Source organism: Natronorubrum halobium (genome assembly GCF_051351675.1).
In the GTDB taxonomy this organism is placed as follows: Archaea; Halobacteriota; Halobacteria; order Halobacteriales; family Natrialbaceae; genus Natronorubrum.
The window spans coordinates 575,574-630,991 of sequence record NZ_CP195596.1; the positions used below are offsets into that span (position 1 = coordinate 575,574).

At 59.2% G+C, this 55,418-nt stretch carries 42 protein-coding genes and 7 pseudogenes (1 of these 49 only partly in view); 18 read left to right on the top strand and 31 right to left on the bottom strand.

Translation table 11 applies throughout. The features are described from left to right. Positions 1 to 631, bottom strand: the 5' portion of a protein-coding gene (locus ACSFC7_RS26570) for an IclR family transcriptional regulator (protein ID WP_436348343.1). The gene continues 110 nt to the left of window position 1, outside the view; the window shows 631 of its 741 coding nt (coding positions 1-631); its start codon is at positions 629 to 631; its stop codon lies off the left edge, out of view. Between the two features lie 143 nt (positions 632 to 774). Here ACSFC7_RS26570 and ACSFC7_RS26575 point away from each other — a divergent pair, with 143 nt between their 5' ends. The 3 genes from ACSFC7_RS26575 to ACSFC7_RS26585 all read left to right on the top strand — a co-directional run bounded on the left by ACSFC7_RS26575 (position 775) and on the right by ACSFC7_RS26585 (position 5,042). Continuing rightward, the gene (locus ACSFC7_RS26575) at positions 775 to 1,782 is read left to right on the top strand and encodes an amidohydrolase family protein (protein WP_436348345.1); all 1,008 of its coding nucleotides are present in this window, start codon (positions 775 to 777) and stop codon (positions 1,780 to 1,782) included. A gap of 133 nt (positions 1,783 to 1,915) precedes the next feature. Continuing rightward, positions 1,916 to 2,929 carry a TAXI family TRAP transporter solute-binding subunit gene (locus tag ACSFC7_RS26580; protein ID WP_436348347.1) on the top strand — a complete coding sequence of 338 codons (1,014 nt, stop codon included), beginning with the start codon at positions 1,916 to 1,918 and terminating at the stop codon, positions 2,927 to 2,929. Positions 2,930 to 2,954: 25 nt separating this feature from the next. Further along, complete coding sequence (locus tag ACSFC7_RS26585) at positions 2,955 to 5,042, top strand: TRAP transporter permease (RefSeq protein ID WP_436348348.1); 2,088 nt, start codon at positions 2,955 to 2,957, stop codon at positions 5,040 to 5,042. A gap of 5 nt (positions 5,043 to 5,047) precedes the next feature. Here the strand turns inward: ACSFC7_RS26585 and ACSFC7_RS26590 are convergent, their stop codons facing one another. The 4 genes from ACSFC7_RS26590 to ACSFC7_RS26605 all read right to left on the bottom strand — a co-directional run bounded on the left by ACSFC7_RS26590 (position 5,048) and on the right by ACSFC7_RS26605 (position 8,932). Beyond that, positions 5,048 to 5,809, bottom strand: coding sequence for an IclR family transcriptional regulator (locus ACSFC7_RS26590; RefSeq protein ID WP_436348349.1), 762 nt, complete (start codon positions 5,807 to 5,809; stop codon positions 5,048 to 5,050). Positions 5,810 to 6,352: 543 nt separating this feature from the next. Continuing rightward, positions 6,353 to 7,069, bottom strand: a complete 717-nt coding sequence (locus ACSFC7_RS26595; RefSeq protein WP_436348351.1) for an ABC transporter ATP-binding protein — start codon at positions 7,067 to 7,069, stop codon at positions 6,353 to 6,355. Beyond that, a complete protein-coding gene (locus ACSFC7_RS26600) occupies positions 7,070 to 7,846 on the bottom strand; it encodes an ABC transporter ATP-binding protein (RefSeq protein ID WP_436348352.1) in 777 nt (258 codons plus the stop codon). Positions 7,847 to 7,861: 15 nt separating this feature from the next. Further along, a complete protein-coding gene (locus tag ACSFC7_RS26605) occupies positions 7,862 to 8,932 on the bottom strand; it encodes a branched-chain amino acid ABC transporter permease (RefSeq protein ID WP_436348354.1) in 1,071 nt (356 codons plus the stop codon). Between the two features lie 187 nt (positions 8,933 to 9,119). Between ACSFC7_RS26605 and ACSFC7_RS26610 the strand changes: the two genes are divergently transcribed. Both ACSFC7_RS26610 and ACSFC7_RS26615 read left to right on the top strand, forming a co-directional pair. Continuing rightward, entirely contained in the window at positions 9,120 to 10,370 is a 1,251-nt protein-coding gene (locus tag ACSFC7_RS26610) for an ABC transporter substrate-binding protein (protein ID WP_436348356.1), read from the top strand. Between the two features lie 3 nt (positions 10,371 to 10,373). Continuing rightward, positions 10,374 to 11,231: a branched-chain amino acid ABC transporter permease gene (locus ACSFC7_RS26615; protein WP_436348357.1), complete on the top strand. Its 858-nt coding sequence runs from the start codon at positions 10,374 to 10,376 to the stop codon at positions 11,229 to 11,231. A gap of 348 nt (positions 11,232 to 11,579) precedes the next feature. Here the strand turns inward: ACSFC7_RS26615 and ACSFC7_RS26620 are convergent, their stop codons facing one another. Then, complete coding sequence (locus ACSFC7_RS26620) at positions 11,580 to 11,780, bottom strand: hypothetical protein (protein ID WP_436348734.1); 201 nt, start codon at positions 11,778 to 11,780, stop codon at positions 11,580 to 11,582. On the opposite strand from ACSFC7_RS26620, the gene ACSFC7_RS26625 reads away from it, so the two are divergent. Continuing rightward, the gene (locus ACSFC7_RS26625) at positions 11,712 to 12,578 is read left to right on the top strand and encodes an alpha/beta hydrolase fold domain-containing protein (RefSeq protein WP_436348733.1); all 867 of its coding nucleotides are present in this window, start codon (positions 11,712 to 11,714) and stop codon (positions 12,576 to 12,578) included. The two genes, ACSFC7_RS26620 and ACSFC7_RS26625, sit on opposite strands and share 69 nt — an antisense overlap. Before the next feature lie 101 nt (positions 12,579 to 12,679). Here the strand turns inward: ACSFC7_RS26625 and ACSFC7_RS26630 are convergent, their stop codons facing one another. The 8 genes from ACSFC7_RS26630 to ACSFC7_RS26665 form a co-directional block, all read right to left on the bottom strand. Then, positions 12,680 to 14,350, bottom strand: a complete 1,671-nt coding sequence (locus tag ACSFC7_RS26630) for a long-chain-fatty-acid--CoA ligase (protein WP_436348359.1) — start codon at positions 14,348 to 14,350, stop codon at positions 12,680 to 12,682. Next, on the bottom strand, positions 14,347 to 14,859 hold the full coding sequence (locus ACSFC7_RS26635; RefSeq protein ID WP_436348361.1) for a Zn-ribbon domain-containing OB-fold protein: 513 nt from the start codon (positions 14,857 to 14,859) through the stop codon (positions 14,347 to 14,349). Before ACSFC7_RS26635 ends, ACSFC7_RS26630 begins: the two co-directional genes overlap by 4 nt. Further along, positions 14,856 to 16,055, bottom strand: a complete 1,200-nt coding sequence (locus ACSFC7_RS26640; RefSeq protein ID WP_436348363.1) for a thiolase C-terminal domain-containing protein — start codon at positions 16,053 to 16,055, stop codon at positions 14,856 to 14,858. The genes ACSFC7_RS26635 and ACSFC7_RS26640 overlap by 4 nt, the downstream gene beginning before the upstream one ends. Positions 16,056 to 16,057: 2 nt before the next feature. Continuing rightward, complete coding sequence (locus ACSFC7_RS26645) at positions 16,058 to 18,007, bottom strand: 3-hydroxyacyl-CoA dehydrogenase NAD-binding domain-containing protein (protein WP_436348364.1); 1,950 nt, start codon at positions 18,005 to 18,007, stop codon at positions 16,058 to 16,060. Between the two features lie 150 nt (positions 18,008 to 18,157). Beyond that, positions 18,158 to 18,925, bottom strand: a complete 768-nt coding sequence (locus ACSFC7_RS26650; protein WP_436348365.1) for an IclR family transcriptional regulator — start codon at positions 18,923 to 18,925, stop codon at positions 18,158 to 18,160. A gap of 244 nt (positions 18,926 to 19,169) precedes the next feature. Then, positions 19,170 to 20,477 (bottom strand): FAD-dependent oxidoreductase, encoded by a 1,308-nt coding sequence (locus ACSFC7_RS26655; RefSeq protein WP_436348366.1) that lies wholly within the window; start codon positions 20,475 to 20,477, stop codon positions 19,170 to 19,172. A gap of 80 nt (positions 20,478 to 20,557) precedes the next feature. Further along, positions 20,558 to 21,004, bottom strand: coding sequence for an aconitase X swivel domain-containing protein (locus tag ACSFC7_RS26660; protein ID WP_436348367.1), 447 nt, complete (start codon positions 21,002 to 21,004; stop codon positions 20,558 to 20,560). Continuing rightward, on the bottom strand, positions 21,001 to 22,281 hold the full coding sequence (locus ACSFC7_RS26665) for an aconitase X (RefSeq protein WP_436348369.1): 1,281 nt from the start codon (positions 22,279 to 22,281) through the stop codon (positions 21,001 to 21,003). The genes ACSFC7_RS26660 and ACSFC7_RS26665 overlap by 4 nt, the downstream gene beginning before the upstream one ends. A 294-nt stretch (positions 22,282 to 22,575) precedes the next feature. Between ACSFC7_RS26665 and ACSFC7_RS26670 the strand changes: the two genes are divergently transcribed. Then, a complete protein-coding gene (locus ACSFC7_RS26670) occupies positions 22,576 to 23,673 on the top strand; it encodes an amidohydrolase family protein (protein ID WP_436348370.1) in 1,098 nt (365 codons plus the stop codon). Between the two features lie 324 nt (positions 23,674 to 23,997). Here ACSFC7_RS26670 and ACSFC7_RS26675 read toward each other — a convergent pair whose 3' ends face one another. Both ACSFC7_RS26675 and ACSFC7_RS26680 read right to left on the bottom strand, forming a co-directional pair. After that, positions 23,998 to 26,070 carry a TRAP transporter permease gene (locus tag ACSFC7_RS26675; protein WP_436348372.1) on the bottom strand — a complete coding sequence of 691 codons (2,073 nt, stop codon included), beginning with the start codon at positions 26,068 to 26,070 and terminating at the stop codon, positions 23,998 to 24,000. A 64-nt stretch (positions 26,071 to 26,134) separates the two neighbouring features. Continuing rightward, positions 26,135 to 27,235 (bottom strand): TAXI family TRAP transporter solute-binding subunit, encoded by a 1,101-nt coding sequence (locus ACSFC7_RS26680; RefSeq protein WP_436348374.1) that lies wholly within the window; start codon positions 27,233 to 27,235, stop codon positions 26,135 to 26,137. A gap of 185 nt (positions 27,236 to 27,420) precedes the next feature. Here ACSFC7_RS26680 and ACSFC7_RS26685 point away from each other — a divergent pair, with 185 nt between their 5' ends. Beyond that, positions 27,421 to 28,974, top strand: a complete 1,554-nt coding sequence (locus tag ACSFC7_RS26685; protein ID WP_436348376.1) for an AMP-binding protein — start codon at positions 27,421 to 27,423, stop codon at positions 28,972 to 28,974. Between the two features lie 348 nt (positions 28,975 to 29,322). Here the strand turns inward: ACSFC7_RS26685 and ACSFC7_RS26690 are convergent. Continuing rightward, positions 29,323 to 29,874: pseudogene (locus tag ACSFC7_RS26690) on the bottom strand (IS6 family transposase); the annotation flags it as partial. Positions 29,875 to 29,966: 92 nt separating this feature from the next. Here ACSFC7_RS26690 and ACSFC7_RS26695 point away from each other — a divergent pair. Beyond that, on the top strand, positions 29,967 to 30,392 hold the full coding sequence (locus ACSFC7_RS26695) for a universal stress protein (RefSeq protein ID WP_436348378.1): 426 nt from the start codon (positions 29,967 to 29,969) through the stop codon (positions 30,390 to 30,392). Positions 30,393 to 30,407: 15 nt separating this feature from the next. Here ACSFC7_RS26695 and ACSFC7_RS26700 read toward each other — a convergent pair whose 3' ends face one another. From ACSFC7_RS26700 to ACSFC7_RS26715, 4 genes are all read right to left on the bottom strand, one after another. Beyond that, positions 30,408 to 31,316, bottom strand: coding sequence for a GRP family sugar transporter (locus ACSFC7_RS26700; RefSeq protein ID WP_436348379.1), 909 nt, complete (start codon positions 31,314 to 31,316; stop codon positions 30,408 to 30,410). A 340-nt stretch (positions 31,317 to 31,656) separates the two neighbouring features. Next, entirely contained in the window at positions 31,657 to 32,709 is a 1,053-nt protein-coding gene (locus ACSFC7_RS26705; RefSeq protein WP_436348380.1) for an amidohydrolase family protein, read from the bottom strand. Positions 32,710 to 32,831: 122 nt separating this feature from the next. Beyond that, a complete protein-coding gene (locus tag ACSFC7_RS26710; protein ID WP_436348382.1) occupies positions 32,832 to 33,344 on the bottom strand; it encodes a Rieske (2Fe-2S) protein in 513 nt (170 codons plus the stop codon). A 155-nt stretch (positions 33,345 to 33,499) separates the two neighbouring features. Then, positions 33,500 to 33,880 (bottom strand): VOC family protein, encoded by a 381-nt coding sequence (locus tag ACSFC7_RS26715; protein WP_436348384.1) that lies wholly within the window; start codon positions 33,878 to 33,880, stop codon positions 33,500 to 33,502. Positions 33,881 to 34,076: 196 nt separating this feature from the next. On the opposite strand from ACSFC7_RS26715, the gene ACSFC7_RS26720 reads away from it, so the two are divergent. Both ACSFC7_RS26720 and ACSFC7_RS26725 read left to right on the top strand, forming a co-directional pair. Further along, complete coding sequence (locus ACSFC7_RS26720) at positions 34,077 to 34,241, top strand: hypothetical protein (RefSeq protein WP_436348385.1); 165 nt, start codon at positions 34,077 to 34,079, stop codon at positions 34,239 to 34,241. Positions 34,242 to 34,802: 561 nt separating this feature from the next. After that, entirely contained in the window at positions 34,803 to 35,540 is a 738-nt protein-coding gene (locus ACSFC7_RS26725) for an HAD family hydrolase (protein ID WP_436348386.1), read from the top strand. A 500-nt stretch (positions 35,541 to 36,040) separates the two neighbouring features. Here ACSFC7_RS26725 and ACSFC7_RS26730 read toward each other — a convergent pair. Together ACSFC7_RS26730 and aceB are read right to left on the bottom strand one after the other, a co-directional pair. Further along, positions 36,041 to 37,075: pseudogene (locus ACSFC7_RS26730) on the bottom strand (MFS transporter); the annotation flags it as partial. A gap of 256 nt (positions 37,076 to 37,331) precedes the next feature. Further along, the gene (aceB, locus tag ACSFC7_RS26735) at positions 37,332 to 38,642 is read right to left on the bottom strand and encodes a malate synthase AceB (RefSeq protein ID WP_436348387.1); all 1,311 of its coding nucleotides are present in this window, start codon (positions 38,640 to 38,642) and stop codon (positions 37,332 to 37,334) included. Positions 38,643 to 38,771: 129 nt separating this feature from the next. Here aceB and ACSFC7_RS26740 point away from each other — a divergent pair. Together ACSFC7_RS26740 and ACSFC7_RS26745 are read left to right on the top strand one after the other, a co-directional pair. Beyond that, positions 38,772 to 39,098 (top strand): annotated as a pseudogene (locus ACSFC7_RS26740) (LUD domain-containing protein); the annotation flags it as partial. Between the two features lie 51 nt (positions 39,099 to 39,149). Then, positions 39,150 to 40,994, top strand: a pseudogene (locus ACSFC7_RS26745) (LUD domain-containing protein). 115 nt (positions 40,995 to 41,109) lie between these two features. On the opposite strand, the gene ACSFC7_RS26750 reads toward ACSFC7_RS26745, so the two are convergent. The 3 genes and pseudogenes from ACSFC7_RS26750 to ACSFC7_RS26760 all read right to left on the bottom strand — a co-directional run bounded on the left by ACSFC7_RS26750 (position 41,110) and on the right by ACSFC7_RS26760 (position 43,377). After that, a complete protein-coding gene (locus ACSFC7_RS26750) occupies positions 41,110 to 41,877 on the bottom strand; it encodes an IclR family transcriptional regulator (RefSeq protein ID WP_436348388.1) in 768 nt (255 codons plus the stop codon). A gap of 555 nt (positions 41,878 to 42,432) precedes the next feature. Beyond that, positions 42,433 to 42,801, bottom strand: coding sequence for a VOC family protein (locus ACSFC7_RS26755; protein ID WP_436348390.1), 369 nt, complete (start codon positions 42,799 to 42,801; stop codon positions 42,433 to 42,435). Positions 42,802 to 42,985: 184 nt separating this feature from the next. Beyond that, positions 42,986 to 43,377 (bottom strand): annotated as a pseudogene (locus ACSFC7_RS26760) (PPC domain-containing DNA-binding protein). Between the two features lie 390 nt (positions 43,378 to 43,767). On the opposite strand from ACSFC7_RS26760, the pseudogene ACSFC7_RS26765 reads away from it, so the two are divergent. Both ACSFC7_RS26765 and ACSFC7_RS26770 read left to right on the top strand, forming a co-directional pair. Further along, positions 43,768 to 45,852, top strand: a pseudogene (locus tag ACSFC7_RS26765) (FAD-binding and (Fe-S)-binding domain-containing protein); the annotation flags it as partial. An 86-nt stretch (positions 45,853 to 45,938) separates the two neighbouring features. Beyond that, complete coding sequence (locus ACSFC7_RS26770) at positions 45,939 to 46,823, top strand: IS1595 family transposase (protein ID WP_436348392.1); 885 nt, start codon at positions 45,939 to 45,941, stop codon at positions 46,821 to 46,823. A 474-nt stretch (positions 46,824 to 47,297) separates the two neighbouring features. Here the strand turns inward: ACSFC7_RS26770 and ACSFC7_RS26775 are convergent, their stop codons facing one another. The 4 genes from ACSFC7_RS26775 to ACSFC7_RS26790 form a co-directional block, all read right to left on the bottom strand. After that, positions 47,298 to 47,684 carry an IclR family transcriptional regulator gene (locus tag ACSFC7_RS26775; protein WP_436348394.1) on the bottom strand — a complete coding sequence of 129 codons (387 nt, stop codon included), beginning with the start codon at positions 47,682 to 47,684 and terminating at the stop codon, positions 47,298 to 47,300. 27 nt (positions 47,685 to 47,711) lie between these two features. After that, a complete protein-coding gene (locus ACSFC7_RS26780) occupies positions 47,712 to 47,876 on the bottom strand; it encodes a hypothetical protein (protein ID WP_436348735.1) in 165 nt (54 codons plus the stop codon). A 53-nt stretch (positions 47,877 to 47,929) separates the two neighbouring features. Further along, positions 47,930 to 48,538, bottom strand: a complete 609-nt coding sequence (locus tag ACSFC7_RS26785; RefSeq protein ID WP_436348396.1) for an FAD-dependent oxidoreductase — start codon at positions 48,536 to 48,538, stop codon at positions 47,930 to 47,932. Between the two features lie 140 nt (positions 48,539 to 48,678). Next, entirely contained in the window at positions 48,679 to 49,446 is a 768-nt protein-coding gene (locus tag ACSFC7_RS26790) for an IclR family transcriptional regulator (RefSeq protein WP_436348398.1), read from the bottom strand. Positions 49,447 to 49,602: 156 nt separating this feature from the next. Between ACSFC7_RS26790 and ACSFC7_RS26795 the strand changes: the two are divergent. Continuing rightward, a pseudogene (locus tag ACSFC7_RS26795) lies at positions 49,603 to 50,603 on the top strand (IS630 family transposase). A gap of 517 nt (positions 50,604 to 51,120) precedes the next feature. Here the strand turns inward: ACSFC7_RS26795 and ACSFC7_RS26800 are convergent. Continuing rightward, the gene (locus tag ACSFC7_RS26800) at positions 51,121 to 51,318 is read right to left on the bottom strand and encodes a DUF7504 family protein (RefSeq protein ID WP_436348400.1); all 198 of its coding nucleotides are present in this window, start codon (positions 51,316 to 51,318) and stop codon (positions 51,121 to 51,123) included. Between the two features lie 816 nt (positions 51,319 to 52,134). Between ACSFC7_RS26800 and ACSFC7_RS26805 the strand changes: the two genes are divergently transcribed. Both ACSFC7_RS26805 and ACSFC7_RS26810 read left to right on the top strand, forming a co-directional pair. Further along, positions 52,135 to 53,439: an ArgE/DapE family deacylase gene (locus ACSFC7_RS26805; RefSeq protein WP_436348402.1), complete on the top strand. Its 1,305-nt coding sequence runs from the start codon at positions 52,135 to 52,137 to the stop codon at positions 53,437 to 53,439. A 237-nt stretch (positions 53,440 to 53,676) separates the two neighbouring features. Continuing rightward, positions 53,677 to 55,065 carry an ATP-binding protein gene (locus ACSFC7_RS26810; protein WP_436348404.1) on the top strand — a complete coding sequence of 463 codons (1,389 nt, stop codon included), beginning with the start codon at positions 53,677 to 53,679 and terminating at the stop codon, positions 55,063 to 55,065. Positions 55,066 to 55,418 lie beyond the last annotated feature (353 nt).

Genomic DNA, 55,418 nt, shown 5'->3' on the forward strand with positions numbered 1-55,418 from the left:
ACAACGTGCCGGACAGTTCGTTCTCGGTAAAAATCGGAACGGCGATAGCCATTAACTTCGGTTTGAACTCCTCGTACGCGAACGAGACCTCCTCGGAGCGGGCTTTCTCGACCTGTTTTGCGACTTCCTCTCGATCGGTAATCGTCTTCTTGGTGTACTCCTCAAGCGTTCCGATGTCGTCGATAGAAACGTCTGTGAACGCGAGTGCAAGTTTGCCCGAGACGGTCGCGTGGTGCGGTAACATCATTCCCGGGTGCATCTTGAGCGTCATGTTCTCGTTTTTGTTGACGTTGTAGACGACGACGGGCTGGTCGTTCTCGATCGTCGTCAACGTCGCCTGTTCTTCGACCTTGCTGGCCAGGTCTTCGACGACGGACTCGCCGGCGTCGTAGAGGTCCATCTTCTCTCGCGTTCGTTCGCCGATTCCTAACATTGCCGCACTGATGGAGTAGATTCCGTTCTCGTTTACGAGATATTCGAGTCCCTTGAGCGTCGAGAGGTAGCTGTGGACGGTACTCAGCGGAACATCGAGTTCGTCGCTGATCTCGCTCGGGGAGGCGGACTGGACCACAGACAGGTATTCCAGTATTTCGAACGTCGTTTCGATGGTCGATAGCTGTGATTGTGCCATGATACCGTCCTACAATTCCATCTCACTTAAAGTGTGGGTATCCCATACTGTCGGACCCAATATTGCACCATCAACCCGTGAAATAAGGCGTCTCACCTTCCCACCAAAACATTTTTATCCTTTCCTTCGGAACGTGGTAACGGATGACAGAGAAAATAGACGCGTTTTCGCACGTCCTTACGGACGACATCTACGAAGCGCTCCAAGACCTCGCCCCGTCACACGACAAACATCCCCCGGATCTCCTGTTCCTGGAGAACGTCGACGAGCGAATCGAGCACCTCGATCGCCTGGGCGTCGACCGCCAGGTTATCACGCAGGCGGAACCTCGCGTCTGGCCACACACCACGCCGGACGCGGACGAAGCGCTGGAGGCGACACGACTCGGAAACGACGAGGTCCGGCGCTATGCCGACGAGAATCCGGACCGGTTTGTTCCCGTCGGTACTGTTCCGTTCCTGACCGGCGAGTACGTCGACGAGTTCGAGCGCTGCGTGAACGAACTAGATATGGCCGGCATCCAGATTTTCTCGAACATCAACGGCGAACTGCTCGATAGCGAGGAGTTCTATCCGTTCTTCGAGGCCGTCAACGACGCCGACGTCCCGGTCTGGATCCACCCGCAGTTTTACCAGTGGCACGACTTCGATCCCGAGGACCACTGGATCTACAACATGATCGGGTGGCCGTTCGACTCGTCCGTCGCCATTGCTCGGCTCGTATTCAACGGCGTGCTAGACGAGTTCGAGAACCTCGAGATCATCACCCACCACCTGGGCGGAGTCCTTCCGTACCTCGACGAACGAATGCACTCGTGGATCCAGACGAGAAAGGAGTACGCCGGGACGGACCACGCGGGGACGTACACGGGAACCGAAGCGATCGAGTCGCTCTCGGAACCGATCGATTCGTACTTCGATCGCGTCTACGCGGACACCGCCGTGAGCAGCCAACGGAAACAACACACGCTCGAGAGCGGGTACGAGTTCTTTGGCGCCGACAACGTCCTGTTCGGCGCGGATCTTCCGTTCGGGCCGGGCGAGGGCGTCGCATGGATGGAGAACACGATCCCGTCGATCGAGAATATGGACATTCCGGAGTCCGAAAAAGAGCAGATATTCGCAGGGAACATTAAATCCCTGATCGAATAATTCGACGCGGTCGGCTAGCTGCTCAACTCCTCTTATTGAAACGAGGGTCGATAGAACAGTGGACGCTCGAACTAACGACCTCGACGCCAAAGGATTTAATACATATAAGGAATAAGTGCTGGTCAGACTGTACATGGTTAACAGGAGGCAATTCATCAGCGCAGTTGGAAGTGCAGGAATCGTCGGTGCCGCAGGGTGCCTGACGGAAGACGACGGTGGGGCGGGAGCGGAGGGAGAGTTCATCTTCGCGACAACCGGCGAAGGTGGCTCGATGTATCCCGCCGCGCAGGGACTCGGTACCGCAATCGATGAGAACACGGATCTCACTATCGACACCCGTCCGTCCGACGGAACCGACGCGAACATGGGCCTGTTGGACCGAAACGAGGCCGATATGACATTGATCTCGCTCGAGACGTGGAACAACTTCCGCGAGGAGAACGAGCCCTTCAACGAACTCGACGTCGAGATTCAGCAGCTAACCCACTTCGTTTCCCTCAGTTTGACCCCCATCGCCCGCGACGATATGGGCTGGGACAATCTGACCGACATGGAGCCAGGGACCGAGCTGTTCCCGTCGCCACTGGGTTCGGGGGCGGCCCGACTCGTCGAGTATGCCCTCGAAGAGCACATCACCGACGACTTCGAGTTCGTGCCGACGGGCCTCGACGGCTCTGCGAGCGCGCTCGCGGAGGGCGGGATCGACCTCGTGATGGGCGGTGTCATCAATGGGGAACTCCCCGCACCGAACGTTCAAGAGATCGGTCCGTCGGTCGACTCCGCAGTGCTCGAGATGCCGACCGACGATATGGACGCCGATCCGAACCTGGAGATGTCCGAAGGCGATCCGGAGACCCTCGAGGATATCGGCGGTTACGTCAGTGTTCCCGATCCGGTTCACTACCTCGATATGACCTACAGTGTCGTCGTCGAGGAGGGACACAACGACGATGACGTATACGACTTTGTCGAATCGATGCACGAACTGCGAGACGACCTGGGCGAGTATCACGCAGCCCTCGCCCCCTTCGAAGACGACGAGCACATGCTGAACGCGCCGATGCAGGACTTACCGTTCCACCCTGCAGCCGCGGACTACTACGAAGACGCCGGTATCTGGAACGATGACCTGATCCGTGGCGACTAACGCCGGCACCCATTGACGAATACACATGAACACCAACGCGATAACCGCATACAGACCCACGCGCGACTCGACAAGGAAGTCGATCGCCGTTCTCACGTATTTGCTCGGGATTGGGCTCGCCATTTTTACGCTGTACTACGCGTACACTCGGTCGATGATGCGGGTCAAGTTCGCGAATCTCTTCCTCGGGTTCGGGTTGGCGATCTTCTACTTTCGAGAGTACCTCGGCCCCGAAGCGAACGACCAACTGCTCACCGGTCAACTGCTAAACGAGGGGCTCTCGAGTGGGACCAGCGGCGTTTGGGACCGAATTCCCCACGGTCACGCGCTCAACGCCGCCATCTGTGTGCTGTTCGGTGTCGCCTCGATCTGCAGTAGCCTCTACGTCCACGCCAATTTCGATCGATACATCTACGAATCGGCCGTCGCTGGCTACCAGCCGCTGGATATCCTCATCGGCGGGCTCGTGATCGTCCTCACCCTCGAGGCGACGCGTCGCGCGTTCGGGGCGGTGATAACGGTCGTGATCATGACGGCGATGGGGTACGCACTCGCTGGCCCCGTCCTGCCGGGACTGTTCTATCACAGCGGGATGAGCGTCGATTTCCTCATCGAAAACGTCGCGCTCGGATCGTCCGGCGTCTACGGCTTCATCCTCGAGGTTGGGACGACCTGGGTCGCGATTTTCATCCTCTTTGCCGGCATCGCGAAGGTGTACGGAGCGATGGATTACATGCGCAAGCTGAGCCACGAGATTCGCAAGAAGTTCCGCACAGGATTCGTCCTGCCGGCGATCAGTGCGAGTATGTTCATGGGGTCGCTCACCGGCGCCTCCGCCGCGAACGTCGCGACGACGGGGTCCTTTACGATTCCGATGATGAAAGATCAGGGGATCGACTCCCGGTACGCCGGTGCCGTTGAATCGATGGCCTCGACCGGCGGACAGATCCTTCCGCCGGTTATGGGAACGGCCGCGTTCCTGATGGCGGACATCATCGACGTCTCGTACGTCGACGTGATGTTCGCTGGGCTCCTCCCGGCGGTCCTGTTTTACTTCGCCGTCACGCTAACGACGGTTCTCGTGGTGTACAAGTACGGGTGGATCGTACAGGACTCCTCTTCGGTCGAGTGGGAGATCCTGCTCAAAGGCGGAAAGTACGCCGTGCCGATCTTCGTTATCATCTACTACCTCGTCGAAGTCCGCGCGACGCCGCTGACCGCTGGGCTATGGGCGATCGTGTCCATCATCGCGATCGAATTCCTGCTGAGCGTGATCTCGAGTCGCGAGTCGACGGAGACGGAGGCGACCGACGACTCGGCGCGGTCATCGCCGCAGTCGATGGGGAAGGCTGCCGTCGCGAACGTCGCCGAGACCGGACGAAAGACGCTGGACGCATTGAACCGGGGGATCGTCGAAATGGTCCCGCTACTCGGCGTGTTAGCGACGATCGGGATCGTCATCGAGGTGTTCAACCGGACGGGATTCTCCCAACGACTGAGTTCGTTCCTCGTCTCCTTCGGCGGCGAGTCGCTCCTGATCATGCTCGTCATCGCGATGGTCGCTAGCATCCTGTTCGGTCTTGGGATGCCGACGCCAGCCGCGTATACGATCGTCGCGATTCTGGTCGCACCCGCGCTCACGGCGTTGGGGATCGAAGCGATCGTCGCACACATGTTCGTCTTCTACTTCGCGATGCTGTCGGCGATCACGCCACCAGTCGCGCTGGCAGTCGTCGTGGCGTCACGGATCGCCGGAGCGCGGTTCATTCCGACGGCGATCGTGACGCTGTTTATGGGACTCGGAGCGATCATCGTTCCGTTCGTGTTCGTTTACAACCCGGAACTCGTCGTCTGGTCGACTCCGCTCGCGACGGCGATGACGATGGGATTGGCACTGCTCGGTATCACCGCCGTTGCGATCGCTTCGACGGGGTACGTCGTCGGCGAAACGCTCTCGGTGGTCGGACGCGCGATTTTCGGCGGTCTCGCGCTCGTCCTGTTCTTCGTTCCGGAGCCAGCGGTGCAACTGATCGCTGTGGCTGTACTCGTCGTCTTCGCGCTGACAGCGTATCTGAACACGGTTCGGATCCCGCTAGTGTACCACCGAAACTAGCGCGATCACGTTCCGTACCGATACTTGATCGTGATCGAATCGATTGTTCCTCGCAGTTCCTGTAACAGTTTCGTCTGGTAGGCTTCGTCCTGAATGCGGCCGGTCGGGCCCGCGATGCCGACTGCGCCCTCGAGTTGCCCGTCGATTTCGATCGGCGCACCGATCAGCCCCATCCCCTGGACCTGCTGGTTCCAGTCGACGGCGTAGCCGCGCTCGCGGACGGTCTCGAGCTCCGCGCGCAGTCGATTCTCGTCGGTGATCGTCGCCGACGTCAGGGGGGTGAGACCGTGGGTCTCGATGATCTCGTCCGTCCGTTCCGGCGGGAGGTTCGCGAGGATCGCCTTCCCGGTCGCGTTCGAGTGAAGCGGCGTGATCATCCCCGAGTAGATTCCGAGCTCGAGGGACCGATCACCGGTCTCCTTGTGGAGAATTACCGACTGCCCTGCTTCCTCGATGACTAGCGTCACGAGCTCGCCGGTCTCCATCGCGAGGTCCCGAAGCTTCGCCTCGGAGGCCTGAAAGAGGCTGTTTCGGTGTTTGATCCGCGACCCCGTCGAGAGGAACTGGTGGCTGAGTCGGTACTCCCCGCCGTCGTTGACGACGTAGCCCGTCTCCTCGAGCGTTCGGAGATAGACGTGCGCTGTACTCTTCGGCACGTCCATGCGCCTCGCGACGGCAGAGGGACCGGCGCCGTTTACCTCCCAGAGGACGGTTAGCACATCGAACGCTCGAAGAACTGAGGACATCGGCGGTGTGGCGTCGGTCATACCGGTACATTCGCCTCACGCTTCTTAAATCGTCCGATCATATCAGACGAATCTGATTCCCGTACTCGGTGTCAACGCAGCCATCGATCTGGAGGTCCGTCGCAAATGAATCCTGCAGTAATGCGGTACCAAGGCCCACGGGATTTTTACACAGGTACTTTCGTAATAAGCCGTAGAACTGGCCGAGCCTTCCCCGAGCGGCTATTCCCCGTCTACTAATGCTGGATGGCCGTCGGGGACGATGAACTCGGTACCTGTTACCGATATCTCCCCGAACAGTACGGGCCGAATATGGCAGGTGGTGCCGTCTCAGTCGTCTCACCGTACTGTTCTGCATACTCCCGAGAAGGCGGTGAATGCGGTTCGATATCTCCCGGTCCCACCACCTGTTACCCTTCTAAGGAGTACGGTAGTCCGTCCGATAACGCGAATCGTCCATGATACTCAGACGGAAGTCGCGAACGAGAAGTAACCGCAGTTGCTCACTGATATCGCGCGAACCGAACCGCTCCAACGCGCTCCAAGAGCGGAGTGGGCGTCGGCTCAGCCGCCGATGTAGGATTCGACGAGGTCATCGGACTGGAGCTCGGCCGTCGTTCCGGATCGTTGTACGCGTCCGTTTTCGAGGAGGGCGAGCCGGTCGGCATGCTCGAGCGCGAAGGTGAGGTTCTGTTCGCAGAGCAAGATCGTGACGTCGAGTTCGCGGATCGACGTCAGCGCCTCGCTAATATCCTGCAGGACGACCGGTGCCAGCCCGATCGATGGCTCGTCCAGAATGAGAAACTCGGGATCGCTCATCAGCCCGCGACCGAGCGACAGCATCTGTTGTTCACCGCCGCTCAGACTTTCCGCCTCCTGGGTACGCCGCTCCTCGAGACGCGGAAACAGTTCGAAGACCTCCGCGAGACGATCTTCTTCGCCGTCGTCGTTCAGGAAGGAGCCGAGGCGCAGGTTCTGCTCGACGGACATCTGCCCGAACAGGTTCCGACGCTCGGTGCAGTAGAACAGTCCGTTTTCGATCAGCGTCGGCGTATCGTTCTCCGCGACCTCCAGTCCGCGGTACGTGACCGAACCCTCGTACTCGAGGAAGCCACCGATCGTATCGACTAACGTCGATTTGCCCGCGCCGTTCGGACCGATGACCCCGATCGTTTCTCCGCGTTGAACCTCGAGATTGACGTCGTTGAGAGCCGTCACCTTGCCGTACGAGACCGTGAGATCCGAGACGGAGAGTATCGGTTCGTTCGAACCGGTCGCCATCTAGAGCTCACCTCCGAGGTAGGCTTCCTGAACGGTCGGGTCGTCTTTGATCGTCGTTGGTGATCCTTCGGCGATCTTCTCACCGAACGAGATGACGATGACGCGATCGACGAGATCGAGCAAGCCGTGCATGTTGTGGTCGATTACGACCAGCGTCATACCCTCCTCGCGAAGCGACGTGAACAGGTCGGCGCTGCGTTCGATCTCCTCGGTGGTGAGTCCGGCGAACGGTTCGTCGACCAACAGCAGATCCGGGTCGGTCCCGAGTGCGCGTCCGATCTCCAGCCGGAGCATTCCGGCGTGGGGGAGTTCGTCCGGCGTCTGGTCGGCTACGTCCTCCAGTCCGACCTGTTCGCAGATTTCTCGCGCCCGCTGTTCCGTGTCCGCGCGGAAATCCGACAGCGAGAACAACGAGTTGGGCATCTGTGAGAGCGCGATGTTCTCGAGTACCGTCCGATCGTTCAGCGGTCGAAACGTCTGGTACGTCCGGGCGATCCCCTTCTCGACGAGGGAGTGTTGTGGCTGTCCGGTAACGTCCTCACCGCGGTAGTAGATCGATCCGTCGGTCGGCGGTATCGTTCCGGAAACGCAGTCGAACGTCGTTGACTTCCCGGCACCGTTCGGACCGATGAATCCGAGGATCTCTCGCTCGCGAACGGTAAACGAGAGCGAATCGACTGCGGTGACGTTCCCGAACCGCTTGGTGACGTTCTCGAGTCGCAGGACGTCGGTTGCCTGTGCGTCGTCGTGGGTCGATTGTGTTGAATGTGTACTCATGAGTACGTGTCTCCGTCAGTCTCGATCAGGATGATGGTTCGTCGCACCGTTGCGTTGGTTCCATCGGTCGCGTACGTAGCGGCTCAGATCAGTGAGCCACGGAAGCGCACCCTTCGGCAGGAAAAACAGGACGAGCAGTGCGATACCGAAGAACAGTACCATCGAGATGTGACCGACCGTCGTGTCGAGGATCGGGATCGTCACGGAACTGGTCTGAAGTGCGTCCCGCACGAAGTAGTAGATAATTCCCGCCGCGGCGGGGCCCGCGATCGTCCCCATACCGCCGAGGATACTGACCAGGACAACCTCGATGCTGACGGTGATATCGAGGATTTCTCCCGGATTCGGTTCGCCGACGCTGTGAACGAATGCGGCCCCCGCCAGTCCGCCGATGGTCCCGCTCATCGTGAACGCAAACACCTTGAACTTCGCCGCGTTGATCCCGACGGATCGAACCGCGTCTTCGTCCTCGTGAATTGCCGTGAAGATCGAGCCGATGTACGACCGCGTGAACACGTAGAAGAGGGCGAATATCGCCAGGAACAGCAACAGCGCGAGATAGTAGTACGCGATCACCTGCTGTTCGAACGCCGTTTCGAACCCGATCGTTGAAAGGATGGCGATGGGTTCGTCGATCGAGACCAGTCCTGCCGGACTCGGCAGTCCTGCGTCCCCACCGAACGTCCCGGGGAAGATGTTGACGATTTGAACGAGCACGATCGGCGCGATCAGCGTGATGAGCGCCAGATACGGTCCCTCGAGTCGGAGTGCCGGGAAGCCGACGGCGAGTCCCGCGATGCCCGCTGCGACCGTCCCGGCGAGAATCGCGAGCACCGGCGTCAGACCGAGTTCGAGATTGAGAACGGCCGCGGTGTACCCGCCGATCCCGAAGAACATGCTGTGTCCGAAACTCAACTGCCCGGTGTAGCCGGAGACGTAGTCCCAGCTCATCGCGAACATCCCGATGAATAGCGCCGCCGTGAGCTGTCTCAACGTGAGTATCGGAAGGAGGAACGGCGCCGAAATGAGCCCAACGAGGCAAACGATGCCGACGATGTGTCGTGGTTCGAAATCTACCCGTGTCATGTGATCACGTAATTTCGAGAGTATATATCTGATGCGCCCCCATATATTTTACTACCCCGATACGACTCCGCGCTACCGGCACGTACCTCGACGTCGTCCCCTATCTTCCGATACATTTATTTGATGCTAGCGACACTCGCTTCATATGCGTGGCAATAAAATACATACCACAGGAAACTCTCGAAGAATGAACAGACGGCAGTTCGTCGGTCTCGCCGGTGTCGGTGCAACCGCCTCGCTCGCCGGCTGTATCGGTGGGATGGGCGATAGTGACGACGACGAGATCAAAATCGGCCTCCTCGCGTACGATCCCGGAAGTGCTCCCCAGGGGACCGCACAGGAGCAGGCTGCCGAACTGGCCGTCTCCGACCTCAACGACGACGGTGGTGTCCTCGGTGAGGACGTCGAGTTGCTCGTGGCGGACACGCAGGGAAATTCCTCGACCGCCGCGGATCGGTACCTCGAGTTCGTCGTCGAGGAAAACGTCGACGTGACCGCGGGCGTGTTCAACACGGAGGTGATGACCGGTCTCATGTCGGATATCGCCGACCACGAGGTCATCCACCTGAGCGGCGGCCACACCTCGCCGACGATCGCCGAAATGCTCGCGGACGATTACGAGCGGTACAAGTACCAGTTCCGCCCGTACGGGAACGCGACCCACTGGATCGCGTCGATCGCCGATCTGGCCGGTCACATGCAAGACGAAGGGAACTGGGAGCGGGTCGCGTTGCTCAACGAGGAGTTCGAGTGGACGCAGTCGTTTACGGACGTGCTCCCCGACTTGCTCGAAGACGAAGGTCTCGAGGTCCTGTCCAACGAGCGGTATCCGGCGGACACGGAGAACTTCACGCCGCTGTTCGACAATATCGAGAGCGAGGACGCCGACGCCGTCGTCATGGCACAGGCCCACAGCGCCGGTCCGGCGATGATCCAGTGGCGCCAGGAGGAACGGGAGTTCGCGATGTGCGGGCAGATCTCTCAGATCATCGATCCGGGAGCCTACGAGGCGTTCGATGGCGACAACCAGTACGCGATCAGTAACGCGCCCGCAGTTCACACCGCTGATCTCTCCGATCAGACGACCGATTTCGCGGAGCGCTATCACGACGAGTTCGACGTCTATCCGAACGACGCCTTCTCGTACGCGACGTACGACGCGATCATGATGTGGGCCGAAGTCGTCGAAGAAGAAGAGACGACCGACTCCGAGGAGATCGTTCCGGCGCTGGCCGACGCATCCTACGAGGGGACGCGCGGCCTGATCGAGTTCAACGACGAGGATCACGAGTTCCCACACGACGCGAAATTCGGCGAGGAGTACCTCCAGCGGATCAACTTCCAGTGGCAGGAGGAAGACGACGGCGAAGGTATCCAGCAGGTCATCCACCCCGAGGACCTGGCGACATCGGACTACCAGGAGCCCGAGTGGTTCTAATCCATGGTCGATATCGTCGGCATCGCCGCCAACACGGTCATCCTCGGCTCGCTGTACGCGCTCATCGCGGTGGGGTTCACCCTTATCTTCGGCGTCGCCGGGCAGGCGAACCTCGCACACGGTGGGACGATCACCATCGGAGCGTTTACCGCTTGGTTCGTCGCCAGCCTGGGGGGTGGCGTCTGGCTCGGACTGTTGGCGGGGACCATTACGGGCGCGCTCTTCCATCTCGCGCTCTATCGCGTCTTCGTCAGACACATCGAGGACCCGGTGAACGTGTTGATACTGACGCTGTTGGCCTGGTTCGTCATCGAGTACGGATTCCGTGCAGGAATCGGGTCCGAGCCGCGATCCGTACCGTCGTTGCTCGCCGGTAGCACGTCGATCGCCGGCGTCTCGTTCCTGTATAACAACCTGCTGATATTCATCCTTTCGTGGGTGTTTATCGGCGGATTGTTCGTCTTCGTCAACCACACGAAACACGGTCAGGCGATCATCGCGACGAGTATGAACGTGAAGGGAGCTGAACTGGTCGGTATCAAGACGGACAATGTCACGCTGCTGACCTGGGGCGTCGCAGGACTCCTCGCCGGCTCCGCCGGTGTGCTCTACGGCTCGTTCCGCGCTGCGTCGTACAACATGGGGATGACGCCGCTCGTCATCGCGTTCGCGATCGTCATCCTCGGCGGGATCGGCTCGATCCGCGGCAGCGTCATCGCCGCCTACATCATCGGTTTCCTCGAGGTGTTTACCATCTCCGCGGTCTCGCCGCGACTCAGCGGAATGACCGCGTTGCTGGTCGTCGTCGTCGTGTTACTGGCGAAACCGACCGGTCTCTACGGCCGCGAGCTTCCGGCCTGATTCCGTCCGGTTATTTTTATCGTCGGTTTCGAACCCTATTCTCCCGAGCCATCCGAACCGACTCGGATCACGATTCTGAATCGCCGACGGGGGCTATCGCCGAGTTGTTCGGCTCTCGATGAGTGGACCCGCTCGGTTCCGGAATTCGGTCCGGTGCGTCCGGCGCCGACTGCTCAAGACCGGAGTCCGGAATTCGTTCATTGGTCGTGCGACTCGGCAAGCGCTGATAATTAAACCAAACGTTAACTTGTGTGGTGTTATCACGCATACACGCCGACGATGACAAATCACAGTGAAAGTGACGGAACGACGCGGAGATCGATGCTTCGAAGACTCGGTACCGCTGGATCAGCGCTCGCGCTGTCGGTCGGGACTGTCGCGGGAAAACCGGCTACGCCCGCAAACGGAATCGAAACACACGAAAATCTCACGTTCGCTGAGCGGCCTGAAGTCGACCGCGAGGGCCACGGAGAGGGGGAACTGCGTCTCGATCTCTATCTCCCGGAGCAACGCAATTCCCATCCAGTTCCCGTACTCGTGTACATACACGGCGGAATGTGGATGTTCGGAACGAAGGAGACGGACCAGGAGATTCTCGAGCACTTCACACGGCAGGGATTCGCCGTCGCCAGTATCGAGTATCGGTTCATTTCGGAGGCGCTCTTCCCCGCACAGATTTACGACGTCAACGCCGCTATCCGATGGCTCCGCGCCCACGCGGACGAGTACGGACTCGACGCAGGCAACGTCGGCGTCTGGGGGGTCTCCGCTGGTGGCCACCTCGCTGCGCTGGCCGGGGTTACGAACGACGTCGACGAGTTCGCAGACGATGGCCCGTACGCCGGGTACTCGAGCGACGTGCAAGCCGCGGCATCCTGGTACGGAATCATGGCGCTGCACAAGATGGTTGAAACCGCACCGCCGGGCAGTGAGATGCCGTACGAGGAAGCGGACGCTCCGGAATCGATGCTCGTCGGGGAACCCATCGCGGAGAACCCCGAAGCCGGAAAGTACGCTAGCCCGGTCGAATATCTGGACCCCGACGATCCACCGCTCTTGCTCTACCACGGCAACGAGGACGACCTCGTCGGCTACGGACAGAGCGAACTCATGTACGAGCGGGCCCTCGACGTCTGCCACGATACGACGTACTACGAACTCGAGTCGCTCGGGCACTCCTCTGAGGCGGTCTATTCGGCACTCTCGAGCAAGCCACCCGCGATGGGAACTGCCAGAACGGTCCACTGTCGCCCGTCGCCCAACGCGCCACAGGAACGGGTCCAGGAGGGTCGAGTTGCCTCCCTCAACGACATGGAGCAGTTCTTCCGACGTACCCTGCGACACTAGTCGCAGGTCCACTGCAGTCCATCACAGATCGAATCGGGTTCTTTTGCTCGAGAAACGCGGACGGACAAAAACTAAAAGCGCCGATCAGACCGCTGCCGCCGTTACTCGTCGACCGGCAGGGTGCCGTGTTCGGACTTGAACTCGTCGCGAAGCACCTTCTTGTCGAACTTGCCGGTCGTCGTCTTCGGGATCGACTCGACGAAGACGATCTCGTCCGGGAGCCACCACTTCGGGAACCGCTCGAGCAGTTGTTCCTTCAGTTCGTCCTCAGTCACTTCCTCTCGCTGGACGACGTACGCGATCGGCCGCTCGTCCCACTTCTCGTGTTCCATGTTGATCACCGTCGCCTCCTCGACGGCGTCGTGGGACATCAACTCGTTCTCGAGTTCCAGCGAGGAGATCCACTCCCCGCCGCTCTTGATGACGTCGTCGAGGCGATCGACGACCTCGAGGTAGCCGTACTCGTCGATGGTGCCGACGTCCCCGGTCTTGAACCAGCTTTTGGAAGACGAGTCTTCCAGCTCCCCAGTCGCTTTGCTCCTGGGGACGTCGTCGGTGAACGCGGCCTCGGTCTCCTCGGGGCAGGCGTAGTACTCGTCGATGAGCCACGGCGACCGCGCCTGGATCTCGCCGGTCGACTCGCCATCGTGAGGGACCGGCTCGCCGTCGGGCGTCCGCAGCCGGATCTGCACGCCCGGTGCGGGAATGCCGGGTTTCATCTGCTGCTGGTAGCGTTCGCTCTCGGGGAGTTCCTGTACCTCGGTCGTCGTCATCGTGTTGACGAGGTGGGGCGCCGCCTCGGTCATGCCGTACCCCTGGTGGATCGGCGCGTCGATCTCCTTGTCGAACTTCTCCATCAGCCACTCCGGCGGCGACGTACCGCCGATGAGCACCCGATCGAGGCTCTCGAGTTCGACGTCCTCGTTCTGGTCGTAGAACTCGGCCATCTCGAGCCAGACCGTCGTCACCGCAGCGGTGACGGTCACCTTCTCGCGATCGATGAGATGAGCGATCCCCTCGGCGTCGGTGTTGTTACCCGGAAGGACGAGCTTCGAGCCCGAAAGCGTCGCCGTGTAAGGCAGTCCCCAGCCGTTGACGTGATACATCGGCACGACGGGCATCACGGCGTCGTTCTCGCCGACCTCGAAGACGTCGACGTGACCGTGGGTCAGCGAGTGCAGGTAGAGGTCCCGGTGGGAGTAGGCGGCGCCCTTCGGCAGCCCCGTGGTCCCAGAGGTGTAACAGAGGCCGGCCTCCTCGTCCTCGTCGATATCGGGCCAGTCGTAGTCGGTGTCCTGTCCCTCGAGGAGCTCCTCGTAGGCGACGACCGGCTCGAGGTCGGTTTCGGGGACCTCGTCGTCCAAGATGACGTAGTGCTCTACCGTCTCGAAGTCGTCGGCGACGGCCTCGACGGTCTCGACGAACTCGGGATCGACGAAGACGACTTCGTCCTCGGCCTCGTTGACGATCTCGACGAGGTGTTCGTCGGGGAGCATGTGGTTGGTCATGTGGATACTCCGGCCGCTACACGAGGGAGCGAAGTACAGCTCGTAGTGGCGGTAGTGGTTGATCGCCATCACCGACACCCGTGAGCCGCGATCGACGCCGAGTTCGTCGAGTGCGTTAGCCAACTGGCCGATCCGGTCGTAGGCCTCGTCGTAGGTGTAGCGGTGGGTCGTTCCGTCGGGCAGCTCCGAGACGATTTCCTTGTGGCCGAACAGGTCAGTGGCCCGCTCGAGCATGACCTGGAGCGTGAGTTCGTAGTCTTTCATCGTGAATCACCGTTCTGCGGTTCGAAGCGGTAGAAGACGCGTTCTTCGTCGGTCGGGCCGTCGATCTCGACGATCTTCAGCGAGACCGGGTCACCGATCTCGAGGTCGCTGTAGGCGGCGTCGTCGACGCGACCGGAGAGTCGGACGGGGCCGAGATCGACGACGCCGACGACGTAGGGGACGTCGTGCTCGCTCAGTCCCATCGGGAGGCCGCCGCGAACCTCCGAGAAGGTGTACAGCTCTCCCTCGTGGGGGAGGTCGACGTACTCGAGGTCGTCGCTCGTGCACTCGGGACAGACGATCCGGGGCGGGAAGTGGATCTCCTCGCAGTCGCGACACTGCGTGGTCGTCAGCTGTCCGTCCCGGAGGTTGTCGTAGAACTCGTGAATCCGGGTCTGGTCTTCGGTCTGCAGTTCGTAGAAGTCGAGCAGTCGGGGGAGTTCGACCTCGTCGGGGACCGAGACGCGCTCGCGTTCGGTGTCGCCGCCGTTGGTGTCTGAATCAGTCATTGTGGATCACGGTCTAAGACCATCACGCTGTGGACCGAGCCGCTGCCGCTTAAGTTGTGGATGAGACCCGTCGTCGGGTCGTCTACCTGTCGATCGTTCTCGACGTCGCCGTTGAACTGGCGGGTGACCTCGAGGGCCTGGGAGACGCCGGTCGCGCCCAGCGGGTGGCCACAACCAAGGAGGCCGCCGCGGGTGTTGACGGCGACGTCGCCGTCGATGTGGCTGCGCCCGTCCTCGATGAACTGCCCGCCCTCGCCGCGCTCACAGAAGCCGAGTTCCTCGTACTCGATGATCTCGCTGATCGAGAAACAGTCGTGAATCTCGGCGATATCGATCTCCTCGAGCGGATCTTCGATGCCGGCCTGGTCGTAGGCGTTCTGGGAGGCCTTACGAGCCTGCGGCCAGCCGGAGAACGACGGCAGGTTGTTGATCGAGTTGCCCGCCATCGAGGACTGGCCGCTACCGGTGATCCAGGCCGCCGTGTCGGTGACCTCGCGAGCCTTCTCCTCGCTCATGAGGATCACGCCGGTTGCACCGTCGGTGATCCCGCTGCAGTCATAGAGGTGCAGCGGCGGCGCGATCTTCGGCGACTCCGTGACGTCCTCGGGATCGATCTCCGAGCGGTACTGTGCGAAGTCCGTCTTGGCGGCGTGGCTCTTGTTCTTGGCCGCGACCAGCGAGAGCTGTTCACGGGTCGTCCCGTGTTCGTGCATGTGTCGTTGGGCGTACCACGCGAAGAACGGCGGCGCGGAGAGCCCGTTGACGCCGTCGAACTCTCGATCGAGGACGTTGGACATCGAGGACTGCATCTCCGGCATGTGCTCGCGGCCGAGGTTCATCTTTTCGACGCCGAGCACAAGCGCGGTGTCGAGCTGTCCCGCGGCGATGGCCAGCCAGGCGTAGCGAAGGGCGGCCTGGCCGCTGGCGCAGGCCAGTTCGGTCCGGGCGGTCATCTCGGTGACCTCGATACCGAGCAACTCGGCGACCATCGGAGCGACGTGTGACTGGTAGGAGAACCGCTCCGGCTGGACCGTGCCGACGAACAGCCCCTCGATATCGTCGGGACCGACGCCGGGAACGGCGTCGAAGGTCGCCTTCCCGCCCTCCTGAGCGAGGTCTTTCCACGTCGCGTCGCGCTCGCCCCACTCCGAGGTACCGCCGCCGACGATCGCGACGTTACGCGTTGAAGCCGGCACGGTCACTCACCCTCGAAGTTGGGTTCGCGGTTCTGTCTGAACGCCGTCACGCCCTCGAGCATGTCGTCGGTGGTTGCGAGGACGGCGAACGCCTGTTTTTCCATCCCGAGTGCGGCCTCGAGGCTGGCCTCCTGGCCGTCCTGGATGACCTGCTTTGCGGCTTTGAGCGCGACCGGCGGGCCGGAGGCGAGGTCGTCGACTATCTCGCCGACGCGGTCGTCGAACTCGTCGTCGGCGACGGCGTGGTTGACGATGCCCCACTCCTCGGCCTGGACAGCGTCGAACTGCATCCCACGGTAGACCATCTCCTTGGTTCGGCCCTCGCCGATCAGACGGACGAGGCGCTGGGTCGCACCGCCGCCGGGAATCACGCCGAGGTCGGTCTCGGGGGTGCCGATCGTCGAGTCCTCGGTCGCAATGCGGATGTCACAGGCCAGTGCGAGTTCGATGCCAGCGCCGAGACAGAAGCCGTCGATCTTCGCGACGGTCGGCCGAGGGAACTCGTAGACGGTCTGGAACATCTCGTCGACATCCATGATCTCGGCGGGGTCGTCGGCCGTGAAGCCGGTGATGTCCGCACCGGAGCTGAACGCTTTGTCACCGGCGCCCGAGAAGACGACACAGCCGACGTCGTCGGTATCGATGTCGGTCAGGAGTCGGTCGATCTCCATGAACATATCGTCGGACATCGAGTTCATCCGCTCCTGACGGTCGAGTTCGATCTCGAGGACGCCGTCGTTGTCGATCTCCCAGTTAATGTAATGGTACGGCGGGTCGACACGGTAGTCGTAGAATCCCTTCCCGGCGTCCTCGCCCGTCCACCCCTCTTCGACGAGTTCGACGAGGTAGTCGGTGGGCTCGTAGCGCGCCGCGTCGTACTCCGCCGAGAGCGACTCGAGTTTCTCGAGGACGACGTCGAGGCCGATGCGGTCACCGCGCCGGCACATCCCCTCGGGGAAACTGCCGCCCAGACGCAGGCCGATGTCGATCTCTTCGGGCATGGCGACGTCGTTGCCGACGAGCCAGGCGGCCTTATTGATCATGATGGCTTCCGTTCGAAGGGTGTCGTAGCTGCCGGCGTCCTCGGGCTCGTAGTCGACGCCGTAACCGTCGTCGTACTCGTAGAACCCCTTGCCGCTTTTCTTCCCGAGGTGGTCGTTCTCGACTTTCTCCTCGACGACCGGCGGAACCGGCTGGTCGGATTCGGAACGGAAGTGGTAGCCGATGTCGATGCCGCCGAAGTCATTGAGTTCGAATGGCCCCATCGGGTACCCCCGTTCGTAGACCATCGCGGCGTCGGCCTCCCGGATCGTGGTCTCGTCGTTCGAGAGCATCCAGGCGGCCTCCTCCATGAACGGGACGAGGACGGTGTTGACGACGAAGCCGTGGACGTCCTTGCGGACGTAAATCGGCGTCTTGTCGACCGACTGGACCCACTCGTAGGCTCGTTCAGCCGTCTCGTCGCTCGTCGCCTCGCCATAGGTGACCTCGACGAGGTCCATCTTCACCGGCGGATTGAAGAAGTGGAGTCCGACGACCTGCTCCGGTCGATCCGTCGCCGACGCGATATCGGAAATTGAGAGACTCGAGGTGTTCGATGCGAGAATCGCGTGGTCGGGAGCGTGTTCGTCGACCGACGAGAACGTGTCCTCCTTGATCTCGAGTTGCTCGGGAACGGCCTCGATGACGAGGTCGGCGTCGGAGACCGCGTCGGCGAGGTCCGTCGTCGTCTCGATTCGCTCGAGAATTTCGTCGGCGGACTCGTCGACCTGCCCCTTCTCTGCGAGCTTCTCGACGCTCCACTCGATGTTTTCATACCCCTCTTCGACGAGGTCGTCCTCGATGTCGCGCATCGTCACGTCGTAGCCACCGATCGCGGCGACCTCCGCGATCCCGTGGCCCATGCTGCCGGCACCGAGCACTGCTACTTTCTGAAGGCTGTCGACTGTCATCACGAATATCTCTGTCATTGTCTCACATATATCTTTGGAAGGTCCAGGGTGTCGCTCCGACTTCGAGAGGATCCGCGACGAACGAGCGTCAACATACTCGTTGCAGCGAGGAAACGGCGACGAAAGACGACGCCTTCCAGCGAGGAACGATTACTGGTAGGCGAGACGAAGTTCGATGTTGTCGACGGTCTCGAGTAGGTCCTCGTAGAGTTCGTCTTCGATCCGTTCTCTCGTCAGCCGGTTTGCGGCACCGGCGACCGTTACGGCTGCGATCGGACGGTCGTCTTTGATAACCGGTGTTGCGACCGCGTGGAGGCCACGCAGATCCTCCTGAAAGTTCATCGCGTACCCGCGCTCACGAATCGTGTCGAACTGGTTGAACAGCTCGTCTCGGTCAGTGATCGTATTCTCGGTCTGTGCCGGGAGTCCCCGAATATCGATGATTTCGTCTACTTCCTTCTCGGGAAGGTGTGCGAGAATCGCCTTTCCTGCCGAATTCGAGTGAAGGTACGCCCAGGTTCCAATCGTCGAATCGAATGTGAAGGACTCGTTGTGTGGAACGCCGTAAATAAATATCCCCAGCCCGTTCTCGTGGGCGATGAGCCACGCGGCTTCGTTCGTCACTTCGGCCAACCTATCAATCTGGTCCTTCGCAGCGTGGTAGAATTCGTACTGATTCCGTACATGAACGCCGATATGAAGGAATTCGAGACCAAGCCGATATCGTCCGTTATCCTTAACGACGTATCGATTACGCTCGAGTCCCACGAGGTGCTTGTGAACTGTACTCTTGGCGAGACCGAGACGGTCAGCGAGTTCGGTAACGCCGCTATCGCCTGTCTCCTTGAGCGCGTCAATGATCCTGAACAACGTTTCATCGGATTTGATGGTCCCTCCTCTGTTTTCGTCCCGTGCCATAGTGGGCGTACACCAACGATATTGATAAAGTGTGTCACTGGGCCACTATATCCCGATGTGAGAATAGGCGTCTGACTATATTGGACCACATAGCTCTGTCGATGCTGTAAACGATGACCGAAGTCTCAGTGGAGTAGCCACCGATTCGTCCCGAGGGTTGGATCGGAGTCTTGGCTACTCGGACCGGCTCTCTCCGGTGTTGACCTGCTGATTCCCCCCGAGACCCGTCTCGAAACGGAGGGGATCAATCTGTTCGCTCGAGGTTGTCATACAGCCGGTCTTGAAGCTCGTCCATATCGACATCGTAGACCGGATCCGATCCTGCCAGATCGAGGCTGAGTGCGGCTGCAGCACCCATCCCGATACAGATTCCCATTACTCGAATCGCCGAGAGGGCTTGGGTATCGGCGTCGACGCAACGGCCCACGGTGACGATATTATCCGCTCCCGCTGGTACCATACAAGAGAGGGGGATGTAGTAGACGTGACCGTCTTCGAAATGTTCCCAATGGACGTCTTCCGGCGTGTCGTGTAGTTCAACCGACCACGAGCCACGCGCCACGGCATCGTCCGGCTGGTATCCTTCCCGGAGGTCCTCGAGTGTCAACTGGTCGCGGCTCTTGATCCACCGCGTCTGACGAATCCCTGGGTTCCCGTACCGTCGAACGCTCACTCCCTCGAAAATGTCGGGGAACTCCACTTGCAGGAATTCCACCGTCCTGTCGGCCTGTTCCCGCCCCTCGAACACCATCTCCCCGTATCCCAGCGGATCTAGCGGTGTCTCCAGATGCGTGATGTTGGCCAGCATGAAGTCCTTCTCGGAGAAGTGCATCAGATGTCCGTCCTCACGAACGAGACCGTACTCCTCGCCGACTGCCGCAAGTCGGTCGTGGACCGCTTCCATCGAGAGATCAGCGACTGCATCGGTATCGTAACCCTCGATGAGGAAGTTCAGTGAGCCGTAGACCGGCTCGTCGGGTTCTCGGAGTTCGAGTCCAGCCTCCCAGCAGAGACTCGCATCGCCGGAGGCGTCGACAAACCCGTCTGCTTCGACTCTGACGGGACCGTTCCGCGTGGCGAAGTCGAGGTGATTCACAGTGCGGTCCGCGAAGTCGACGTCTGTGAGTATCGCACCCAGTAGCGGTCTCACGCCGAGTTCCTCGCACTTCCGTTCCATCCACCGCTGCAGTTCGACTTCGTCGTACTGAAACAGAACCGTCGAGAGCTCAGAGGTCTGCGCACTGATCCGTTCGATCGAGCCTTCGGGTTCCAGATCTTCGATTAGATCGTCGGCTATGCCGTGAGTGAGCTGATAGGGGTCTTCTCCGTGGGAGTAGAGCCCGATAAGCGTCCCGATGATCGAGCCGACGGCCTGACCACCGATCGCTTTCGAGGCGTCAGCTAACACTACGTCGGCTCCCGCCTCAGCGGCCTCGAGGGCCGTTGATACCCCCGATATTCCTGCACCGAGAACGCAGATATCCGTCTCGATGTGTGTTTCTTCGTCCTGTTCCGCTTTGGATACCGTATACGTCTGAATGTCTCCTGTCATTGTAGTGTGGTTCTATTGACCGTCCATGCTCAAGTTTCGAACTGGGATGGCAGTACTTGATTTACGATCAAACATTCTGGTTATTCAGAGCTATCATCAGTGAAATCCGGCTGTTTTGTGACCGTTACGGTACCCGCATCACCGTCGACGGCCACTATGTCACCGTTCTCGATGACTGAGGTGGGATCTTTGTCCAGGTCAGTCACGGCCGGCACGCGCGTGACTACAGCCCCGAGCGCTACTTTCGTGGTCGTCTCTTCAAAGACCATCGCAGCTGGTGCAGTATCGGCCAATCGAGTCGTATGGAAGATCGAGGACCAGCCAGAGGAGCCCTTCGCACCACGGAAAACGAGAACCTTGTCAGTGAACGACTCGCCGTGCAGTTCGTGCCGTGTCTCGATGATTGACCCCTCCATCGGATTGACACCGCCCCAGCCGGAAATCGTCTGGTCGGTCACGATGGCTTTGGTTTCGGTGTAGCCGCCGACGACCGATCGACCCTCGAGAACGATTTTCTCGTCGGTCATGGCTGCTCACCGTCCCACGTTCCCGAGACAGCGGCATCGATTACCTCTTCAGTCGAACCGAACCACGCCTCGACATCCATGATAGCCGGTAAGTAATGGACCTGTTTAGCCGAATCGAGCGCCACTACGTCCGTCCCCGGAGGCACGGCTTGACTCATCGATGAGCAGGTATCAGTCATCATCTGACCACCTGCCGCTCGAATCACGTCCGCATGCCCTTCCTGTTCGGCCTGTTCCCGTACGTCTCGGGAAGAGAACAGCCACAATTCCACGTCCTCGGCGAGTTCTCTGCCCTCCAGTAAACGACTCGCTGTCCGAACCTGTTCTATCGAGTAGTGGGGACATCCCAGCATTACGAAGTCGACATCGCGGTCGTCGCCGATCGCATTGAGTTCGTGATACACCTCCCGACGTGCTTCCTCATCGTAGAGATAGACGTCTTCTGGTTCGTGTGTGCCGAATGCATCGTCCTCGGTTTCTGCCTCGGGAGTCTCGCCGACGACGTGGTAGAGTTCGATTCCACCAGAGGTCGCTGCAGCAGCACCGAAGTGTTTGTGGTCAATTCGACTCGGGCTACCGTATTCACCGACCAGAACGGGGATATCCTCCTGAATGTGTTTTCCGACGAAATAGCCGAGCATTCCCCAGTTCGTGATGTCATCAACCGGAACGTCGACCTCAATTCGATGGGTTCCATACCTGTTCTCTTCACGATGGAGTCCCCAGTCGGGGATCTTTCCGGTCAACATCGCGGCACTTGTGCTCTCGCGACCCTCGACGTTCGTTCGAGCGCCACGGACGGAGTTGATGAACACCACGGCTGACGACTCCATCCACGCGCAGTGTTCTCCGTACGACGGAAGGTTTCCCGCATGATACGGGGTACATGTTTTCAGGATTTCGACGTCGTGATCTGCGGCATACTGTTCGCTCTCTTGATCCAGTCTGGCGTTTTCCGGATTAGTCCCCAGTTCGTCCCAATGTTCCGGTTCGACCATCCCCTGTAGCCGGCTCGTACCGACCTCGGCATCGGGAACGCCGACGGCCCGATCGCTATCGAGATCGTAGCGCGAAAAAATCTCGTCGTGACTCGCGCCCTCGTAGTAGTTCTCGAGGAACTGATTGACCGCTCCAGGGACGCCGGCGACGTTGTCCGTATCGATGAGACGGTCAGCCCCGAGCGCTTCGCCGTATCTGATTAGCAGATCCATCGCCACCTGTTTAGCGGGGCCTTCTTCGCCGTTCAGCATGGCTCGTTCGTCGGAATCTAGTTCCATCGTCGAACACCCATCGCGGTTTCGCACGACCAACGACATTCGCCGGACGACACCGACGACTGCCACTTTCGTTCAGTTGGTCCTTGTCTGTTCATCACACACAACTATATACTCATCACCGTCTAAAAGCTTTCGACTGTCCGTCTACCCGCTGTTTTCGTTCCCGAAACGTCCCGAAACTACACATAGATACCTGCCTCGAATTTAATACTATCTATTAATATATATGAACGAGATGTTAGCTAATCTTAAGAGAAGAGTTATTAGACCCCGTGATACAGTGTATCATGAAACATGAAGATGGGACGCTTCGTCGTGGATACCCACGTCCACGCTCAACGCCATGCAGTACGATTTCAGGACAGCGACGAGGAAGAGATGTACTCCCGGCTCGGTGAACTCATGCACACCGCGGTTCCCGCCGACGAGGCAAACGAAGACGATACTGTCATCGTCTATGACAATTCGGAGCGGTTGCTGTACGACATGGACGCATATGGCGTCGACATGTGCATGCTACTCCCCGCGTTCGGGATGAACAACGAAATCAATCGACAAATTATCGAAGAGAATCCCGATAAGTTCGTCGCCTGTGGGTTCCCGGTCCAGACGAAAAAGAAAGCTCTCAGAGGAGAGGAAGAGTGGACGATCGAGGCGGCTGTCGAAGAACTCGACGAAGTGCTCTCGTGGGACGGGTTCGTCGGAATCGGTGAATTCCTCCCCCACGATCCGAATCTCGAGGAGCGAATGACGTGGCAAGAACGGAAAGAACAACTCCGCCCCTTTTTCGACCTCGCCGCGAAACACGACGTTCCGATCCGATGGCATCCCGGCGCAGCGTCGGGATATCAAGGAGGCGGCCTCCGTGAACAGGACAAACTTCCCGACTACCGCGATCCCTACAATGCGGCCGACATCCTCGCGGAGTATCCCGACGTCGATCTGGTCTTCGAACACGGCGGCATCCAGGGCCACTGGAAATACAACGTAGAGCGCGCGTGTATGGTCGCAGCCCAGTACGACAACGTCTATCTGGAGATCGGACTCTGGTGGGAAGACATTATGCGCCGGCCGCTGAACGATCCGAACATCGGTCCGGAACAATTGCTGTGGGGAACGGACTGGGGCGCCTCTGCGGTCGCAGAAGGTCACGACTCGAAGAACGAATCGGACTTCCCGTCGATGCGGTGGGAGCAGTTCGAGGACCGCGGCGTCCCCGCTCACATGGCCGACTACTGGGGGACCAGCCTCCGCGAACTGGACAAACTCGCTCGAGAAGACAACATTCCGCAGGACGAACTCAATTTGATTCTCGGAGGGAACTTCTGTGAACTGTATGATATCGATCCGCCCCACACACGGCTATTTCCCGAGTATCTCGACCGAGACTGAAGAACCGAACGCGGTCGACTGCCGCTATTTTCGTGCCGGGGTCACGAACGCGGGTAGCGCAATAATACCGATCCGCTGATGTTCCGGCGATGTTCGTCGGACGAGAGACGCAAAAATCGATAGCTTCGCGCAGAACTATTCGAGACCGGAAGGGAACGTGATCGACCTGATCGAGAGGGGACGACTCTCCTTGAGCGTCCGCTTTAAATCGATCCTCGTCCCCGAAGACTGTCTCATGACTGGTTTCGTCCCAATCGACGAGCCATCGGAGTTATCCGTGACGGGACAAGCATACCGGTTTCCGGAACGGGAGAACGGAAGAAGCTAGTCGGAGCGGGCCGTCATCCCCGACTTGTGTATGTCCGGAGAGATGAAGTAGCTCACAGCCACCAGCATCGTCAAGACACCGGCCGTTGCGACCTGATACAGGTACGAATCGAACAGGCCGATATAGGTTCCGAACATCCCCAGCAGAGAGAGTGCCAGGAAAACGACTCGGTGAACCACCGTGAGGTGGTTCCTGCCGTCGAACGCGAACATACTCATGCAGAGTCCAGTGACGCAGACGATCGTCGTCAGGAACAGTAGAATCGTCACCGGGCTCTCCCAGTAAATCAGTGAGTCGTTAGCGATGAACACGAACGGAATCAGGAATCCCGGGAAGGCGAGTCGCATCGACTGTTTCGCCGTCTCGAGATACGTCGCCTCCGCCAGTTTCGCCGCGATGATCGTCGATGGTCCCACCGGTGGAGTAAACGACGCATAGAGTGCAAAGTAAAACACGAACATGTGGGCGGCGATGTCCCTGACGCCGAACCCGACCATCGCGGTCGCCGCCAGCGAGGCGGTGAGGATATACGCCGCCGGTGCCGGCATTCCAAGGCCGAACAGGAGACTTACAATCATCGCCAACACGAGCAACAGGAGCAGACTTCCGCCGGCGAGCCCGACCATGAACGTGCTCAACCGCTGAGCGAATCCAGTCTGGGTCAGCACTTCGATCAGGATCCCGATCGATCCTAGAACGGCGATCAGCGGGGCCATGTCGACGGCGCCTTGCCGAAGGCCATCGACGGTCTTGGTGGTCGCCTCCTTCGCGCCGATTTTCCCCCGCTCGAATATCGTTTTAACGAAGAAGATTCCGATCATCGTTAGGACCGTGTAATACCCGGAAATCAGCGGACTGAACCGTAGCACTGCGAGGAGGTAGATGAGGACCGCGAACGGAACTAGGTACCAGATTGCCTCGAGGAAGAGGCGGCGGTCGATATTGCCCGACTTGTTCGACGTCCAGCCGTGCTTGAAGATTAGGAGCTGGACGGCGACGACGATACTGAAGTAGAACAGGAACGCCGGGATCAGCCCCGCCTGGACGATCGAGATGTACGGGACGCCGACGAGGTCCGCCATGATGAACGCTGCGACGCCCATGATCGGTGGGACCAATTGGCCACCGATAGACGCAACCGTCTCGATCGCACCGGCGTACGCCTTGTCGACGCCCTGCTTCTTCATCATCGGAATGGTGAAGTTACCGGTCGTCGCAGTGTTCGCAGCGCCGCTTCCCGTGATCGATCCGAATCCGAGACTCGCGACAACGGCGATGTGGACGATTCCCGTTCGAGTTAGTTTACTCACCTCCTGACTGACCTCGACGGTATATTCGAGGATACCGTAGGACTTCGCGAACCCCGCCAACAGGAGGAAAATCGCGACCCAGGTGGCACCGATTTCGAGGATGAAGCCGTAGACGCCGCTGAGACCGATCGCGGAGATTCTGATCATCTGTTCCGTCCCGAGCCCGCCGTGGTAGAATAGTCCGGGAAGATAAGGACCCATGAAGCCGAAGAGTATTCCGACGACGACGACGGCACCCATGATCTTCCCGAAGGCGCGCGTCGTGACGTCCGTTACTAACACGATAACGATGGCGCCGACGAGGAAATCGAGTTGCGTGTTTCCGGCGATCGGTGCCTCGTTGAGTAGCCGAGAAAAATGAATCTGGATGTAGAACGCCGTCGCTAGCGACAATGCTGCGAGGGTGAGGTATAGTGCCGGCTTTATCCTCTCATATGACCGGCTAACCGTCAACCAGACGCGTTTCGATCCGGCGTCTACCTGTGGCAGATATCGTTCAATCCGAAGGTACTTGAACAGCGGCACGGCTACGTTGTCCTCGTCGACAGCACCGGAGTCAGATTCTCGGCTGTAGATGTCCCTGAACTGGACCATGTAGTAGATTGCCATACTCAGCCCGAGGACGAGATTGGCATGTTGGGTTCGAACGCCGTACAGCGAGTAGGCGTAGTAGATCAAGAGCAACGACATCGCTACTCCGAGAACCCAAATGGTCCCCTCTCCGAACCGATGGAGCGACTTCCGATCGGTCCAATTCATACGGACCCCTCTCTCCAATTCGTGTTAGTTGTCATGGATGTGTCGTAATATCGATAGAGGTCTATTACTCCGATGCTCGCTCGAGGTCGTCTTCCCAGAGTCCGACTTCCTCGTAGAAGTCAGCGGCAGCGTCGTGGAACGGGAACCCTTCGAAACTGAAGCGCGTCCAGTGTTCATCGAACTGGTGGTACGAGAGGAAGTCGTGGTACGTTCCCATGTCCTCGCGTTGGTCCCACGCGGTTTCCATCATCGCCGTAATCAACTCACCATCGGCATCGGCCGGCGCGCACAGGTACGTAGTTTGGACCATTCCTGGAACACTATCCGGGGTACTGGCGTATCCCTCAAGCAGTTCCGAATCGATATCGAACGTGGTGAATTCATCGGCAACGATCTGGAACTGATCGTCGTCCATATCGAGTGGATGCACGTCGGACGTCCCTTGCAACTGCTGGACCCATCCCGGAGAGATCAACCCGGTATCCTCTTCTTCGTCGGCCGTCGGCGCGTTATTAGTCGCCGAAAGGCCGACGTCTATCCGCCCCTCCTCAAGGGCGGACCCCATATCACCGAACCCGACCGGCGTTTCATCGAACTCGATATCGAGGAGATCCATAATCTCGATGAAGTAGTCCATCACTGCGGTACCCGACGGACCCGCAGACACGCTGGTGTCCGCATCGATGTCATCGTACGATGTGATGCCGTCGTCGTTAGACACCAGAATCCACTCGGTAGTCGCCGTTTTCAGTAGCTGTGTGAGGTCGTAATTGATGTCGTCGTATTCGTCTTCACCGCGTTCAATCAACATCGCGTTGTAGTCCGTCAGCAACGCGAGGTCCATCTCGCCTCGGTTCAGGGCACCGATGTTGGCCGCCATTCCGTCGTTTGGGCGCACGTCGAGATATACGTCGTCCGTGTTCTCGTTCACCGCTGAACCGAACCCTTGCATCGCGGCGTAATTCGCTGTTGACGAGGCTGCCGTACCGACAACTAGTTCGCTTTCGTTTCCGCCTTCTCCTAAACAACCGGCGAGGCCAGCGACACTGACTGCGCCGACTGCGCTTGCACCTTTTAAGAAGTTACGCCGATCTGTAGTGAGTTCTTGTCTCATGTTGCCATTAGATCTGTTTCTGTGTAACACTACACGTTGATATAAAACCATCGGATAAAGGGTGTAATAGGGGATATATATTTATCTCGGCCCGCTGTTATGGATTTCGAAGAGAGGGAAGTAAAATAGCTGATTCCGTTGATTCTACGTCTTTCTGGCCGTACTTATCACCGCAATTTATATGCGACCCCAAACATCATCTTCACGATACTCGCTACCGTGCGAGTTTATAACAAATGAGAATAAATAACGAACTCCCCCCGATCAAAGACTTGTCAGCACAGAACGCAGCGAAGAGTAGCGACGATATCGCTTTCGAAGACGCCGACGGGTCCGTCACATGGGGTGAATTCGAACGTGAAAGTCTACGGGCAGCAAACGGCTTCCTCAGGTACGTGAATAGAGGGGACCGAGTTGCCTACTACTGCAATGCGTCAGTCGATCACACACAGTTCGTAAACGGTGCACTGAAGGCGGGATGTATCATCACCAATCTCCACACCAATAGCTCCGCTCAGGCGTTACGTCACTGTCTCACGGAGACGCGTCCGCGTGTCGTTGTCGTCGACGAATCGCTCGCCGATTCGTTCGCAGAGAAGGTCAATACAGACGTTCTCAGATCGGTTTCAACGGTAGTCGTTCTCGGTGAGCCGACTCGCGAGTACGAGGAGTCGGCTGAATCGTTCCTTGAGGGGACGACGATGGAGGAGCCGGACGTCCTCGTCAACGAAGACGATATCGTCGTGATCGGTTGGACGTCGGGGAGTACCGGCGTACCGAAGGGGTGGTGTCACACGAATCGATCGATGTATCTAAAGGGAGTGGAGCTGGCTACGCGTCCGGGATTTGACCGAACCGGTCAGATACTGACCGTGAACAAACCGTCGTTCCTCGTCTGGTTTAGTCTCTTTACGAAATCGACACTCGGTGCCGAATCCATGTACTATCTTCGGAACTGGAATCCGGAGAAGTGGCTTGAAGTCGTTGAGGAGAAGAGGATCACTCAGTCGACGCTGGTCCCGACGATGTGGCGTGAAGTGCTCGATACCGATCCGGAGTCGTACGATCTCTCGTCGTTAGAGATGATAACCTCGACCGGTGAAAAGCTCAGCTCGACGACGCTCCGTCAGCTCCGCGACCGAATCTGCGAGACCGTTAGCCAGTCCTACGGATCGACGGAGATCCACTCGACGGTCCTTTATAATGAGGAGTTGACCGAAGAGCGGATCGAGAGTGTCGGGAAACCGCAGTCAGGTACGGAAGTTCGTATCATCGAACCGGACGGGCCGCTCGACGAAGAGCTTCCCTCAAACGAGACCGGAGAGATCGTCGTCAAGAGTCCCGACTGTCCAGTCTGGGTATGGGGTGACAGCGAGAAGACCGCAGAGGAGTTCGACCAGGGTTGGTGGAGGTCCGGCGACCTCGGCTATAAGGACGAGGAGGGATACCTCTACATCGAGGGCCGCTCGGACTTCATGATCAAGTCCAAAGGGGTGAAGATTATGCCGGCCCCAATCGAAGAAGCACTCGGTGACCATCCGGACGTCAAGAACGCGATCGTCGTCGGCGTACCGAGCGAAGAGTATGGAGAACGCGTCACGGCGATCATCGAGAGCTATCGAGACCCGCCGAGCGAATCGAAACTCGACCAATGGTGTCTCGAAAGCGACAAGATCGCAGACCACGAACGCCCGCGCGATTACTACACTGTCGAGTCGATCGAGAAAACGGCCAGCGGGAAGATAGATCGACTCGAGACCATGGACAAACTCGGACTGGACCGCACCTGAAAACGAGTACCGACCAGTCTATCGTTCCGTGACGCCAACTCTGTTCGTTAACACGAAACGAATCGGATAACGGATTTAATGTAGTATTGGTTATGATATATTTACATCCGTATGGTTGTAAACACACACATGCATATATACTCAGATTTCGACATTACTTTTCGATTTTGTCGGCTGTGATAACGCATCTGGGTAGGAATTCCGTTTCGTAACAGGCAATCGCGTCACAACACCCGATCGTTTCCCTTGAGAGAACGACTAGTGATTCGACGGAGAGAGGGTCTGAAGCAGCATGCGAGGTGAAATACAGATTGACTATTGAAGTCCGTAGAGAACGGGCTCACGTCAGAACGAAGAGGCCAGTCGCTCTACCTCGTGAAAAACACGTTCGACCTGATTTCTACAGCCGTGTGGTTGAATGCGGTAGCTAGTCCTTCTCGGCGGAGTCCACCGATGAGATCGTCGGCATCATCGACGCGAAACACGGCGTCTCTGACGTCGTGGTTCTCGGCCAACTCAGTGAGAAATTCTCGCGAAATCGTGATCGTATACGCCAGAAACAGCCATGAATGGGGAATTCGATTGGTTTCTGGAATCGACTGCGGCGTACAGCCAGTACTGCTCGTCATTGATCCGGATCGACTTCTGATCGACCGCTACTCGATCCGAGCACTCACCGCCTCTCGGCTGTAGATCAGCCTTCTGCACCCAGTTATGAACTGCTGTCCGACTGCGTTCGACACCCCAATCCTCGAGGAGAGTTCCTGTATTTGAAAGTGATAATCCCGCCAGATGGTGGCGAATACCCTTTTCAATTATCTCGCGGGGTGTCCGCTCTCGCTGCACAAACTCCAACTCAATCCAGTCAGTAGATTCGATGAGGCGGTCGGTTTCGGTCATGAGCACCCGAATTTTCGACCGCCTCGTTCCTAACTTGACACCACCATCAGTTGGCTGCTTAAACTTAAGGGGGATACGCGCATACTACCGCTATGTACCGCGTATTGCTACCGGTTGACACCAGCGTAGAACGGGCGAAACGGGCCGCAGAAACGATACTCGATCAGCCGGCTAATCAGAAGCTTTCCGTCACGATACTGAACGTCTTCGAAGAGTTCGAAGCGGCGGACGAAGGTGGACAGATCGACTCGGAGTCTCTCTTCGACGAAGAGGACGTTCCCGAAAGCGTCGCTGCCGCCCGTGAAATGCTGGATACGGAGGGAGTAGAAACGACCGTTCGCCGCGAACATGGGGATCCGACCGAGACCATCCTGCAGGTCGCCGACGAGATTGACGCGGACCTTATCGCTATGGCGGGGCGCAAACGTTCGCCGACGGGAAAAGTACTGTTCGGGAGCGTGACCCAGTCGGTCCTCCTCTCGACGGAGAGACCGGTCTCCATCACGATGACGGAATAGCGACCGCCGGTGTCTCTATCCAAATGCGGTAATTAGTACGACACCGACGACGACGATCGCTGCGGCGATACCGAGTCGCCAACTCACGGTTTCGAGTCGCTGAGGCATGAAGAGAGCGGAGAGGAGGACAACGAACAGCGTGTTAGTGACGATAATGGGCGCGACGACGTTGACCGGTGCGAGATCAAGTGCGACGTAGTAGCCAATCAGAAAGAGCGTGTTTCCGACGCCGGCGGCAGCGAACCACTTCGTATTGGACGCCGTTAGCAGTTCGCGTCCGGGAAGTGCTCCGTCCAGACGCAAGTAGAGAACGAATCCGGCCGTCGCACAGACCGTTTTGATGCCAAGGCCGACCGGTGCGGGAGTCCCTTCCCGGAAACCGAAGTTGGCGAAGATTGGTTCGACACCGATCGCGAGCGCCGCCGCGAACGGGATGAGCAACCCCATGAGTAGTTCCCGTTTCGACAAGTTATCCGGGTTCTCTTGGCCCGTTTCCCAGGCGATTGCGGAAACCCCGAAGATAACGAAGACGATTCCTACCATGTGTACCGTGGTGAGTTCTTCGCCGAGAACGAGAACGCCCAATACCGTCGCGATAAGGGCCCACGACGCGACAATTGGTGCTGTACGACTCGCACCGATCCGTTCGATACTCATGTAAGTAAACAATCGCCCCAGTAAGGTACCCAGAAGCCCGGCAACGATAAACGAGAGCCAGGAGAACCGTGTGAGACCGTAATCGGGGTAGTAGATGACGAGGATTGCCGGAATTAGCGCCAGCAGATTCACTCCCATCACGATTAACGTCGCATCCGACACCGTTCCCCTATCGGTTCCGACCCGGATACAGAGATTCTGCGTCGCGCTCGCGATCGCGGCACCGAGGGCGATAGAGACCGCCAGTAAATGACCTATATCCACCATTCGTTCGATATATACCGTGAGGATATATTTATAACTAGTTACGAGCGGACCGGCAGCGACCGTCCGACTACGATGGCCACCGATTCAGCATGCTTGAATCGACGCCTCGAATCCGATTCACCGACGGTGGTCCCCTCGCTGCGTTGGAGATTCAGACGACCGCTGCTCTGCGGTCGTAATCGACGTCACCCGTCTCGCGAAGTCCCGCTGTTCGTTCTTCCGATCAGTTCGGTGATTTGCGGGTTACTACGTTCTCGCCGAGGTGGACCCGATCACCGTCATTCTCAGAACTCTCGGCGAAAAGCGTCTCACCGTCCCGGACGAGGGCGGGGCTCGGGATTTACAGGTCGTACACGTCCTGAGCGTTTCCGTGCATGATCCGGTCGCGAAAGGAAGTCGGAGTGTCGTTGGGTAAGATGAGTCGTGGATCGTCCGTGTCCCAATGGGGGTAATCCGCGGAAAACATCAGCGTCTCGTCGGCGTGCATCATCTCTAAGATTTGCAAGAGATGGTCGTCGTTCTCCGGCTCTGCGACCGGCTGCGTGGTAAACCGAACGTGATCCCGAATGTATCGACTCGGCGGGTTTTCGAGCCAAGGAGCCTGCTCACGGAGCCCCTTCCAGTTCTTGTCCATTCGCCACATGAGGTGGGGAACCCAGGCGAAACCGCCCTCGACGCAAACGAATGTGAGACCGGGGAACTCGTCGAAAACGCCCTCGACGATCAAACTGTTAACATGTCCCATGTATCCGGCGGGAATCATGTTATGCCAAGAGAAGTAGTTTGTCGGTTGGCCTGGAGTAGCTGGACTCGAGAGCCCCGCACCGTCGTTCGATGTGTGGATCGCGACCGGGAGATCGTGTTTTTCCGCGGCCTCGTAGACGGGCCAGAACTTCGGATGGCCGTACGCCTCGTCGCTCATGCTCGCCATGATGACTTGGACGAAACCGTCGCGCGGACCGTACTCCTCGATCTGTTCGACGGCCCTCTCAGGAGCCTGCGGTGCGACGAGAACCGATCCCCGAAACCGATCGTCGGCTGGAAGCCAAGTTTCGGCAACGTACTCGTTGTGAACGCGAGCCACCTCGGCGGCGTAGTCGCGGTTCGGATGAAGGGCGACCGACATCATCAACGTCGAACCCGTGACGATACCGTATTCGATACCGTATTCATCGAGGTGGTTTTCTACGACGTCCGCCGGACCGAACCGTCCGGGCGCTTTCGGATCGTCTTCGAAGTCAGTAATGGTTCGACCGTGGGGGTTCGCGTAGCCCGGCGTCGGAAGCGTCAGCCCCCGCCCCGCATATCTCGGTGGAAGCTTTTCCTCGATCACTTCTTCGGGAATGGTTCTGGTGTGGACGTCACAGTCTACGATCGGTGTGTCTCGAGTCATTGGATTTTCCCTTCGACAGTAGTCAGTCTCTGGTGTTCGGTAGCCGCCGGCCGACGTTCACTATGGGTCCGCTGCAGTACTCGGTCAGCCCCGGTTGTGGAATTCATTGGTAACGGAGTGGATCACACGTAGAGGACGACCACGTGGTCTTCGACAGTTACTTCGTACGTGTCGACCGGTGGTTCCGATCCAGACAGTTCGGTTCCGTACTGTTCATCGGCCTCCCCTTCCGCCCCTCTGCTACAGCTACGGTCACCACAGGACTCTCCGTCGACGTCCGGCCGATTGCCGTCGGAGTGCTCGACTTCGACGTCGAACGTCCTCGTCTGCAAGTGGGGATTGAATACGGATTCGCCAGAGATAACGTCGAACGCCCAGCCGTGTCGCGGACAGCGGACGATCTCGCCCTCGCGTTGCATCTCGTACTCCCCGACAGACGGCGCCGTGAGATGACCGCCGAGCGGACCGCGACACAGGTCGGCGAGCTGGTGCGGACAGACGTTCGCCAGCGCGTGAAAATCTCCATCGACATTGAAGATGCCGATAGACAACCCGTCGATTTCGACGATTTTCCGATCACCGGGAAGGATTTCGCCGACAGGACAGATTTCGTGGCGGGTAGTTGCCGTACTCATTGCCGTCCCTCAGTCCATTCGACCGTTGATAACACGTTACACCCGTGTCTGTACATAGCATCCAACATGGCGTGTATCCCTATTTTGCGTCAACGATAATAAACTCTTCTCTACCGTACTGGTCCACAGTGCCGGGAAAATTCGATCGCGAGGTGTCACTCACGGCGGTTGGCGAACTCGACGAGATTCCCCTCAGGGTCGCGGAAATAGACCGAGAGGAGTAGTCCTGAGGCGCCCGATCGGTGAACCGGGCCCTTGAGCACGTCGATTCCGCGGTCGCGAAGGACCGTCTGTATTTCGTCGATTGGTGTGTCCGTCAGTAAACACAGATCGGCAGCCCCGGCCGTCGGCCTGTCCGCGACCAATTTCGAATCGCTCGTCTGTCGCAGGTTAATCCACTCGTCACCGATGTCCAAGTACTTTCGATCGTCGCCAAACGATCCGGATTCGATGCCATCGAACTCGGTGTAGAATTCGACCGCTCGGTCGATATTCTCGACGTAGAGTACCAGATGATCTAGTTTGGTTACTGGCATACCGGGCCTTCGGTACCGCGGTACAAATAGGTTGAGTCTACCGGTGACTGAGGCTAGAGTTCGGATTCGCGAATCGAAAGGAGACGGCATCCCGACCAGCCGTATCAGTAATCCGAAATATGGCCGATCAGGTCCTATAGGAGCCTCGCCGGAGACTCACACGAGTTCGATAGTCCGGTATCGGAGTTGCGTTCACATGATCGGAGAAGAACCCCGTCGAGATCAGGAGGACACCGAGCGGAATCTCGAGACGAGTCGGATCGATACGGGAAGCGACCGGGCACCCTTCGACGGCATCGAGGAACAGTGGGAGACCGGTGATCGACGCGAACTAGAACGAAACGGAGTCTGCAGCTCGTAACTTCCGGCTAGGGAGCGTGACTGGCGTCGGAAGCCGAGTAGGGTTCGACGTTGCCGAGAGATCCAGACGCGGCACCGAGTGTCGGCTCGACGGCCGAGAAGACGATTCTTCACCGTCTGTCGAGACGTCGATGTTGGTGAATGACGAGAGGCCGCGGGTCCGACCGTACAAGAGGGAGACACCGGTCAGCGCGACCCGTACAGCGAGCAGAACGCTGAACAGGCTGCGACACGCGGGCGAGGCACCCGCGGTTGTGTCAAGAACACTCGTCGCACTGAGGATCATCGCCGACAGTCGGCCGTTACTGCCTACCAGTTTCCCCGACCGAGCGTAGCTGACCCCGTCGATCGTCCTGATCAGAACGGAGACGAGGTGAGCGGTATCGGTGACTTCCGACGGAAACGGCGTTAGCGCGTGAGGGGCGATCGTCGCGAAGATTCCGTCGGCGACGAGAGCGATACGATCGACGCCGGAGGCGAACGGAATCACGATCGAGACGAACCCCGACACTCCGCAGACGCACCAACCTTTTTGTCCTATACTCGCATTGTTACGTATGCGATGTCAACAAACGACTATCCAAAAGCGATATTTTACGACTCGAAGACGACGATTTTCGACTGGCACGATCAGTGGATGCAGGCCATCGATCAGATATTAGAAGAATATAGCGCCGATGTCGACCGACACGCGTTTCGCGATCGATGGGCGAGCTATATGGGCGGGTATTTCCACAGAGCGGCGTTTTCGGAGTATCGGGATCTGAATCCCTGCATCAGAGACGGGCTCGTCGATACGTTCAATTACTACGGTATCGACGGTGACCCGAGCGATATGAGCTACTTCACTGACCTCTACGAGGAGGTATACCCGTTCGAAGAAGCCAGCGAAGCGCTCGCCAAACAACAGGAGTACACGGAGGTATGGACGTTCTCGAACGTCGAAAGCGAGTATCTGGATATGATGGTCGATAAGCTCGACATGGAACCCGACTTCGTCGGAACCATGGAGGACGCCGGTCACATCAAACCGAGTCCGAACGCCTACCGGTGGGTGCTGGAACAGAACGGCATGGATGCCGACGAGGTCCTCTACTGTGCGGCACCGATCTTCGACGTCAATGGCGCGATGTCGTTCGGAATGAAATGCGCCTATCTTAACCGTCCCGAACAGGAGTGGGTTGAACCCCAGAGAGACCCCCACTACGTTGTCTCCGATCTGATGGAATTAGCCGATATGCTCGAAGACGGCGAGCTCACGCCTCCCGAACGAACGGAACCCGGAGTCCGGGTGGAATGAGTCCCTCCGACAGTCGTAGTCGAAAGTGGTCTCTCCCGAAGTCGGACGTCAATTCCAAAAGACGCCGACAGACGTCCGGAACCGAGCGGTGAGAAGCTAGGAAGCCAAATCGATGATCGGTCACACGATTCCGGATGATACCAGTCAGTGACTGGACTCAGCCGCTTCGAACCGGACGAGCAACCACAACAATGACGGTCAAGCAACTGTATTCATATTTTCATCAATCGAGTAATATTTGTAGCGGTGAATGTCGGGTACGATATCGGTATGGATGTAGACGAATAGTCGCGATCGACGAACCGACGAGCGTCGCCGTCGCGAGTGTATTCACACCGAGTCTGTAGGAGAGAAGACACCGACGGGTCGTGGGACGTGTCGGCTGGTTAACTATCGAATTACGGCTATGGATACCGTGATCCCAATCTCAGACGTGACCGACAGTCACGAATTAACGAGCGGCTCTTACTCGTGTTGGTTCGGTCAACTTGGTTGGCAGACGTGTGCAGGGCGACCGCCTCCTGATCGAACGATTGATTGGCGAAGAGGAAGAACCCGAGCGCGCTACAGAGGGCGATCACGGCACCGAGTTACATCGACAGCACCGGCACGAACAGGAGCGCGAGCGTAACGAGCACGGAGAAGATGCCCGTCAGGCCGCGTTCGACGGCGATTCTATCGGTGAGCTTCCTGCCGACATACTGGCCGGCCATCCCGACGACCAGCAGTCCGACGTAGATGTAGTCCGCCGGTTCGATCCCCTCAAGTCCGGCCGAAAGCTCGAGTCCCGCCATCGCGGGCGCGTCGTTGAGGAACTCCGGCAGATAGGTGAGGACGCCCCGGAAGAACAGGCCCTCGAACGTGACGATCGCGAACACGACGGCGGAGGCGCTCGCGAACAGATCTGGGAGTTGGAGAGGAACTCGCCCAGCGAGAGCGAGTCTGTATCGGTGATGTCCTCGACGTTGACCGCCGCGGTCGGGTCGAACTCCGCTCGCAATCCGTAAGCGAGTCCGGCGAGCGCGGGAAGCGCGTGGACAGCGGCCTCGAGCTGCTAGTCGAGGACGATCAGCAGCGTCGCGGCGACCAACGGCCTGAGCACGATGCCGAAGTTGCCAGCGATGCCGTGGTAGGCGAAGACGCCGCGGCGCTCGTCGACGCTGGTGCTGATGAGCGCGAGCCCGGCGGGATGGTAGACTTCGTCGCGACGTACCACAGGACGAGCCCCGCGACGACCGCGTAGATCGACGTCGCGAACGTCAGGAGCAGAAACGAGAGCCCCATTCCGGCGAGGCAACCGAGAATCAGCCGTCTGGAACCGTACCGGTCCACGAGGAACCCGGCCGGTAACGCACCCAGTCCGAACGGCGCGTATCTCAGCGCGACGATCAGTCCAAACACCGCGACGGAGACGTCTAATTCGAGGAGCCAGACGACGAGGAAGATCGAGATTGAGGTCTCGAACCAATGGACCAGCAAGTGACCCGGCATCTGAAGTAAGCGATCTCGCGATCGTTTCGGCCTATATCTAACATATCGTATGAGTGTTGCTGAGAGGCCCCGCCGTGACGAATTACGACACCGCGAACCGTCCGCTGCGGCTGGGATCAGTAGGTTCGCTCTCCGTCGACGGAAACGGGCGTGATCGAATGGCAGACGCGCGCGATGAACCGAATCCGGATCACGTCTCGCACTCGTACCGCCGTCGCGGTACGGTCCAGTGGTCCGACTGAAGGGTTGGCGTCGAAGGCGATCCGATGCCACCGTCGACGCCTGTTGAGTCCGGTTCGCTTATCCGACGTGCATCGCGCGGTCGACGAGGTCCTCGCCGTACAGGTCCTCGAGGTCCTCGTGCTGGTCCGGACGGTTCTCGTAGACGTCCTGGAACAGCGTGATCGGCGTCTGGGCTGCCTGATAGGTCGCTTCGTCCCACATCCGGTCGTTCCTGATCTTGACCTCGACGCCGTCGATGACCAGCGTAGCCGACCGCTCCATGGCGATCGCGCCCTTGCCGGCCTCCTTGGCCGCCTCGAACTCCTCCATCGAGTCGACGATGTCGTTGAGGCTCGGGATATAGGAGGTCATGTCCAGAAGCTCCTGAGAGAGTTCCTCGCTGTCGAGTTCGCGTCCGTCACCGGCGACGCGAAGCACGTACTGGTCCTCGCCCGCTTCCTCGAGTTCGATCTCGTCACCGCTGTAGACGTGGCGACCGTCTTCCTCTTCGAGTTCGATCTCGCGGCTCTTGACCTCAATCTGCCAGCTGCCTTCTTTCGGCGGCAGCGGCGACTTGTTCGCCTCGACGACCTGGCCGGGCGTCAGCGACCAGATGCCGAGCATCCCCTTCGCCTGGTTGTCGGTCATGCGCTCGTGGTACCCCTCTACGTCGCGGATGTCGTCGTAGGGACCGTCGATCGCGATCAGGCCGGCCGCGCTCGCGCCGCGGGAGGTGTTGTGACGCAGCTCCGGCCACGGCGGCAGCTCGCCCGTGGGCGTGATCGCGCGCATGTCCTTGGTGTAGTCGACCTCGCCGTCGACGAGCAGGAACAGTCGCTCGAGGTTGTTCGAGGGCTTGCCCATCTCCTCACGGAGGTCGGCCAACGCCAGTTCGGCCTCGCCGCTCTCGACGATGACCGACATGGCGAGACTGCCCTCCTTGAGTCCGTGCTCGTTCTCGACGATGGTAATGAACTCGTCGGCCTTCTTCCAGTCGTCGATGTCACCGACCTCTGGGATGACGACGCCATCGAGGTGTTCGACGGCCCCGTTCTCGGGGTCAGCGAGCTCGAGAATCTGCTGGAAGCCCTGGTACCGCGTTTCTGGACTGTCCCGGTGCCAGACGACGCGGGGGTGGACTTCGCCGGGGAAGTCGGCGCCGTTCTCCGAGAGCACCTCGATGATGTTCTCGATTCCCTTGTCGCGCATCGAGGGGGCCGTCGCGTCCTCGTTGTCGGGCACCCAGACGTCCGGGGCCTCCATGCCGCGAAGCTGAGCCGCGCTCCGCAGCATCTTGGCGGAGTCCTCTTCTCCTTCCACCGCAGTCGGAGTAGTAAAGAACGTTCGGACGAACTCCCGGTCGTAGAGATAATCGGTGTGCATACTCATGAGTCCGTTCAGTGCTACTATCTACTATTATTAAAATTGTTTGGTACACTCTCGCGTAGGGTCGCGACGGCGTCGACGACCTGAACGACGCCGGAGGAGGTACTGTCCGACGCGATCTTCGAACCCGTCGTGGGTTCGCCGCTCCCGTTCGACGACGTCAGCACGGATTCCGCACCGATTGCGTTCGATCCGACCCGCGAGCAGCTGCTCGAGGCCGCCACCGGCGTGACCGGAGCGATCCTCGGGATCGCCTCGTACGGCTCGGTAGTGCTGCGCTCGATGAGCGACGTGGACGAACTGACCGCGCTCTTCCCGGAGCGCCACGTCGTGCTCGTGCGCGATCGGGACGTGGTCAACGGAACGGCGGCAGCGTTCGACGAGCTGGCGCCGCTGTTCGCGGACGAGGTCGCCGACATAGCCGAACTCGTTTATGGAGTCCTCAGTCCGCGCGAGGTCCACGTGATCGTCATCGAGGACGTGGAGTCCGAGCGATCCGAGGAACGACTGATGTCCGCAGACCGACGGCGGAAGGCGGCCCACACCCGCCGGCTGCTGGAGACGGAAGGTGACAGCGTCGAGCGAAACACGCTCGCGTTCAACGAGGGCCGGTACGAGTTGGTGAGCGACCTCGAGCGCTACGAGGAACTCAAGGAGGAGGCGACGCCGATCAAACGCGACGCGATCGATCGGTTACCGGAGTTAATCGAGCAGGTGACCGAGACCATCGAGGACAACGGCGGGACGGTCTACCTCGCCGACGACGGCGCCGCCGCGAACACGTACGTCCGGCGGGTTGTCGGGGAGAGCGACGCCGAGACGGTCGTCAAGTCGAAGTCGATGACGGCCGAGGAGATCGACCTCAATGAGCACATCGAGGCCGCCGACGCCGACGTCTGGGAGACCGACCTCGGCGAGTTCGTCCTGCAGGTCGCCGACGTGGTCCCCTCCCACATCGTCGCGCCGGCGATCCACAAGTCGTCCGAGGACATCGCCGAACTGTTCAACGAACACTTTGACCCCGACGAGCCGCTCGAGACGGCCGACGAACTGACGGTTTTCGCCCGCGACGGGTTCGGCGAACATATCCATGAGGCGGACGTCGGGATCACGGGGGCGAACTTCATCGCGGCCGACACGGGGACGATGGCGGTGGCCATCAGCAAGGCAACGCGCGCAAGTCGGTGTCGGTACCGCACACCCACGTCGCCGTCGCGGGCGTCGAGAAGCTCGTCCCGAAGTCAGGGACTTCCAGCCCTTCATCGAACTCATCGGTCGGTCCGGAACGGGCCAGGACATCATGTCCTACATCTCGCTGTTGACGCCACCGGTCGATACGCCACCGCTCCCGGCGGAGGACAGTGCGTCGATCGCCGTTGACGACGCCGACCGGGAGTTTCACCTCGTCCTGCTGGACAACGGACGTCTGGAGATGCGCGAGGATGGACAGGTCCGCGAGACGCTGCGCTGCATCCGCTGTTCCGCGTGTGCGAACCAGCAGGTCGGCGGCCACGCCTTCGGCGGCGAGACTTACTCCGGCGGCATCGCGACCGGTTGGGAGATCGGCGTCCACGGACGGGAGTCCGCGGCGGAGTTCAACGACCCCTGTACCGGCTGTACGCGCTGCGTGAACCAGTCACCCGTGAAGATCGATATCCCGTGGATCAACACGGTCGTCTGCAACCGGATCGACAACAGCGCCGACGCGTCGACCTTCGACCACCTCGTCGACGGCCTCTCCCCCGACGAAGAGGGGGCGACTATCCGCTCCGGAAGCGGTTCTTCGGCAACTACGAGACGATCGCGAAATTGGGGATCGCGACCGCGCCGGTCTCGAACTGGGCGACCGAGCTCCCCGGGGTCGCTCGGTCATGGAGCGGATCGTCGGCGTCGACGACCGTCGCGACCTGGCGATGTTTCGCGACGACCACGAGAAGCTGCTCGACGCCGACCGGTACGAACCCCTGTCGGCGAACAGCTACGAGGTCCTCGAGTACGTCTACAGACTGCTCGAGAACGGGGGGTCGATCGGTCGGTTGCGAACCGACGAAGCCGGGAACGGGATTGAAAGCCGGGGTCATCTGGCCTACCACAGCCACTGTCAGCAGCGCATGCTCGGCCTCGAGTCGTACACGGAAACGGTGCTCGAGCGCACCGGCTACGACGTCGCGACAGTACTACGAACTGAGCTTTGAGGTCGGCGAGCGGTTGCGAGATCAGTTCAATGACCCGAACGTCCGCGACCGAACTCTGGTCGCGTCGGGGATGTCCTGTCAGGAACAGCCCGAGTCTCTGCTCGCCGACCGCTCGGAATACCCGGTAAAGTTGCTCGACCCGCTCGATCCGCGTCGCTGAGGGGCGTCTCGAACGACGACCGACGAGCGATTCTCGTTGGTTCCCTCGGAGAGTGCGAGAGGAGCGGCCGAAACTGCGGAAACAGTACTGCGAAAGCGAATCCCGCCTTCGGACGTCAGACGTTATACTTGTTGAGTTCGACCACGTTCACCGCCCGCTGGAGTTCGCTGACGAACTCGTTCGACTCCCAGTCGTCGTCGATGCGGGCCGTCGGCCCCGAGACGCTGATCGCTCCGATGACGTCCGAATCGAACCTGATCGGCGCCGCGATACAGCGCAGCCCCTCGAGTCGCTCCTCGTCGTCGACGGCGAATCCACGTTCCCGCGTGCGCTCGAGTTCTTCGTAGAGTTCGTCGCGCGACGTGATGGTCTTCGGCGTCACCTGCGGCAGCCCGTGCCGTTCGAGGATCTCGTCGACCCGTTCCCGCGGGAAGTGGGAGAGAATCGCCTTTCCGAAGGCCGTGCTGTGCATGTGGTGACGGCAGCCGACGTACGTGTCCAGATCGACCGCCTGCTCGCCCTTCGCCCGGCAGATGTAGACGCCCTTCCCGTCCTCCTCGACGACGAGGTGGACGAGTTCACCCGACTCCTCCGCGAGTTCCTCGACCTTCGGCTCCGCGACCTTGTAGACGCCGATCTCGCTGCGGATCTGTCCGCCGATATCGAGGAACTTGAGGCCGAGACGGTAGGTCTTGGTGTCCGGATCTTTGACGACGTAGCCGTGTTTCTCGAGCGTACTGAGGTGATTGTGAATCGCGCTCTTCCCCATCTCGAGTTCGTTCGCCAGCGTGGTCACCCGCGCCTCACCCAGCCGGTTGAGCTCCTCGATGATCCGCAACGATTTCTCAGTCGTCCGGACCGGGTGTTTCGCTCGTTTTGTCATACGGTACGCTATTCACACCGTCATCTTAAGTATTGTTCTATGATAGAAAACGGTGAAGTGTCAGAACAGGTCATTCGATCGCGTGCCGAACCATCTCGGCCTGAGATCGACGAAATACTGCCACAGGGGACGGACCGAAATTGCCTCGGCGACGACGGCGTTTGCGATAGGGAATCGGACGGCCGTGGATGACTCGTTCGCATACAGTGGGAACGCGAGAGTTAGACCCGAAGTTTCGCGGCTACTCGCCACATTACGTGGCGATTTCAGTCGCAGATCTGGCCGGTTCGAAACTCGACCGTTCTGAGATAGAGAACTCAGAGGGAAATACGTCTCGTTCTGTTTCGTGCCATAAGTACACAAGCAATAATTATTTACAAATGTACCTTTGTAATTACTTTCTGGCGAAGGAGGTGATCTGGGACGTATTCTGAAATACAGAACGGCCGGGCAAGTCGATCCGTCGGAGTGTGGCAACGGACGGGAGAAACTCGACCGGTCTCTCGACTGGCCGACGACGTAACGGAACGAGAAATCGAACGTCCGGGACCGGAACTAGTCCAGCGGTTCGACGAGTTCGACCGTCCGACCATCGGGATCGCGAACAAACGCCGTCCGGGCGCCGGCCTCGAACTGATCGGCGGGTTCCTTCTCGACCCCGTAGTGGTCGATCTCCTCGAACACCGCGTCGACGTCGTCGACGCCGATCGCGAGGTGATCCCAGGCCGTTCCCCGTTCGAACTCCGTCTCGCCGTTCGCGTCCGAGAGCTGCAGTTCGATCCCGTTTTCATCGGCGATGTATCGGTTCTCGGTCTCGCCGTCCGTCGTCTCGAACTCCCAGCTCTCCTCGAAGCCGAACTGCTCGTAGAACTCGATCGTCTCGTCCGCGTCGGCGACGTTAATGTTGATGTGGATGAGTTCCATATCCCCGTTGCTCACGACCAGTCTATTAAATTCGTTGATCGGGAACCGCGGAGAGCCGGCGCGCCGGGCGGTGCAATCGCTGTCCGAGCGGTCGAGTCGGACAGTCGGTTCGCGCGGTCTCGGTGAGCCGTCGTCTCCTTCTCGCTGGGCACTACTCGTTGAGCCAGCAGTCCAGTCCCGTCGTCTAGTGTGGTGCCCGCTCGAGCGGTTCGTCGAAGGCCCGGAAATGCACTTCCCCGGCGAACACGGTCGCGTTGTCGAGGTATCCGGCGAGCGTCTCGCCGTCTCGACGCGAGAGCAGGGCGTGGGTGTGTGCGAACACGTCGTCCTCGAGCCGCGAGATGTTCCCTGTACAGGCCGCGACCTCCAGCGGCTCGTCGAACGTCACCGAGCCGTATCCTGGTCGTCCTGATCGTAGAACCAGATCTCGGCGTCCTGAACGGCGCCTATCGCGGTGAACCAGCCGGCCTCGATACCTTCTTCGCGCGCAAACTCCTCGATCTCGGTTCGCCACTCGCTGCCGGTCTCGAATCGCGCCAGATACTCTCGAACCGAGTCGACTTGTCGGTACTCCATACGGTAGCTGGAAACGAATCACGGCAAAGGTCTTCCGGTCGAGCGATTCGTTCGGGCGACCGGTGCACGCCGGCCGCAAACACCGTGGGCGACGCAGTCCGACGTTCGCTGAACGTCGACGACCGCCGCGGCGAAGTCGACGGTGTCCGTGCCCTCGTCGCCGCGCTGGAGGACGGAGCCGGCTCGGGCCGGCGAGTCGCTACGACACCTCATAAGAGGAGTTGGATTCTCTACGACTGAGAATTCGGCACTTTGTGTAATCGAGCAGGCACCGGTTCTCTGGTCGTCCTATCGCACTCTCCGGTATTGGACAGTTACCGTTGCGCAATTTATAAACAATATGTCACTAATGCCAGTGTTTATAATAATTGATCCCGGTGAACTCATACGATGGCTGTTGAGAAGCCCCAAGACGGTCTAAGCAACTACGAGGAATTCCGAGATTCGCTCGGACACGACTACCGTGACGTCAGCGAGTACGCCGAGCTCGCCGACGATCTGCGATCGGTCATCGAGGGTGAGGTGCGGTTCGACGAATACGCGCAGGTGCTGTACGCGACCGACGGGAGCATCTATCAGGCCCGTCCCGCGGGTGCCGTCCTCCCCCGCGACGCCGAGGACGTCCGCAACGCCGTCCGCGTCGCGGCCGAACACGACGTGCCGGTCATCGCGCGAGGGGCTGGTTCCTCCCTCGGTGGACAGACGGTGGGTCCCGGCTGCGTCGTGCTGGACATGACGACCTACATGGACGACATCCTCGAGGTCGATCCGGAGCACCAGCGGGCGCGCGTCCAGCCGGGGGTCGTCCAGGACCACTTCGACGAGCACGCCGCGCAGTACTGGCTCAAGTTCGCGCCGGACCCCGCCTCCTCGAATCGCGCGACCATCGGCGGCGGCATCGGGAACAACTCGACCGGTGCCCACTCCGTCCGATACGGGATCACCGACGCCTACACCGAGGAACTGAAGGTCGTCCTCGCCAACGGCGACCTGATCCACACCCGCGAGGTCGTCCTCGACTCCGAGGAGTACGAGGAGCTCGTCTCGAAGGACGACCGCGAAGCCGAAATCTACGAGACCGTTCGCTCGCTCGTCGAGGAGAACGAAGCGGAGATCAAGGCCCGCTATCCCGACCTCAAGCGCAACGTCTCGGGCTACAACCTCAACAAGATGATCTACGAGAACGACGAGGGCGAGGAGGTCATCAACCTCTCGAAGCTCTTCGTCGGCGCGGAGTCGACCCTCGGCGTGATCGTAGAGGCGGAGATCAGCCTCGTGAGCCTCCCCGACGAGACCGCGCTCGTCCTCTACTGTTTCAACGACCTGATCGACGCCCTGAAGGCGGTCCCCGAAGCCCTCGAGTTCGGGCCCAGCGCGGTCGAGCTCATGGACAACGAGATGTTTCGGCTCGCCCGCGAGTCAGAGCAGTTCTCCCGGTACGAGGAGTCGATTCCCGACGAGACGAAGGCGGCGCTGATGCTGGAGTACGACTCCGAGCTCCACGACGACTTCGAGGCGGCCATCGGGCGGACGAACTCCCACTTCGTCGAGGACGGCGACGCTTTCGAGGCCATCGAGGCCTACACCGAGGAAGACCAGACGGACCTCTGGAAGCTCCGGAAGGCGGCCATTCCGCTGCTGATGGGCCTCGAGGGCGATCCAAAGCCCTATCCCTTCATCGAGGACGCGACGGTGCCACCGTCCGAGCTCGCGGAGTACGTCGAGAAGTTCATGGACATCCTCGAGAACCACGGGACCTCGGCCGCCTACTTCGCCCACGCGGGGAGCGGAACGCTCCACATCCGCCCCATCCTCAACCTCAAGGAGGACGAGGGTATCCAGACGATGCAGTCGATCACCGACGACGTGACCGACCTCGTCCTCGAGCACCACGGCTCGTTCTCCGGGGAGCACGGCGACGGGCTCGCACGGACGGCGTTCAACCCGAAGATGTACGGCGAGGACCTCTGGGAGGCGTTCAAGGAGGTCAAGTCGGTCTTCGACCCCGAGTGGCGGATGAACCCGGGGAAGGTCGTCTACACTGACGAGGAACCGACCGACATGCGCGAGAACCTCCGGTACGGGGACGGTTACACCTCGATCGAGCCCCAGACGAAGCTGGACTTCTCCGACGAGGGCGGGTTCTCGTACCTCGTGGAGCTGTGTAACGGCTGTGGAACCTGTCGCCAGACCGAAGACGTGATGTGTCCGACCTACCGGGGAATGAAAGACGAGATGGCGACGACCCGCGGCCGAGCCAACATGCTCCGGGCCGCGATCTCCGGCGAGATCCCCGAAGAGGAGCTGTACTCCAAGCGCTTTCAGGAGGAAGTGCTTGACCTCTGTGTCGGCTGCAAGGGCTGTAAAAGCGACTGCCCGACCGGGGTCGATCTGGCGAAGCTCAAGGCCGAGACCAAGTACCAGTACTACGAGCGGGAAGGTATTGACCTCCGGGAGCGGCTGTTCGGTACGCTCTTGGGTAGAGGATTGTTGGTCAGCTCTATGCAGTAGCTAGAAGTCGTAGCGGACAAGGGTGGCGCGTTCGCGCCACACGACGAAACATGTTCCCATTGAAGACGTTCGTCTCGGAGCGTCGGGCCGCGAATCTGCTGGCACAGATTCGCTGGCGTAACGGCGTCTATTGCCCGCGCTGCCGTGCCGAATCCGTGATTCGGTACGGCAGCTATCGAGTGTTCCAGCGGTATCTCTGTAAGAATTGCGACCGTACATTCAACGATCAAACAGGTACCGTCTTCGAACACTCAGCGGTCGAACTCAGGAAATGGTTTCTCGCTGTCTACACCTACATCCGGTTCAACACCAGTCTTCGACAGTTAGACGTAGAGATCGATGTCTCCTACAAGACGGTATACCGGCGCGTCCAGCGCTTCCTGCGAGCGCTGGACGCGCCTCGCCTACAACTCGAAAGCCCAGTTGAAATAGACGAGCTGTACGTCAAAGCCGGACTCAAGGGCCGCGAGCGCGACCAACCGTCGCGCTCGCGTGGTCTCTCCACACGCGGACGTGGTACGTACGACGAGGACAAGCCACCGGTGTTTATTCTGGCTGATCGCGGTACGGGTGACCGCTATGTGCTGCCAGCGAAAGCCGCCAACGAATCGACGGTTCGACTCCTGCTTGCTGACCGCACAGAGGAGTCGCTAACCGTCTATACCGACGGCTTTCGGGCCTACGAACCGCTCGACGAGGACGACGCATTCGACCGCGAATACGTCGTCCACGGCGACGGCGAATACGCCGATGGAGACGTTCACGTCAACACCTGCGAGAGCCACGGATCGCTGGCGCGATCCTGGCTCTCGCCTCATCGTGGCGTCTCCAAAGACAAACTCACGCCGTATCTTCGAGCGTTCCAACTTCGTCGACGAATCTATCGAAAACCAGGGAGAGAAGCGCTCAAAACCATCCTCGAAACTGCGCTCTGAGTCACCAACAATCTACGCCACAAGAGCGAGGATTTATTCCTCTACCAATCACGAATGATAAACCTCAGCAGGATACGGCTTCAAGGGTGGGCGCGCATGAATTCCGAAGCGATGCCAGTCGGAGAACGACTTGAGGAGTTCCTCCGTTCGAAGGCGAAAGGCGGCCAAGACAGAGGAAACTACCGCCGAAACCCCGAACGCTGTGTCGAGGACTTTCTCAGCTGTCTCGAAACCGGTCCTGATCAGGGACGACGTTCGTGAGGCCGACGAGCGAACGTTCCACTGATACATACATGAACACATAACCTGAGACCTCACGTTTGAGACGATTCGAACCTACTACGCTCAGGTGAGCGCCTAGATCGAGTAGTGCGTTCGCGAAGGGGTTCTTGAGACGAATTACGCGCAGAGATACGATCGACAGCGAGTTACTCGCTATCCGTAAACCAGCCGGAGTTCGATATCGTCGACGGCCTAGAGCAACGATTCGTACACGTCGTCTTCAATCCGTTCTTCGGTCAGTCGGTTCGCGGCGCCGGCGACCGTGACGGCCGCGACCGGCCGCCCGTCCCTGATAATCGGCGTCGCGATGGCGTAAAGGCCGCGCAGGTCTTCCTGAAAGTTCATCGCGTACTTTCGCTCTCGGACCGTCTCGAGTTCCTCGAACAGGGTCTCCGGATCGGTGATCGTGTTCTCGGTCTGTGCCGGGAGTCCGTAGGTCTCGATGATCTCCCGGACTTCGTCCTCGGGGAGGTGAGCCAGGATTGCCTTTCCGGCCGAGTTCGCGTGGAGATATACCCAGTTCCCGATCGTCGAATCGAACGAGAACGATTCGTTGTGCGGGACGCCGTAGACGAACATCCCGCGGCCGTTCTCGTGGGCGACGAGTCACGCGGCTTCGTCCGTTTCCTCGGCCAACCTGTCGATCCGATCCTTCGCAGCGTGAGAGACCTCGTACTGGTTGCGCACGTGGACGCCGGTATGGAGGAACTCGAGCCCGAGCCGATAGCGACCGTCCTCGTTGACGACGTATCGATTGCGCTCGAGACCCACGAGGTGTTTGTGGACGGTACTCTTGGCGAAACCGAGGTGCTCGGCGAGTTCGGTTACCCGGCCTTGTCCGTCTCCTTGAGTGCCTCGATGATTCTGAACAACGTCTCGTCGGATTTGATAGTCCCTCCGTCGTCTCCATTCTTTCCCATAATCGATGTCACCAGCATGAACTCTTTCCCGGGGAAGTGCATCAGGTGTCCGTCTTCTCGAACGAGACCGTACTCTTCGCCGACTTCCTCGAGTCGGTCGTGGACCGCCTCCATTGAGAGATCGGTGACCGCCTCGGTGTCGTACCCTTCGATGAGGAAGTTCAGCGAGCCGTAGACCGGTTCGTCGGGTTCGCGGAGTTCGAGTCCGGCCTCCCAGCAGAGGCTCGCGTCGCCCGAGGCGTCGACGAAGCCGTCCCCCTCGATCTCGACGAGTCCGTACCGCGTCGCGAACTCGAGGTGGTCGACGGCGCCGTCGTCGAACGCCGCATCGGTGAGCATGGCCCCCAGCAAGGCATTCACGCCGACCTCCTCGCACTTCCGTTCCATCCACCGCTGAAGGGCGACCTCGTCATACTGGAAGAGAACGGTCGAGAGTTCCTCGCTCTGGGCGTTGAGCCGTTCGATCGATCCGTCACTTCGAAGGTCGTTCGATTCCCGTCGTTTGTCGTTCACGTCAGTTCACACTTCTGTTAGTCAGATTGCCATTAGGTTCGATCCAAGGACCGAATAGACAGAATTGTCGTACGGTTCGTTCCCGTTGATCGGGCGTATCCGCGAAACGAGATCACCCAGGAAGGCGACGACGCGGTGTGCTATCCGTAGACGAGACGGAGTTCGATGTCGTCGACAGCCTCGAGGAGCGACCCGTACAACTCGTCCTCGATTCGCTCTTCGGTCAGTCGGTTCGCGGCGCCGGCGATCGTGACGGCGGCGATCGGTCGCCCGTCCCAGATGACCGGCGTCGCGATCGCGTGCAGTCCTCGCAAGTCTTCCTGAAAGTTCATCGCGTAGCCGCGCTCGCGGGTACGCTCGAGTTCGTCGAACAGTTCGTCCCGCTCGGTGATCGTGTTCTCCGTCTGGGCCGGCAGGCCGTGGCGATCGATGACCTGGTCTACCTCTTCGTCGGGGAGATGGGCCAGGATCGCCTTGCCAGCGGAGTTCGCGTGGAGGTAGACCCACGTCCCGATCGTCGAATCGAACGAGAACGACTCGTTGCGCGGGACGCCGTAGACGAACATTCCGAGGCCGTTCTCCGGGACGATGAGCCACGCCGCCTCGTCGGTCTCCTCGGCAAGCCTGTCGATGCGGTGTTTCGCAGCGTGATAGACCTCATACCGATTTCGCACGTGGATACCGGTGTTGAAGAACTCGAGCCCGAGTCGATAGCGGCCGTCCTCGTTGACGACGTATCTGTTGCGCTCGAGGCTCACGAGGTGTTTATGGACAGTACTCTTCGCTAATCCGAGCCGGTCGGCGAGTTCGGTAACTCCCGCACCGTTCATCTCCTTCAGGGATTCGATGATAGAGAACAGTGTCGCGTTCGATTTGATCGATCGCCCAGTATCGTCGTCCATTACCATAGCTAAATATACTAACTAACTGTATAAAGCGTTTTGTCCCGTTTCGGCCCTGTTTTCAGGGAAACAAATAGGGTGACGTTCGCTGTCGAGGAACAGCTGGTGATGGTCCTATAGTAACCGTTAGAATTTTCCGCCCGTAGATTATTACTGTAGACAATGGACCATCTCGACGAAATCTCCGTCGAAGAACTCCAAGCCGCCCTTGACAAAGTTGAGGGGAGCAAGCCGACACAACGGTTGTTAGCGGCGATTACGTACAAGAACGGCGTGACGCAGACCGAACTTGCAGAGTGGCACGACACTGGTCGAAGAACGATCTACAGCTGGCTCATGCGACTCGATACGGACGAACCGCTTGAGCAAGCCGTCTCTGATGCCCATCGATCCGGGAGAAAACGAAAGCTCTCAGAAACACAGCAAGAAGAGTTTGAACAAACCGTTCACGAACCTCCCGAGGAAGTCGGGATCGGCGCGCCGGCGTGGACGCCGGCGCTCGTCCAAGCGTTTCTTGAAGAAACCTACGGCGTCGAGTACTCCTATCCGAGTTGCCGGCGGTTGCTCAAAGAAGCTGGATTGAGTTACCAAAAACCGCGCCGCACAGCCGCCGAAGCCGAGGAATCAAGCACAGAAGAGTTCCACGACGAACTCAAAAAAAGCGAGCGGAGATGGACGCCACAGTAGTCTGTATCGATCAGACCAAGAAATCCGTCCAAGTTGAGCCGCGTGCCGCGTGGTTTCCGCGCGGCACGCGGCCGAACGTCGAACTTTCTGGCCAACGCAACTGGACGTGTCTGCTCGACGCGATCACCGAAGACGGCGAGTGCTTCTTCTCACGATTCACCGAGTACGTCACCGCCGATCACGCGAAACATTTCATTCTCGCGTTATGCAAAGAATTCGAAGAAGATCTAATCGTCGTGCTCGATGGAGCGCCGTATTTCCAGGCATCGGCCGTCACGGACCTGGCGGCCCGTGACGACCTCGCCTTCGTCACGTTACCAGCATATTCACCGAAACTCAATCCAGTCGAAGAGTGCTGGAGACAGCTGCAATCAGCACTTAGCAACCGATTCTTCGACTCGCTTTCTGAGCTGACGACAGCGATCGATACCGCTCTTGATCAACTCTCTATCTCCAAAATGAGTGATTATTTCTAACGTCTACTATAGTTCGTCCATTTCGATCGGACTCTGGCGGGAAACATGCAGTACAATCGCAGTGGGGCGTACGCGTGTCAGTAGTGATCAATTCCGACTCACGCCGAATGCCGGTCGAAAGGCCAGAACTAAAACGATATATCCAGACATCGACAGCGACCGCTGTCACTAATCCGTACGCACAACTGGTTCAACAACAGGTTTCCTACCGAACGTCCGCTATTGATGGACGGCGTTTGCGAACGGGTGACCAGACGTTCAGGTACCGCGAAACCGCCTGCGATGGGTCGACGTCGTCGACTCCGTCAATACTGTCGCGAGTTTCTGCATTTCTCACTAAGGCCGCTATCTCAGTGTAAGTGGGGCCGTTCGTACTCTTTCACTGATCGACTGTTTCAGTATTTTCCTCTCAATACTGTCCCTGTCCCAGTTATCGGTCATACGGCGGGGTACGGGCACGCCACCAGCCCCAGTTTTTGATATCTCAACCGTTCGGTCCGTGCTTCTAGGCGATTCATCAGTTGCCATTCGCACTCTTGAGTAAGGTTCCCGTGGCGGTGATCGTGTCTGAGTCGGCTATTCGCGACGTAAGCGAATGGAAGAAGTTGAACGTAGTATCCAGACCTGTCTGTGCGAGTAACGCATCGACTGAGTGGAAACAGAGTGCAGCCTTGGTTGGATTGTTAGTTTGAAAGTGATCCATCAATCCGCTCATAGAGGATTGAGAGATCCGTCTTGTCGGCAATCAAGTCTGTCTCAATAGAACTGGGGAGAGTGACAGTTTGTGTTCCTACCGATCGAGCGAAGTCGCCGAGGCTGATAATTCTGTGCTCTGCAGGCATCTCGTGATCTTGTGCATTCCACTGTGTGTTTTGTTTAGTGGTATGTCAACCAATATATAATAATTCTGAGTTGTTAGGTGGGACGTCTTATATTCTTAGGGATGTTTTTAACAGCGTTTCGGTTTCTGTGCTTTTCGCATCGAAATCGGGGCTCATGATCATGAAGTACAGCGTTGATCCTCGGTGCTGAGCCGACGAGAAATACGGTGTCCGTGAATCACGTTTCTCTGTGTATGTACTGAGAGACGTTGACGTAAGGACGGTTATTCGCGTTGGACATGCCGCAGACGAGTTATTCTGTTTCTACCCGGATAGGCAGCGGCGTACCGCCAATAGCGTTAACCGTCGGGTTAGATCTCGATTTCGTCGGTCAAAATATAATTCGTCTATCGTTCATCTGTCGGCCGTAACTCAGCTTTCCGTATCCAATTACGGATCGTTAATCGCACCCGTTCGATACTGATTTCTCAATAATAAGAACAGTCTTTTGAATGGATGATTATCCATATGGAACCGGTCGCTCAATTGAATCAGTCCTGTATCGCCAATAGTTTCGTATGTGATCGCCAGCTGATACCGCTAAATGGCGAAAGATGGCGTAATGCGTTCACAGAACACGATTCGTGAGAGCGGACGGCCGGGCGGCGTCGGAGACGTACATATATCAACTCGATCTTCGATATTCCCGTATGAGCAGACAGCAGACGAAGACCCGAGTCGAGAACGCGATCGCTGACAGAGAGCACGAACTGCTGGAAATCCTCGAGCGCCTCGTCGACGCGAAGTCGGTCACCGGCCACGAGCCGCGCGGACAGGTCGTAATGTGCGAGGAGTTCGACCGACTCGGCCTCGCAGTCGACACGTGGGAGCCGAGCGTCGAGGCACTGGAGGACCACCCCGGCTTCTTCCGCACGTCGTCGTACGACGACCACGGCTACGAGGGCCGTGAGAACGCGGTGGCGACGGTTCCCGGCGCGGGCGACGGCCCGACGCTCGCGCTCTCGGGGCACATCGACGTCGTTCCGGCGGATCCGGAGTCCGCGTGGGAGTCTGACCCGTGGACGCTCCGTCGCGACGGTGACGAGATCTACGGCCGCGGCGTCTCGGATATGAAGGGCGGAGTCGCAGCCATCCTTCTCGCCGTCGAGACCCTCGCCGACGAGGGAATCGACCTCGCGGGCGACCTCTACGTCCAGAGCACGATCGAGGAGGAAGCGGGCGGCGTCGGCGGCCTCCTCTCGGTGCTCGAGCGGGGCTACGTCCCGGACGCGGCGATCATTCCGGAGCCGTTCGGCCTGCCGAACGTCGGTATCGCCAGCGCCGGCGTGATGTTCTTCGACGTGACCGTCCCAGGCAAGAAGGCCCACGCCGCGTGGGGCCACCAGGGCGTCAGCGCCTTCGACAAGGCGAGTCACGTCGCTGCGGCGCTGAACGAACTGAACGAGGAGCGACAGGCCAGCATCGACTTTCCGCCCGCCTACGGAGCGGATCCGTCGCTCGAGGGCCACGTGACGAACATCAACATCGGCGTGGTCGAGGGCGGCGACTGGCCCGCCTCGGTGCCCGCCGAAGTGCTCATGAAGGGCCGCGTCGGCTGGCCGCCGGGCGAGAGCCGAGCGGACGTTTGCGAGGCGATCGAGGGAACGATCGAAGAAGCCGCCAGCGAGGACGAGTGGCTCGCGAAGAACCCGCCGACAGTCGAGTGGACCGGCTGGAACGCCGCTCCCCACGAAGTGCCACGCGACGCCGAAATCGTCGAGATCGTCAAGGGGAACGCCGAATCCATCGTCGGCGAGGACGGCACGTTCGTCGGCGGCAACGCCGCGCTCGACGAGCGGTTCTACCAGCGCTACTACGACGTCCCCGTCGTCACCGCGGGTCCCTACGGCCTGAACCTCCACGGCGTCGACGAGTACACGACGGTCACGTCGCTGCTCGAGACCGCACAGACGCTCGCGACGTCCGCGATCGACTACTGCGGAATCGCCGACTAAGGAACGCCGGCCGCTTTCGATCGCGAGGCCGTTCCGAACATCGTCACCGACGAGCAGAGCGGGAGAAGAGTTTCACCAATTGCGTGAGTAGGAGTTGGAACCACCGTCGATCGACATTTCGATGGCGCGGCTTCACGGCCGTGATGCGGTGTTCGGGGATTAGAAGATACTTTCAAGTATGATACTCTAAAGTACGATTATCGATAGTACTATAGTCTAATAAACAGTACGAGTTGTATGGCTAATTTCGTGAATCGGACAGAGGAGCTCTCTCGGCTCGCCGACCTCTACGAGTCGAACGACGCCAAACTCGGGGTGATCTTCGGCCGGCGCCGACTCGGGAAGACCGAACTCGTCAAGCAGTCGCTCGAGCAGTACGACGATGCCGTTATCTATCAGGCGAAGCAGAAAACGAGCGCGTTACAACTCGAGCAGTTCGTCGAAACCGCTTCGGAATCCTACCCCGACCTGGCCCGGATCCGCGAGGACTGGGAGGCGGTTCTCGGGTATCTCACCGACCAGGACGCCATTATCGTCCTCGACGAGTTTCCGTATCTCGTCGAACAGGACCAGAGCCTTCCGTCCGTCTTGCAAGCGATGTTCGACCACGAACTCGACGATTCGTCGTCGACGGTCGTCCTCGTCGGTTCGTCGATCAGCATGATGGAGGAGGCTGCACTCCTCGGAAACAGCCCCCTCTACGGTCGCTCGTCGCTAAAACTCGATGTCAGGCAACTCCCGTTCGGTGCCGCGATGGAGTTCTTCGACGATGCCTACACCGCAGACGAGCAGGTTCTCACCTGGGGAATCTTCGGCGGTGTTCCGTACTATCTCGAGGAGGTCTCTCCCGAGGCCACGCTCGAAGAGAACGTGTATCGAGCGATTCTCTCCCGTCACGGATCGCTTCACGACGAACCCGATTACGTCCTCCGAATGGAACTCACGGAGCCGACTCGATACTTCTCGATTCTCGAGGCGATCGCCGGGGGAAGTACGAGTCGAAACGAGATTGCGGGGACGACGGGTATCGATTACAACCAGCTCTCGAAGTATCTCAATCGCCTGTCCCGGTTACGGTTGGTCGATCAGCACGTCCCGATCACCGAACAGAAAGAACGGAGCAAGCGGAGTCGGTATCGGATCCGCGATCCGTTTTTCCGCTTCTGGTTTCACTTCGTCTACGGTACGGGGGACCGATACGACGAACTCGAGGCAGACGCGTACGAAGTGCTCATCGAACCGGAGTTAGCGGATTTCGTCAGCCACGCGTTCGAAGAACTGTGTTGTTCCGCGCTTCGAACGTGCTATCCCGAGTACACGATTACGGACACTGGACAGTGGTGGTACCAGGACCACGAAATCGACGTCGTCGGGGTGACCGCTGGAGAGACGCTGATCGTTGGTGAGTGTAAATTCCAGCGGTCGCCACTCGGGTACGACGCGTTTTCGAAACTCCGGAGTCACGCTGACGAACTACGATGGGCCCCTTCCGACGGAGGCGATCGGACCGAGGAGTATGCGCTGTTCTCCCGGAGCGGATTCAAACGATCGGTCGAAGAGGCTGCCGAAGACCGGGATGATCTTCGCTTGTTCACCATCGAAGACATCGTCGAATCGATAGCGTAGTTCGGTCGGATCGGGGAGTGGTGACGGGCGGAACACCGATCGAAGCGAGTTCTCGAATGCGATGGGAAAAATAGCCGTCTGAGCTGATGATCAGACCGCCGTGGCTGAAACGGACAGCAGAGGCTCGCTCGAGAGTGTCGGTGTAGCAGTGAATCGAGACGACAGTGAAATACCAAGAAATCGCTACTGGCTTGTCACTATTCGAGACAGTAGTAGCACAGTTTACAGTAGTCTAAACAGGAACAATAGGTGGAATAGGCCCAATAGATAGAATAGATACACCATCTTCAATAGATGCAATAGACAACACCTCACCACCGACTAGAATAGGTGAAAAAGGTCTCGCCAGTGTA

What these genes read in the sequence shown, in the direction of transcription:
- ACSFC7_RS26575 (WP_436348345.1), top strand. Translation starts at nt 775, where the DNA reads ATGACAGAGAAAATAGACGCGTTTTCGCACGTCCTTACGGACGACATC.
- ACSFC7_RS26580 (WP_436348347.1), top strand. Translation starts at nt 1,916, where the DNA reads ATGGTTAACAGGAGGCAATTCATCAGCGCAGTTGGAAGTGCAGGAATC.
- ACSFC7_RS26585 (WP_436348348.1), top strand. Translation starts at nt 2,955, where the DNA reads ATGAACACCAACGCGATAACCGCATACAGACCCACGCGCGACTCGACA.
- ACSFC7_RS26590 (WP_436348349.1), bottom strand. Translation starts at nt 5,809, where the DNA reads ATGACCGACGCCACACCGCCGATGTCCTCAGTTCTTCGAGCGTTCGAT.
- ACSFC7_RS26595 (WP_436348351.1), bottom strand. Translation starts at nt 7,069, where the DNA reads ATGGCGACCGGTTCGAACGAACCGATACTCTCCGTCTCGGATCTCACG.
- ACSFC7_RS26600 (WP_436348352.1), bottom strand. Translation starts at nt 7,846, where the DNA reads ATGAGTACACATTCAACACAATCGACCCACGACGACGCACAGGCAACC.
- ACSFC7_RS26605 (WP_436348354.1), bottom strand. Translation starts at nt 8,932, where the DNA reads ATGACACGGGTAGATTTCGAACCACGACACATCGTCGGCATCGTTTGC.
- ACSFC7_RS26610 (WP_436348356.1), top strand. Translation starts at nt 9,120, where the DNA reads ATGAACAGACGGCAGTTCGTCGGTCTCGCCGGTGTCGGTGCAACCGCC.
- ACSFC7_RS26615 (WP_436348357.1), top strand. Translation starts at nt 10,374, where the DNA reads ATGGTCGATATCGTCGGCATCGCCGCCAACACGGTCATCCTCGGCTCG.
- ACSFC7_RS26630 (WP_436348359.1), bottom strand. Translation starts at nt 14,350, where the DNA reads ATGAAAGACTACGAACTCACGCTCCAGGTCATGCTCGAGCGGGCCACT.
- ACSFC7_RS26635 (WP_436348361.1), bottom strand. Translation starts at nt 14,859, where the DNA reads ATGACTGATTCAGACACCAACGGCGGCGACACCGAACGCGAGCGCGTC.
- ACSFC7_RS26645 (WP_436348364.1), bottom strand. Translation starts at nt 18,007, where the DNA reads ATGACAGTCGACAGCCTTCAGAAAGTAGCAGTGCTCGGTGCCGGCAGC.
- ACSFC7_RS26650 (WP_436348365.1), bottom strand. Translation starts at nt 18,925, where the DNA reads ATGGCACGGGACGAAAACAGAGGAGGGACCATCAAATCCGATGAAACG.
- ACSFC7_RS26655 (WP_436348366.1), bottom strand. Translation starts at nt 20,477, where the DNA reads ATGACAGGAGACATTCAGACGTATACGGTATCCAAAGCGGAACAGGAC.
- ACSFC7_RS26660 (WP_436348367.1), bottom strand. Translation starts at nt 21,004, where the DNA reads ATGACCGACGAGAAAATCGTTCTCGAGGGTCGATCGGTCGTCGGCGGC.
- ACSFC7_RS26665 (WP_436348369.1), bottom strand. Translation starts at nt 22,281, where the DNA reads ATGGAACTAGATTCCGACGAACGAGCCATGCTGAACGGCGAAGAAGGC.
- ACSFC7_RS26670 (WP_436348370.1), top strand. Translation starts at nt 22,576, where the DNA reads ATGAAGATGGGACGCTTCGTCGTGGATACCCACGTCCACGCTCAACGC.
- ACSFC7_RS26675 (WP_436348372.1), bottom strand. Translation starts at nt 26,070, where the DNA reads ATGAATTGGACCGATCGGAAGTCGCTCCATCGGTTCGGAGAGGGGACC.
- ACSFC7_RS26680 (WP_436348374.1), bottom strand. Translation starts at nt 27,235, where the DNA reads ATGGTTTTATATCAACGTGTAGTGTTACACAGAAACAGATCTAATGGC.
- ACSFC7_RS26685 (WP_436348376.1), top strand. Translation starts at nt 27,421, where the DNA reads ATGAGAATAAATAACGAACTCCCCCCGATCAAAGACTTGTCAGCACAG.
- ACSFC7_RS26695 (WP_436348378.1), top strand. Translation starts at nt 29,967, where the DNA reads ATGTACCGCGTATTGCTACCGGTTGACACCAGCGTAGAACGGGCGAAA.
- ACSFC7_RS26700 (WP_436348379.1), bottom strand. Translation starts at nt 31,316, where the DNA reads ATGGTGGATATAGGTCATTTACTGGCGGTCTCTATCGCCCTCGGTGCC.
- ACSFC7_RS26705 (WP_436348380.1), bottom strand. Translation starts at nt 32,709, where the DNA reads ATGACTCGAGACACACCGATCGTAGACTGTGACGTCCACACCAGAACC.
- ACSFC7_RS26710 (WP_436348382.1), bottom strand. Translation starts at nt 33,344, where the DNA reads ATGAGTACGGCAACTACCCGCCACGAAATCTGTCCTGTCGGCGAAATC.
- ACSFC7_RS26715 (WP_436348384.1), bottom strand. Translation starts at nt 33,880, where the DNA reads ATGCCAGTAACCAAACTAGATCATCTGGTACTCTACGTCGAGAATATC.
- ACSFC7_RS26720 (WP_436348385.1), top strand. Translation starts at nt 34,077, where the DNA reads ATGATCGGAGAAGAACCCCGTCGAGATCAGGAGGACACCGAGCGGAAT.
- ACSFC7_RS26725 (WP_436348386.1), top strand. Translation starts at nt 34,803, where the DNA reads ATGTCAACAAACGACTATCCAAAAGCGATATTTTACGACTCGAAGACG.
- aceB (WP_436348387.1), bottom strand. Translation starts at nt 38,642, where the DNA reads ATGAGTATGCACACCGATTATCTCTACGACCGGGAGTTCGTCCGAACG.
- ACSFC7_RS26750 (WP_436348388.1), bottom strand. Translation starts at nt 41,877, where the DNA reads ATGACAAAACGAGCGAAACACCCGGTCCGGACGACTGAGAAATCGTTG.
- ACSFC7_RS26755 (WP_436348390.1), bottom strand. Translation starts at nt 42,801, where the DNA reads ATGGAACTCATCCACATCAACATTAACGTCGCCGACGCGGACGAGACG.
- ACSFC7_RS26770 (WP_436348392.1), top strand. Translation starts at nt 45,939, where the DNA reads ATGTTCCCATTGAAGACGTTCGTCTCGGAGCGTCGGGCCGCGAATCTG.
- ACSFC7_RS26775 (WP_436348394.1), bottom strand. Translation starts at nt 47,684, where the DNA reads ATGTTCGTCTACGGCGTCCCGCACAACGAATCGTTCTCGTTCGATTCG.
- ACSFC7_RS26790 (WP_436348398.1), bottom strand. Translation starts at nt 49,446, where the DNA reads ATGGTAATGGACGACGATACTGGGCGATCGATCAAATCGAACGCGACA.
- ACSFC7_RS26800 (WP_436348400.1), bottom strand. Translation starts at nt 51,318, where the DNA reads ATGAGCGGATTGATGGATCACTTTCAAACTAACAATCCAACCAAGGCT.
- ACSFC7_RS26805 (WP_436348402.1), top strand. Translation starts at nt 52,135, where the DNA reads ATGAGCAGACAGCAGACGAAGACCCGAGTCGAGAACGCGATCGCTGAC.
- ACSFC7_RS26810 (WP_436348404.1), top strand. Translation starts at nt 53,677, where the DNA reads ATGGCTAATTTCGTGAATCGGACAGAGGAGCTCTCTCGGCTCGCCGAC.